The sequence below is a fragment of the Streptomyces sp. JH34 genome (assembly GCF_029428875.1).
In the GTDB taxonomy this organism is placed as follows: Bacteria; Actinomycetota; Actinomycetes; order Streptomycetales; family Streptomycetaceae; genus Streptomyces.
The window spans coordinates 3,820,606-3,876,041 of record NZ_JAJSOO010000001.1 but is presented as its reverse complement, the minus strand read 5'-3'; the positions used below and the strand labels follow the sequence as shown (position 1 = coordinate 3,876,041).

General features: G+C 70.2%; 55 protein-coding genes and 1 tRNA gene (2 of these 56 only partly in view). 23 read left to right on the top strand and 33 right to left on the bottom strand.

All coding sequences use genetic code 11. The features are described from left to right. Positions 1-1,253 carry the 5' portion of an adenylosuccinate synthase gene (locus LWJ43_RS17265; protein ID WP_277333133.1) on the bottom strand. It extends 31 nt beyond the left edge of the window, so only the first 1,253 of its 1,284 coding nucleotides appear in the window; the start codon lies at positions 1,251-1,253; its stop codon lies beyond the left edge, outside the window. Between the two features lie 186 nt (positions 1,254-1,439). On the opposite strand from LWJ43_RS17265, the gene LWJ43_RS17260 reads away from it, so the two are divergent. Further along, entirely contained in the window at positions 1,440-2,276 is an 837-nt protein-coding gene (locus LWJ43_RS17260) for a diacylglycerol kinase family protein (RefSeq protein ID WP_277333132.1), read from the top strand. Between the two features lie 18 nt (positions 2,277-2,294). Here the strand turns inward: LWJ43_RS17260 and LWJ43_RS17255 are convergent, their stop codons facing one another. Further along, positions 2,295-2,804: a GbsR/MarR family transcriptional regulator gene (locus tag LWJ43_RS17255; RefSeq protein ID WP_277333131.1), complete on the bottom strand. Its 510-nt coding sequence runs from the start codon at positions 2,802-2,804 to the stop codon at positions 2,295-2,297. A gap of 296 nt (positions 2,805-3,100) precedes the next feature. Here LWJ43_RS17255 and LWJ43_RS17245 point away from each other — a divergent pair, with 296 nt between their 5' ends. Beyond that, complete coding sequence (locus LWJ43_RS17245; protein ID WP_277333130.1) at positions 3,101-3,487, top strand: hypothetical protein; 387 nt, start codon at positions 3,101-3,103, stop codon at positions 3,485-3,487. Here LWJ43_RS17245 and LWJ43_RS17240 read toward each other — a convergent pair. The 16 genes from LWJ43_RS17240 to LWJ43_RS17165 all read right to left on the bottom strand — a co-directional run bounded on the left by LWJ43_RS17240 (position 3,470) and on the right by LWJ43_RS17165 (position 19,754). After that, positions 3,470-4,675 (bottom strand): cytochrome P450, encoded by a 1,206-nt coding sequence (locus LWJ43_RS17240; protein WP_277333129.1) that lies wholly within the window; start codon positions 4,673-4,675, stop codon positions 3,470-3,472. The two genes, LWJ43_RS17245 and LWJ43_RS17240, sit on opposite strands and share 18 nt — an antisense overlap. Positions 4,676-4,684: 9 nt before the next feature. Further along, positions 4,685-5,353: a response regulator gene (locus LWJ43_RS17235; protein ID WP_277333128.1), complete on the bottom strand. Its 669-nt coding sequence runs from the start codon at positions 5,351-5,353 to the stop codon at positions 4,685-4,687. Then, complete coding sequence (locus LWJ43_RS17230; protein ID WP_277333127.1) at positions 5,350-6,663, bottom strand: sensor histidine kinase; 1,314 nt, start codon at positions 6,661-6,663, stop codon at positions 5,350-5,352. The genes LWJ43_RS17235 and LWJ43_RS17230 overlap by 4 nt, the downstream gene beginning before the upstream one ends. Positions 6,664-6,736: 73 nt before the next feature. Further along, positions 6,737-7,609: an alpha/beta hydrolase gene (locus LWJ43_RS17225; protein WP_277333126.1), complete on the bottom strand. Its 873-nt coding sequence runs from the start codon at positions 7,607-7,609 to the stop codon at positions 6,737-6,739. A 114-nt stretch (positions 7,610-7,723) separates the two neighbouring features. Beyond that, the gene (gene kynU, locus LWJ43_RS17220; RefSeq protein ID WP_277333125.1) at positions 7,724-8,920 is read right to left on the bottom strand and encodes a kynureninase; all 1,197 of its coding nucleotides are present in this window, start codon (positions 8,918-8,920) and stop codon (positions 7,724-7,726) included. Beyond that, a complete protein-coding gene (locus LWJ43_RS17215; RefSeq protein WP_277333124.1) occupies positions 8,913-9,761 on the bottom strand; it encodes a tryptophan 2,3-dioxygenase family protein in 849 nt (282 codons plus the stop codon). Before LWJ43_RS17215 ends, kynU begins: the two co-directional genes overlap by 8 nt. A 157-nt stretch (positions 9,762-9,918) precedes the next feature. After that, the gene (locus LWJ43_RS17210; RefSeq protein WP_277333123.1) at positions 9,919-10,332 is read right to left on the bottom strand and encodes a DUF3151 domain-containing protein; all 414 of its coding nucleotides are present in this window, start codon (positions 10,330-10,332) and stop codon (positions 9,919-9,921) included. Between the two features lie 3 nt (positions 10,333-10,335). Next, positions 10,336-11,844: a DHA2 family efflux MFS transporter permease subunit gene (locus LWJ43_RS17205; RefSeq protein ID WP_277333122.1), complete on the bottom strand. Its 1,509-nt coding sequence runs from the start codon at positions 11,842-11,844 to the stop codon at positions 10,336-10,338. 104 nt (positions 11,845-11,948) lie between these two features. Then, positions 11,949-13,184, bottom strand: a complete 1,236-nt coding sequence (locus LWJ43_RS17200) for a MalY/PatB family protein (RefSeq protein ID WP_277333121.1) — start codon at positions 13,182-13,184, stop codon at positions 11,949-11,951. 70 nt (positions 13,185-13,254) lie between these two features. Further along, positions 13,255-14,286 (bottom strand): class II fructose-bisphosphate aldolase, encoded by a 1,032-nt coding sequence (gene fbaA, locus LWJ43_RS17195; RefSeq protein WP_277333120.1) that lies wholly within the window; start codon positions 14,284-14,286, stop codon positions 13,255-13,257. A gap of 166 nt (positions 14,287-14,452) precedes the next feature. Further along, complete coding sequence (gene pyrE / locus LWJ43_RS17190) at positions 14,453-14,992, bottom strand: orotate phosphoribosyltransferase (protein WP_277333119.1); 540 nt, start codon at positions 14,990-14,992, stop codon at positions 14,453-14,455. A gap of 30 nt (positions 14,993-15,022) precedes the next feature. Next, positions 15,023-15,817, bottom strand: coding sequence for an aldose epimerase family protein (locus LWJ43_RS17185; protein ID WP_277333118.1), 795 nt, complete (start codon positions 15,815-15,817; stop codon positions 15,023-15,025). Positions 15,818-15,847: 30 nt separating this feature from the next. Next, on the bottom strand, positions 15,848-16,834 hold the full coding sequence (locus LWJ43_RS17180; RefSeq protein WP_277333117.1) for an SRPBCC domain-containing protein: 987 nt from the start codon (positions 16,832-16,834) through the stop codon (positions 15,848-15,850). A 118-nt stretch (positions 16,835-16,952) separates the two neighbouring features. After that, positions 16,953-18,539 carry a polyamine aminopropyltransferase gene (locus LWJ43_RS17175; protein WP_277333116.1) on the bottom strand — a complete coding sequence of 529 codons (1,587 nt, stop codon included), beginning with the start codon at positions 18,537-18,539 and terminating at the stop codon, positions 16,953-16,955. Between the two features lie 107 nt (positions 18,540-18,646). Beyond that, on the bottom strand, positions 18,647-19,168 hold the full coding sequence (locus LWJ43_RS17170) for a DUF2617 family protein (protein WP_277333115.1): 522 nt from the start codon (positions 19,166-19,168) through the stop codon (positions 18,647-18,649). Positions 19,169-19,478: 310 nt separating this feature from the next. Then, positions 19,479-19,754 (bottom strand): hypothetical protein, encoded by a 276-nt coding sequence (locus tag LWJ43_RS17165; RefSeq protein ID WP_277333114.1) that lies wholly within the window; start codon positions 19,752-19,754, stop codon positions 19,479-19,481. Positions 19,755-19,880: 126 nt separating this feature from the next. On the opposite strand from LWJ43_RS17165, the gene LWJ43_RS17160 reads away from it, so the two are divergent. Next, positions 19,881-21,059 carry a pyridoxal phosphate-dependent aminotransferase gene (locus tag LWJ43_RS17160; protein ID WP_277333113.1) on the top strand — a complete coding sequence of 393 codons (1,179 nt, stop codon included), beginning with the start codon at positions 19,881-19,883 and terminating at the stop codon, positions 21,057-21,059. Between the two features lie 84 nt (positions 21,060-21,143). On the opposite strand, the gene LWJ43_RS17155 is transcribed toward LWJ43_RS17160, so the two are convergent. From LWJ43_RS17155 to clpB, 3 genes are all read right to left on the bottom strand, one after another. Continuing rightward, positions 21,144-21,710 (bottom strand): YbjN domain-containing protein, encoded by a 567-nt coding sequence (locus LWJ43_RS17155; RefSeq protein ID WP_277333112.1) that lies wholly within the window; start codon positions 21,708-21,710, stop codon positions 21,144-21,146. 70 nt (positions 21,711-21,780) lie between these two features. Continuing rightward, positions 21,781-23,049, bottom strand: coding sequence for an MFS transporter (locus LWJ43_RS17150; protein WP_277333111.1), 1,269 nt, complete (start codon positions 23,047-23,049; stop codon positions 21,781-21,783). Between the two features lie 336 nt (positions 23,050-23,385). Further along, positions 23,386-25,986, bottom strand: a complete 2,601-nt coding sequence (gene clpB, locus LWJ43_RS17145) for an ATP-dependent chaperone ClpB (RefSeq protein ID WP_277333110.1) — start codon at positions 25,984-25,986, stop codon at positions 23,386-23,388. Positions 25,987-26,123: 137 nt separating this feature from the next. On the opposite strand from clpB, the gene LWJ43_RS17140 reads away from it, so the two are divergent. Beyond that, the gene (locus tag LWJ43_RS17140; protein WP_277333109.1) at positions 26,124-26,525 is read left to right on the top strand and encodes a pyridoxamine 5'-phosphate oxidase family protein; all 402 of its coding nucleotides are present in this window, start codon (positions 26,124-26,126) and stop codon (positions 26,523-26,525) included. Between the two features lie 136 nt (positions 26,526-26,661). On the opposite strand, the gene LWJ43_RS17135 is transcribed toward LWJ43_RS17140, so the two are convergent. Continuing rightward, positions 26,662-26,982: a Rieske (2Fe-2S) protein gene (locus LWJ43_RS17135; protein WP_014155382.1), complete on the bottom strand. Its 321-nt coding sequence runs from the start codon at positions 26,980-26,982 to the stop codon at positions 26,662-26,664. Continuing rightward, positions 26,979-27,260, bottom strand: coding sequence for a 5'-nucleotidase (locus LWJ43_RS17130; RefSeq protein ID WP_277333108.1), 282 nt, complete (start codon positions 27,258-27,260; stop codon positions 26,979-26,981). The genes LWJ43_RS17135 and LWJ43_RS17130 overlap by 4 nt, the downstream gene beginning before the upstream one ends. Positions 27,261-27,547: 287 nt before the next feature. On the opposite strand from LWJ43_RS17130, the gene LWJ43_RS17125 reads away from it, so the two are divergent. Continuing rightward, on the top strand, positions 27,548-28,393 hold the full coding sequence (locus LWJ43_RS17125; RefSeq protein WP_385447975.1) for a helix-turn-helix transcriptional regulator: 846 nt from the start codon (positions 27,548-27,550) through the stop codon (positions 28,391-28,393). Between the two features lie 158 nt (positions 28,394-28,551). After that, complete coding sequence (locus LWJ43_RS17120; RefSeq protein WP_277333106.1) at positions 28,552-29,559, top strand: helix-turn-helix transcriptional regulator; 1,008 nt, start codon at positions 28,552-28,554, stop codon at positions 29,557-29,559. A gap of 29 nt (positions 29,560-29,588) precedes the next feature. On the opposite strand, the gene LWJ43_RS17115 is transcribed toward LWJ43_RS17120, so the two are convergent. The 4 genes from LWJ43_RS17115 to dnaK all read right to left on the bottom strand — a co-directional run bounded on the left by LWJ43_RS17115 (position 29,589) and on the right by dnaK (position 33,827). Beyond that, the gene (locus LWJ43_RS17115) at positions 29,589-30,035 is read right to left on the bottom strand and encodes a heat shock protein transcriptional repressor HspR (RefSeq protein ID WP_103515805.1); all 447 of its coding nucleotides are present in this window, start codon (positions 30,033-30,035) and stop codon (positions 29,589-29,591) included. 1 nt (position 30,036) lies between these two features. Continuing rightward, a complete protein-coding gene (gene dnaJ / locus LWJ43_RS17110) occupies positions 30,037-31,230 on the bottom strand; it encodes a molecular chaperone DnaJ (protein ID WP_277333105.1) in 1,194 nt (397 codons plus the stop codon). Between the two features lie 93 nt (positions 31,231-31,323). Further along, positions 31,324-31,977: a nucleotide exchange factor GrpE gene (grpE, locus tag LWJ43_RS17105; RefSeq protein WP_277333104.1), complete on the bottom strand. Its 654-nt coding sequence runs from the start codon at positions 31,975-31,977 to the stop codon at positions 31,324-31,326. Next, positions 31,974-33,827: a molecular chaperone DnaK gene (gene dnaK, locus LWJ43_RS17100; RefSeq protein WP_277333103.1), complete on the bottom strand. Its 1,854-nt coding sequence runs from the start codon at positions 33,825-33,827 to the stop codon at positions 31,974-31,976. The genes grpE and dnaK overlap by 4 nt, the downstream gene beginning before the upstream one ends. Positions 33,828-34,142: 315 nt before the next feature. Between dnaK and LWJ43_RS17095 the strand changes: the two genes are divergently transcribed. From LWJ43_RS17095 to LWJ43_RS17085, 3 genes are all read left to right on the top strand, one after another. Further along, positions 34,143-34,850, top strand: a complete 708-nt coding sequence (locus LWJ43_RS17095) for a sugar transferase (protein ID WP_277333102.1) — start codon at positions 34,143-34,145, stop codon at positions 34,848-34,850. 92 nt (positions 34,851-34,942) lie between these two features. Next, positions 34,943-37,225, top strand: a complete 2,283-nt coding sequence (locus LWJ43_RS17090) for a (Fe-S)-binding protein (protein ID WP_277333101.1) — start codon at positions 34,943-34,945, stop codon at positions 37,223-37,225. A gap of 221 nt (positions 37,226-37,446) precedes the next feature. Beyond that, positions 37,447-38,373 (top strand): Yip1 family protein, encoded by a 927-nt coding sequence (locus LWJ43_RS17085; RefSeq protein WP_277333100.1) that lies wholly within the window; start codon positions 37,447-37,449, stop codon positions 38,371-38,373. A 109-nt stretch (positions 38,374-38,482) separates the two neighbouring features. Here the strand turns inward: LWJ43_RS17085 and LWJ43_RS17080 are convergent, their stop codons facing one another. Beyond that, positions 38,483-38,983: a phosphoribosyltransferase gene (locus tag LWJ43_RS17080; protein ID WP_277333099.1), complete on the bottom strand. Its 501-nt coding sequence runs from the start codon at positions 38,981-38,983 to the stop codon at positions 38,483-38,485. Positions 38,984-38,989: 6 nt separating this feature from the next. Further along, positions 38,990-39,565, bottom strand: coding sequence for a dCTP deaminase (gene dcd / locus LWJ43_RS17075; RefSeq protein WP_277333098.1), 576 nt, complete (start codon positions 39,563-39,565; stop codon positions 38,990-38,992). Positions 39,566-40,033: 468 nt separating this feature from the next. On the opposite strand from dcd, the gene LWJ43_RS17070 reads away from it, so the two are divergent. From LWJ43_RS17070 to LWJ43_RS17055, 4 genes are all read left to right on the top strand, one after another. Next, positions 40,034-40,107: transfer RNA gene (locus tag LWJ43_RS17070), tRNA-Gly, on the top strand. A 160-nt stretch (positions 40,108-40,267) separates the two neighbouring features. Beyond that, positions 40,268-40,462 carry a type II toxin-antitoxin system Phd/YefM family antitoxin gene (locus tag LWJ43_RS17065; protein WP_277333097.1) on the top strand — a complete coding sequence of 65 codons (195 nt, stop codon included), beginning with the start codon at positions 40,268-40,270 and terminating at the stop codon, positions 40,460-40,462. A gap of 29 nt (positions 40,463-40,491) precedes the next feature. Continuing rightward, complete coding sequence (locus LWJ43_RS17060) at positions 40,492-40,857, top strand: hypothetical protein (protein ID WP_277333096.1); 366 nt, start codon at positions 40,492-40,494, stop codon at positions 40,855-40,857. Continuing rightward, on the top strand, positions 40,854-41,177 hold the full coding sequence (locus tag LWJ43_RS17055) for a hypothetical protein (protein WP_026291046.1): 324 nt from the start codon (positions 40,854-40,856) through the stop codon (positions 41,175-41,177). The genes LWJ43_RS17060 and LWJ43_RS17055 overlap by 4 nt, the downstream gene beginning before the upstream one ends. 456 nt (positions 41,178-41,633) lie before the next feature. Here LWJ43_RS17055 and LWJ43_RS17050 read toward each other — a convergent pair whose 3' ends face one another. Then, on the bottom strand, positions 41,634-41,909 hold the full coding sequence (locus LWJ43_RS17050; protein ID WP_277333095.1) for a hypothetical protein: 276 nt from the start codon (positions 41,907-41,909) through the stop codon (positions 41,634-41,636). Between the two features lie 925 nt (positions 41,910-42,834). Here LWJ43_RS17050 and LWJ43_RS17045 point away from each other — a divergent pair. The 6 genes from LWJ43_RS17045 to LWJ43_RS17020 all read left to right on the top strand — a co-directional run bounded on the left by LWJ43_RS17045 (position 42,835) and on the right by LWJ43_RS17020 (position 47,030). Beyond that, positions 42,835-43,386: a hypothetical protein gene (locus LWJ43_RS17045; RefSeq protein WP_277333094.1), complete on the top strand. Its 552-nt coding sequence runs from the start codon at positions 42,835-42,837 to the stop codon at positions 43,384-43,386. A 130-nt stretch (positions 43,387-43,516) separates the two neighbouring features. After that, positions 43,517-43,765, top strand: coding sequence for a type II toxin-antitoxin system CcdA family antitoxin (locus tag LWJ43_RS17040; protein WP_277333093.1), 249 nt, complete (start codon positions 43,517-43,519; stop codon positions 43,763-43,765). Continuing rightward, on the top strand, positions 43,762-44,163 hold the full coding sequence (locus tag LWJ43_RS17035; protein ID WP_277333092.1) for a PIN domain-containing protein: 402 nt from the start codon (positions 43,762-43,764) through the stop codon (positions 44,161-44,163). Before LWJ43_RS17040 ends, LWJ43_RS17035 begins: the two co-directional genes overlap by 4 nt. Positions 44,164-45,089: 926 nt before the next feature. Next, positions 45,090-45,305, top strand: coding sequence for a DUF6243 family protein (locus LWJ43_RS17030; protein ID WP_277333091.1), 216 nt, complete (start codon positions 45,090-45,092; stop codon positions 45,303-45,305). Positions 45,306-45,351: 46 nt separating this feature from the next. After that, entirely contained in the window at positions 45,352-45,615 is a 264-nt protein-coding gene (locus tag LWJ43_RS17025) for a hypothetical protein (protein ID WP_277333090.1), read from the top strand. A 581-nt stretch (positions 45,616-46,196) separates the two neighbouring features. Then, a complete protein-coding gene (locus LWJ43_RS17020; protein ID WP_277333089.1) occupies positions 46,197-47,030 on the top strand; it encodes a PIG-L family deacetylase in 834 nt (277 codons plus the stop codon). 137 nt (positions 47,031-47,167) lie between these two features. Here the strand turns inward: LWJ43_RS17020 and LWJ43_RS17015 are convergent, their stop codons facing one another. Continuing rightward, positions 47,168-47,929 (bottom strand): polysaccharide deacetylase family protein, encoded by a 762-nt coding sequence (locus LWJ43_RS17015; protein WP_277333088.1) that lies wholly within the window; start codon positions 47,927-47,929, stop codon positions 47,168-47,170. Positions 47,930-48,230: 301 nt separating this feature from the next. Further along, the gene (locus LWJ43_RS17010) at positions 48,231-48,830 is read right to left on the bottom strand and encodes a hypothetical protein (protein WP_277333087.1); all 600 of its coding nucleotides are present in this window, start codon (positions 48,828-48,830) and stop codon (positions 48,231-48,233) included. A 286-nt stretch (positions 48,831-49,116) separates the two neighbouring features. Between LWJ43_RS17010 and LWJ43_RS17005 the strand changes: the two genes are divergently transcribed. Next, positions 49,117-49,863: a DUF1838 family protein gene (locus LWJ43_RS17005; protein ID WP_277333086.1), complete on the top strand. Its 747-nt coding sequence runs from the start codon at positions 49,117-49,119 to the stop codon at positions 49,861-49,863. An 87-nt stretch (positions 49,864-49,950) separates the two neighbouring features. Here the strand turns inward: LWJ43_RS17005 and LWJ43_RS17000 are convergent, their stop codons facing one another. Further along, positions 49,951-50,907, bottom strand: coding sequence for an SMP-30/gluconolactonase/LRE family protein (locus LWJ43_RS17000; RefSeq protein WP_277333085.1), 957 nt, complete (start codon positions 50,905-50,907; stop codon positions 49,951-49,953). A 246-nt stretch (positions 50,908-51,153) separates the two neighbouring features. Between LWJ43_RS17000 and LWJ43_RS16995 the strand changes: the two genes are divergently transcribed. From LWJ43_RS16995 to LWJ43_RS16985, 3 genes are all read left to right on the top strand, one after another. Then, on the top strand, positions 51,154-52,272 hold the full coding sequence (locus LWJ43_RS16995; RefSeq protein WP_277333084.1) for an NADH:flavin oxidoreductase: 1,119 nt from the start codon (positions 51,154-51,156) through the stop codon (positions 52,270-52,272). Positions 52,273-52,414: 142 nt separating this feature from the next. Further along, complete coding sequence (locus LWJ43_RS16990; protein ID WP_277333083.1) at positions 52,415-52,726, top strand: trypco2 family protein; 312 nt, start codon at positions 52,415-52,417, stop codon at positions 52,724-52,726. Further along, on the top strand, positions 52,716-55,436 hold the 5' portion of the coding sequence (locus LWJ43_RS16985) for a trypsin-like peptidase domain-containing protein (protein WP_277333082.1). 231 nt of this gene lie beyond the right edge of the window; the window shows 2,721 of its 2,952 coding nt (coding positions 1-2,721); it begins with the start codon at positions 52,716-52,718; its stop codon lies off the right edge, out of view. Before LWJ43_RS16990 ends, LWJ43_RS16985 begins: the two co-directional genes overlap by 11 nt.

The window sequence follows — 55,436 nt, the reverse complement described above, 5'->3', positions numbered from 1 at the left end:
GTACGGCCGGGGCCGACACCGATCGCGGAGATCGGGGCGCCGGACATCTCCTCCAGCGCCTTCACGTACGCCTGCGCGTTCTTCGGCAGGTCGGCGAAGGTCTTGGCCTTCGTGATGTCCTCGGACCAGCCCGGCAGCGTCTCGTAGACCGGCTTCGCGTGGTGGAAGTCGGTCTGGCTGTACGGGAGCTCCTCGACGCGCTTGCCGTCGATCTCGTAGGCCACGCACACCGGGATCCGCTCCCAGCCGGTCAGCACGTCCAGCTTGGTGAGGAAGAAGTCCGTGAGGCCGTTGACCCGGGTCGCGTACCGCGCGATCGGGGCGTCGAACCAGCCGCAGCGACGGTCACGGCCGGTGGTGACGCCGCGCTCCCCGCCGATCCGGCGCAGCGCCTCTCCGTCCTCGTCGAGAAGTTCCGTCGGGAAGGGGCCGGCACCGACACGCGTGGTGTAGGCCTTGAGGATGCCGATGACCCGGCTGATCTTCGTCGGGCCCACGCCGGCACCGGTGCAGGCGCCGCCCGCGGTCGGGTTCGACGAGGTGACGAAGGGATACGTGCCGTGGTCGACGTCCAGCAGGGTGCCCTGGCCGCCCTCGAAGAGGACGACCTTGCCCTCGTCGATGGCGTCGTTCAGGATCAGCGTCGTGTCGGCGACGTACGGCTTGATCTGCTCCGCGTACTGGAGCATCTCCTCGACGATCTTGCCGGACTCGATCGCGCGCCGGTTGAAGACCTTGGCGAGCAGCTGGTTCTTCTGCTCCAGCGCCGCTTCGACCTTCTGCTCCAGGATCGACTCGTCGTAGAGGTCCTGGACGCGGATGCCCACCCGGTTGATCTTGTCGGCGTAGGTCGGGCCGATGCCGCGACCGGTCGTACCGATCTTGCGCTTGCCGAGGAAGCGTTCCGTCACCTTGTCGACGGTGACGTTGTACGGGGTGATCAAATGAGCGTTGCCGCTGATCAGGAGCTTGGACGTGTCGACGCCCCGCTCGTTCAGGCCGCTCAGCTCGGAGAGCAGGACCGCCGGGTCGACGACGACACCGTTACCGATGACCGGAGTACATCCGGGCGACAGGATTCCGGAGGGGAGCAGATGCAGTGCGTACTTCTGGTCGCCTACGACAACCGTGTGGCCGGCGTTGTTGCCGCCCTGGTAGCGCACCACATAGTCAACGGATCCACCGAGGAGGTCGGTGGCCTTCCCCTTGCCCTCGTCACCCCACTGAGCACCGAGCAGCACAAGTGCGGGCACAGGCGTACACCCCTTCCGGGCGGGGCATGTCCAAGGTCAGGGGGCGTACGTAAAGGTCGTACATGCCGCACGACGATGTACGGCAAAGCCTGAGCCGTCGAACCGGGTGCCCCGGAATAGACCAAGCCCCTGGCGCAATAGCGCAAGGGGCTCTTGCACCAAGATGCTACCCGAGGAAGGACCGAGGTGTCGGCTGCAGAGCCCCCCGGCGACGGCGACCACCAGCTACTCGTGCTCATCGACCCCCTTGCCCGCCGCTTCGACGGGGAGTCCGTGCGCATCGCGAAGGACGTCCTGAGCGCGGGCGCCCACGCCAAGATCTGCTTCGCGGACGGCCCCGACGAGTTCGCCAGGGCCCTGTCCCGGCGCGGCTCCAGACGTCCGGTCGTGGTCGGCGACGACCACGCTCTGCTGCGTGCCGTGTCCCAGCTCCACCGGGAGCGGGAGCTGGCCGGCAGCGCGCTCTCCCTGATCCCGGTCGGCGCGGCGCACAGCCTCGAACTCAGCTACGCCCTCGGCGTGCCCCGGGGCGCGGTCGCGGCCGCGCGCACCGCGCTCGACGGGACCCGCCGGCGGCTGGACCTGCTCGTCGACGACAGTGACGGAGTGGTCCTCGGCGAGCTGCGCATACCGGCCGCCGCACCCTCTCCCGGCCCGCCCCACACGGTCTGGGACACCTGCCGCACCCTGGTGGCCTCGCTGGTCCGGCCCGCCCCGCCCTCGTCCGCCGGCCCTTCCCGGTCCCACCGGCTGCGGGTGGAGGCGGACGGGGTCCTGCTGAACGACCTCGACCAGCCGGTCGAGGGGCTCTCGGTGGCCGCCCAGGGCGACGGCGGGCTGGCGGACGTGGTGGTCCGCACGGCCTCCGGCGAGACGCACACGGCCGAGGCCAAGGCGGTCACGGTCTCCGGGCCGGACTTCCGCTACCGCGCGGACATACAGGTGGCGGGCCCCGTCAGGACCCGCACCTGGACCGTGCACGCGGACGCCTGGGGTCTGGTACTCCCGGCGGAGGACGCCTGACCCGGCGCCGCACGGCCGTCAGCCCGACGTCCTGCGGCTCTCGCGCCACCGGTCCAGGACGCCGACCAGTTCGGCCTGCATGAACTCGAAGAACTCCGCCGTCTCCACGAGCCGCGCCCCGGCCGGGGTGTCCTGGCCGAGGGAACGTGCGCCCTCCCTCAGCGTGCGCTCCCAGCGCGTCAGCACCTGGTCGCGGTCGGCGAAGGTGGCGTACCAGATCTCGTCGTGCAGGCGATAGCGGTCCCTGCGTGACCCCGGGTCCCGTTCCCGGCCGACCATCCTGACCTGGCTGAGGTAGTTGACCGCCCCCGACACCGCGGCCGGGCTGATCCTGAGCTGCTCGCCGAGCTCCGCCGAGGTCATGGAGCCGTCGTCGGCGGCGAGGAGCGACGCGAAGACACGCGCGGCCATCCGCTGCATCCCGGCCTCCGTCATCTCGGCCGCGAAGCGCTCGACGAAGCGTGCCACCGCGTCCTCGTCGCGGCCGGCCCCTCCCGTCGCTCCGGGCTCACCGCTCCCGCCGGTCATGTCTTCCGCCGCCTCCCTGCTCCTGTCACGGTTCGACTTTATTCCGGGCGGTCCGCGGTGTACGCGTTCGTCACCGGGCTGCCTCGGGCAACTGCTCAGGTTCCCGGGCCGGACGAGCGATCTGTCGCCTTTCGGCCATCTCCCGCGGCTGCCCGCGGCCCCCATGGGCTGGACACCCCTGGCCGTCCTCACCCTGGTCGCCACCGCCTCGCTCCTCCTCGGTCTGGAGGGCTTTTGGCGCCGGGACCCGGAGACGAGGCAGGAACCGGCCACGGCGCCCGGGCGTCCTGAGGACCATGGAGCAACGTGACGCGGCAGGGTACGGCGGGTGTGCGACTGCGGCACTCGGGGCCGCCACGGCCCTGTACGTCTGGGGCTCCTCGGGGCGCACCCGGCGCCACATGGGCGGCGGCTTCGAGGGCCAGGGCCGGGACCTCTCCGTCCTCTGGACGGAGCTGCCCCTCCTCCTGCTCGCCGGGGCCCTGATCCCGTCGGCCGTCTGGCTGCTGACTCTGCGTCTGCTGCGCGGCCTCGCCCCGCCGCGGTCCCGCGCCGTCGTCGCGGCCGTGTGCGCGGCGGGCGTACTCGCCCTGTCCGCGTGGGCCCTGCACACCTGGGCGAATCCGCACGACCCGGACCGCGTGCGGCTGTCCGGCACCCTCGTGTCAGATCTCGACGCGTAGCTCCCGCAGGCCCCGGATCACGTACCCCGGATTCCACTCCGGCTCCGCCGCCAGCCGCATCCCGGGCGCCTTGCGAAGCAACTCGCCGAACGAAGCGGCGAGTTCGATGCGGGCCAGAGGCGCGCCCAGGCAGTAATGGATGCCCGCGCCGAACGAGATGTGCGGGTTGTCCTGCCGGGACAGGTCCAGGGTCTCCGCGTCGGCGAAGCGCTCCGGGTCACGGTTGGCCGACGCGAAGAGCAGCGCGACCTGCGAGCCGCGCGGAATGACGGTGCCGTCGATCTCGATGTCGTCCAGGACCCAGCGCGCGAACATGGGCACCGGGGTGTCGTAGCGCAGCAGTTCCTCCACGGCGGTCGGCAGCAGAGCGTGGTCGCCGCGCAGGGACGCCAGCTGCTCCGGGTGCCGGAAGAGCATCCACCAGCTGTTGACCGTGGCGTTGACGGTGGCCTCGTGACCGGCGTTGAGCAGGAGTACGCAGGTGGAGATGATCTCCTGCTCGGTCAGCCGGTCCTCCTCGTCGTGGGCGGCGATCAGCCCGGAGATCAGGTCCGCTCCCGGATCCGCGCGCCGGGCCGCGATCAGTTCGCGCAGATAGGCGGAGAACTCGACCGACGCCTGGACGGCGGCCCGAGCGGTCTCCTCCGTCGGGTTCAGTTCGAACATCCCGCAGATCGCCGCCGACCACGGCCGCAGCAGCCCCCGGTCGGCCTCCGGCACACCCAGCATCTCGGCGATGACGGCCACCGGCAGCGGCTCGGCGACCGCGCTCAGCAGGTCGCCGCCGCCCGCCGCGACGAAGTCGTCGACGAGCCCGGCCGCCAGCCGCTCCACGGTCGGGACGAGCGCCTCGACCCGGCGGGGGGTGAACGCCTTGGCGACCAGCCGCCGGATCCGGGTGTGGTCCGGGGCCTCCAGGTCGAGGATCCCCTGTCCGTTGAGCGTGTGGAACGGCTCGTGGGCGGCGGGCGGGGCGGTGACGCCGAACTCGTCGTGGCTGAAGCGGTGCAGGTACGTCCGCCCCAGCCGCCGGTCGCGCAGCAGCCCGGACACGTCGGAGTAGTGCGGGATCAGCCACTGCCGGGTCGGCTCGAAGTAGTGCGCCCTGCCCGTGGCGCGGAGCGCGGCGTAGGCGGGGTACGGGTCGGCGACGAACGCCGGGGACCAGGGGTCGAAGGACACGTGCATGGGCAGACGCTACCCGGGCGTGACCAGCCGCGCCTCGTAGGCGAACACGGCCGCCTGGGTCCGGTCCCGCAGCCCCAGCTTCACCAGGATGCGGCTGACGTGGGTCTTGATGGTCGACTCGGCGACCACCAGGTGCGAGGCGATCTCCAGGTTCGACAGGCCCTGGGCGATCAGTACGAGCACCTCCGTCTCCCGCTCGGTGAGGTCACCGATCCTGGCCATGGCGGGCGGCCGCGGCGCCTCGGCGATCTTCGAGAACTCGGTGATCAGCCGCCGGGTCACCGTCGGGGCGAGCAGCGCCTCGCCGGACGCCACCACCCGCACGCCGTCGGCGAGCTGCCGGGCCGAGGCGTCCTTCAGCAGGAAGCCCGAGGCGCCGGCCCGCAGCGCCTGGTACACGTACTCGTCGAGGTCGAAGGTGGTCAGGACGAGCACCTTGGCTTCCGCGTCGGCGGCGACGATCTCGCGGGTCGCCTCGATGCCGTTGAGCTCCGGCATGCGGATGTCCATCAGCACCACGTCGGGCCGCAGGGCCGCGACCTGGGAGACGGCCTGCCGGCCGTCGACGGCCTCACCGACGACCTCGATGCCGGGCATCGCGTTGAGCAGCACCGAGAAACCCTCGCGGACCATCGCCTGGTCGTCGACGATCAGGACCCGGATGGACGCTTCGCTCATGCTCCCTCACCGGCCTCGGCCCGCTCCCGCTCCGCCGGCACCGGGAGGAACACGGCGACCTCGTAGCCGCCGTCCCCGGTCGCCCCGGCCGTCATCTCGCCGTTCAGCATCGCGACCCGCTCCCGCATCCCCGTGATCCCGTGCCCGGCGCCCGGCGACGGCTTGACCAGCCCCCGCGGGGGGCCGTTGACGACCCGTACCCCGAGTCCGCCCAGCACGTAGCCGATCTCCACCTTGGCCGCGGCGCCGGGGGCGTGCCGGAGGGTGTTGCTCAGCGCCTCCTGGACGATCCGGTACGCGGACAGTTCGACGCCCTGAGGCAGCACCCGCACCGCACCGGTGACCGTCTTCTCCGTCTCCAGTCCGGTCTCCCGGACGTTGTCCAGCAGCCGGTCGATCTCGGCGAGCGTGGGCTGCGGGGCGTCGGGCGCCTCGTAGTCCTCCGCCCGTACGACGCCGAGCACCCGGCGCAGCTCGGTGAGCGCGGCCACGGCGTTCTCCCGGATGGTGACGAAGGCCTGCTCCAGCTCGGGCGGCGGATTCTCCACCCGGTACGGGGCCGCCTCCGCCTGGATCGCGACGACCGACATGTGGTGCGCGACGACGTCGTGCAGCTCTCGGGCGATGGTGGTGCGCTCCTCCAGGAGCGTCCGACGGTCGCGCTCGACGGCGGTGACGGTGCGCTGCACGGTGACCTCGTGCTGTGCCTCGCGGCGCACCTGCACCATGGCGACGAGGAGCAGGGCGAAGGCGGAGGTGACGGCCATCGGCGCGGTGTTGGAGAAGCCGGGGCCCATGTTCCCGAGGAGACTCCCGACGAACAGGGTGATCAGCCACATCCAGGCGGCTGTACGCGGCCGGGTCCTCGCCGCGACGACGACCAGCACACCCAGGTGGCAGGCGAAGGCGCTCGGCTGCCACGGCCAGTCGCCGCTGCCCACCATCGCCACCACCGGGGTCGACACGATCGACACCCAGAACGCGAGGACGGGGCGGACCAGCGTCATCAGCAGCGTGCCGGCCGGGAGGAACGCGGTGATGAGGGTCGCGATGCCGAACGGCGAGTAGTCGTTCGCGGCGAAGACGCCCTCCAGCAGCGAGATCAGCGCGACCATGCCCACCACCGCGTGCGGGAACCAGACGGCGCCCTTGCGGAAGGGCGCCGGGAGGCGTCGGACCACTGGCCCGCCCGTGCCCAGCGGGTCCAGCGGGCGGTAGTCGAAGACGTCGTGGAACAGGTCCTGCCGAAGGCTGTCTATCGCCGCCGCGGCTGCCCGGCGCTCCGGGCTCTGGGTCTTGGTCTCGGTCACGCTTCAACGGTAGGGGCCCCGCCCGCCCCGGTCGTCAGCAGTGAAGCGGATCCTTCGCCGTCCGTCGCAAGTACTACCAGGCCAGCTGGGCGATCTCCTCGGCCACCACCGCGCAGGCGTCCGCCGCCGGATCGATCAGCGGGAAGTGGCCGACCCCGTCCAGCAGCGTCAGGCCCACCATCTCGCCTGCCTTCGCGGCGGCGTCCACGAACGCCTCCGTGACGGCCTGCGGGACCGTGGTGTCCTCCACGCCCTGGACGACGGCCGTGGCGATCCCGGTCGGCAGCAGCAGAGCCGGATCGACGTGCGCGCTCCGCGCCTCGAAGTCGTCCGCGCCGAGGAGCTGGTGCAGCGCGCCCGAGCAGACGTCCAGCTCCACCGCGCTCGCGAAGTCACCGATCGGCGCCAGCGCGACCACCCCGCGCAGCGCGGGTGCCGAGGGCAGCCGCCACGGGGAACCCTTCGGCAGGACGTGCCGGGCGGCCGCCCACAGGGCGAGCTGCCCACCCGCCGAGTGCCCGGTGACCACGGTCTTGCGCGGATCCGCCGCCGGCAGCTCCCGGGCGGCCAGTGCCGGCAGGGCGTCCATCGCCGCAGCCACGTCGTCGAAGGTCTCGGGCCATCGCCCCGCGACCGGGCCCGTCGTGCCCTGCCGGGGAAACTCACCGCCGCGCCGGTACTCGACGCTGGCCACGGCGAAGCCGCGCCGCGCGAGGAAGTCGGCGAACGGCGACACGTGCTGCCGGTCGTACGGCGCCCGCCAGGCCCCGCCGTGCAGGAGCACCACGAGCGGCACGCCGGTCCGGCCGTCCCTCGGCGCGAAGAAGTCGATCACCTGGTCGGGGTGGCTCCCGTAGGCCGCGGACCCGTCGGGAGCGACCACCGGATGCGAGAACGCCGACTCGGTCTCGGCGGCGTCGCGGCCACGCGCGGCAGAATCCGACATGCTGCTCCAACCGTCCTGGCCCGTGCCCGACTTGACTGACCTGCGGGGACGGTACCAGTACCGAACACCGCCGCCGTACCGGCCCGGATCATGGACCGGTACGGCGGCGGACGCTCAGACCGCCAGCACCTCGGCGAGGATCCGCGCCGCCCGTTCCGCGTCGGCGAAACCGACGTACAGCGGGGTGAAGCCGAAGCGCAGGACGTCCGGCCGGCGCAGGTCTCCGACCACACCGCGCTCGATGAGCGCGCGCATCACCGCTTCCGTCTCGTCCGCGTCCTCGCACAGCAGCGAGACCTGGCTGCCGCGCTCCGCGTGGGCCGCCGGGGTGACCGGCGTGACCCGGCCCTCGGGGACGTAGGCGGCGACGCACTCCAGGAAGAAGTCCGTCAGCGCCAGGGACTTGGCCCGCACGGCGTCCACCGACACCCCGTCCCAGACGTCCAGCGCCGCCTCCAGGGCCAGCATGGACAGGATGTCCGGGGTGCCGACCCGGCCCCGTACGGACCCGTCCGCGGGGGCGTACCCGGAGGCCATCGCGAACGGGTCGGCGTGCGAGGTCCATCCGGGCAGAGGCGAGTCGAACACCGCCTGGTGGCGCTCGGCGACGTACAGGTAGGCGGGCGAGCCGGGGCCGCCGTTGAGGTACTTGTACGTGCAGCCGACGGCCAGGTCGACGCCGTGCTCGTCGAGGCCCACCGGCAGGGCACCGGCGCTGTGGCACAGGTCCCAGACGGCGAGCGCACCCGCCTCGTGGACGGCGGCGGTGAGACCGGGCAGGTCATGCAGCCTGCCCGTACGGAAGTCGACGTGGTTCAGGAGCACGACCGCCGTACGGGGGCCGAGCGCGCCTCGCACATCGGCCGGGTCGACAGGGACGACGCGCCGGCCCGTCATCCGGGCTGCCGACCCGGCGATGTACCCGTCCGTGGGGAACGTCGTCGCGTCGACCAGGATCTCGTCCCGGCCGTCGCCCGCGAGGCGGCTCGCGGCCACCACGGCCTTGAAGACGTTGACGCTGGTGGAGTCGCCCACCACGATCTGTCCGGCACCCGCACCGACCAGCGGGGCGATCCGGTCGCCGATCCGCTCGGGCGCGGTCCACCAGCCGCTCTCGTCCCAGGAGCGGATGCGCAGGGAGCCCCACTCACGGGTGATGACGTCCTGCATGCGCGCGGGGACGTGGCGGGGCAGCGCGCCCAGCGAGTTGCCGTCGAGATAGACGGAGTCGTCGAGGGTGAACAGCTCGCGCAGTGCGGCGAGGCCGTCGGCGGAGTCGAGCGCCTCGGCGCGCTCCTTGAAGTCAGACATGGCTGCGCGCCGTCCAGAGCTCGGGGAACACACTCTTCGTCGCCCGCTTCTCCAGCCAGGCGACCCCGGCCGATCCGCCGGTGCCGGTCTTCGACCCCATCGCCCGCCGGGTGGCGGTCAGGTGGTCGTTGCGCCAGCGCCAGACGAGCTCACCGACATCGGTCAGCACCTCGCCGAGCCTCACGAGCTCGGCGTTCTGGTCGGCGTCGGCGTAGATCTCCGCCCAGACGGCCTCGACCGCCGGGGACGGCTCGTACTTCTGCGCCAGGTCGCGCTCCAGCACCGACCGGGGCACCGCGTATCCGCGCCGGGCCAGCAGGGCGAGCGTCTCGTCGTACAGACCGGGCTCGTGGAGCGCCTTCTCCAGCTCGGCGTGGACCCGGGGCGCTCCCCGGTGCGGCACGAGCATGGAGGCGGACTTGTCGCCCAGCAGGAACTCCATCCGGCGGTACATCGCCGACTGGAAGCCGGATCCCTCGCCGAGAGATCCCCTGTAGGAGTTGAACTGGGCGGGGGTGAGGCCGGCGAGCGGCTTCCAGGACGCGTTCAGCGCCTCCAGCTCGCGCAGCGAGCGCTTCAGGGCGTCGCGGGCGACGGGTACGCGGTCCTCGCGCAGGGCGTGCGCCGCCGTCTCCCACTCATGGACGATGACCGTGAACCACAGCTCCATGACCTGGGTGGTGACCAGGAAGACCATCTCGCCGGGATCGTCCGAGCGCAGGTGCTGGAGGTGGGTCAGGACATCCGCCTGGACGTAGTCCTCGTACGGCGTCGTTCCCGCGAAGTCCAGGTGCGGGGTGTCCGCACCGGTGGCTTCGGGGTCGGGGTGGATCGTAGACATCGCTGTCTCCTCGACACGAGCTTCCGGGTAGCGGTCCGCCCCTTCCTCCAAGGGTGGGTGGAGCTCCGGTCCCCTGCTCGGCATCCTAACGGCCTTCCGCGGAACGCGTCGGGCCCCGCGGGCTGCTGCCCGCGGGGCCCGGAAGGCCGGCTTTGCCTCAGCCCAGGATGTCGGCGGCGGTCTGCGAGGAGTCGCGCAGGAACGTCGAGCAGCGCTCGTACTCCTCCTGCTCACCGATCGCCTGCGCGGCGCGCGCGAGGGCGTGCAGGGCACGCAGGAAGCCCCGGTTCGGCTCGTGCTCGAACGGAACGGGGCCGTGGCCCTTCCAGCCCGCGCGGCGCAGGGCGTCGAGGCCGCGGTGGTAGCCGGTGCGCGCGTAGGCGTAGGACTCGACGACCCGGCCGCCCTCGTACGCCTCGTCGGCGAGCTGCGCCCAGGCCAGCGAGGAGGTGGGGTACTTCGCCGCGACATCGGCGGGCGCCGTACCGCCGGCGAGCAGCTCACGCGGCTCCGGGTCGTCGGGCAGGTGGGTCGGGGCAGGGCCCCCGAGCAGGTTCTCGTGGATGGACATGGCTCAAGTGTGCCCGGACCCGGGTTCCGGCTCCAAGGGCGGGGCCGTGACCCCGCAGTGCGTCGAACACGCCGGCCGGGGTTCCGGCCGGGACACGGGAGACGCCCGCACGGCCCACCAGGCGATCACCGAGCCCGCCACCAGCAGACCGGCGCACATCGGCATGGCCCGCCGGAACGTCGAGGCGAACTCCCCCGCGTCGCGGTAGGCCTCCGGCCCCATCCCGGCCAGCAGGGGGAGCGCGGCCACCGCGAGCAGCCCGGCGGCCCGCGCCGCCGCGTTGTTGATGCCGCTGGCGAGCCCGGCCCGCCCGGTGTCCACGGCGGCCAGCACCGTCGCGGTGAGCGGGGCCACCAGGGTGACCATGCCGACACCCAGCACCAGCACGGCGGGCAGGACGTCCATGAGGTAGGAGGCGCCGGGGCCGACCCGCAGCATCAGCAGCATCCCGGCGGCCGCCAGCAGCGGGCCGACGGTGAGGGGGATCCTCGGTCCGATGCGTCGGCCGAGGTCCCCGGCCGACGCGGAGAAGAGCAGCATCAGCACCGTGGTGGGCAGGAGCGCGGTGCCCGCGCCGAGCGCCGAGTAGCCGGCGACCACCTGGAGCTGGATCGCGGACAGGAAGAAGAACCCGCCGAGGGCCGCGTACACGCAGAACGTCACGATGTTGACGGCGGTGAACTGCCGCGACGCGAAGATCGAGGGCGGCACCATGGGGGCCGTCCTGCGCCGCTCCACCCGCACGAAGGCCGCTCCCAGGACCACGCCGCCGAGCGCCGCTCCGATCACCAGGACGGACGCGCCCTGCTCCGGCACCTCGATCAGCGCGTAGGTGACCAGGGCCAGTGCGAGCGCCGCGAGGGCGGCGCCGAGGACGTCGAAGCGGCCATGGGCGTCCGGGTCCCTGGATTCCGGTACGTGGCGCAGGGCGACGGGAACGCAGACGGCGGCGAGCGGCAGATTGAGCAGGAACACCCACCGCCACCCCGGCCCGTCCACCAGCCACCCCCCGAGGAAGGGCCCGACGGCCGCCCCCACCCCGCCGAGGCCGGACCAGAGCCCCACGGCGCGGGCCCGGTCGTCGGGATGGAAGCTCGCCTGGATGATGGCCAGCGATCCGGGGGTGAGCAGCGCGCCTCCGACCCCCTGCAACGCCCGCGAGGCCACGAGTACCTCCGCGTTCGGCGCGATCCCGCACAGCAGCGAGGCGGCGGCGAACCAGACCACCCCGACGACGAACACCCGACGCCGCCCGAACCGGTCCCCGAGCGCGCCCCCGAGCAGGATCAGCCCCGCCAGGGTGAGCATGTACGCGTTGACGGTCCACTGCAGGGCGGCCAGATCGGTACCGAGGTCCTGTCCGATGCGGGGGAGGGCCACGTTGATGACCGTGGAGTCGAGCAGGGCCATGCTCGACCCGAGCACGGTGGTCAGGACGACCCAGCGCCCCACGGGCGAGGCGACCCGGATCCCGCCCCCGTCCGTGCCGTCCGTGCCGTTCACGTCAGTCATACGAGCAGCATCATCGCTGCCGGGCCCGAGAGCCATCCACCGCGCTCACCCGGTGGCTGAAACAGCCCACCCCGACCTGGAGCGGCGGGCCGCGCGGCTCCCGCCTACGCCCTCACCGCCCTCAGCCCCCGCACCAGGGCCGACACCCCCGCCGCGGCCTTGCTCCGCGGGCACCCCACGTTGAGCCGCAGGAATCCGGGCGCCCCGTACACCGAGCCCGGCATGATCGCGACCTTCTCCCGCTCGATCAGCACCCGCTGCAGCGCCTCGTCGTCCACACCCAGTGGACGCAGGTCGATCCAGGCCAGATAGCCGGCCTGCGGCGGGACCCACGCCAGCTCGGGAAACTCCGCGCCCAGCCGCTCCGCGACCATCGCCAGATTCCCCGTGACGTACGCGCGGACCGCGTCCAGCCAGGCCGCGCCCTCGCGGTACGCCGCGATGTGGGCGGTCAGCGACAGCACCGCGGGCGAGGCGAGCCCTTCGGCCGTCTCCATACGGCGCAGATACTCCGCGCGGTCGGCGGGGTCGCCGACGATCCCGTACGAACCGGTCAGCGCCGGGAAGTTGAAGGACTTCGACGCGGAGGTGATGACCGCCCAGCGCCCGCCGGCCCCACTTCCACCGTTCTCCTCACCGGCCGCGTCGGCGATCCGGGCGTACGGGACGTGCACGTGCCCTTCGTGGACGAAGTCCGCGTGGATCTCGTCGCTGACCACGGCCACACCGTGGCGACGGGCCAGCTCCGCCATCTCCCGGAGCTCGGTCTCCGTCCACACCCGCCCCGTCGGGTTGTGCGGCGAGCACAGCACCAGCACCTTCGAGTCGGCCCGTGCCAGCTCGCGTTCCAGGGCCGCGGTGTCCCCCACCGGCACACCCCGCAGCTCCCGCCCGAGCCCCAGGACCGCCTTGCGGAAACCGTCGTACGTCGGAGTGTGGACGACCACGCCCTCACCCTCGGACGTCCACATCTGCAGCAGCTGCGAGAGCTGGCTGAGCACGGACGGGCCGTAGACCAGCCGGCCGGTGTCGAGACCCGTGCCGTACCGGGTCCCGTACCAGTGGGCCACGGCCGACAGGAAGTCGTCCTGCTGCCAGGTGGTGTAGCCGAGCACTCCGTGGTCCAGGCGGGCACGCAGCGCGGCCAGGACCTCGGGCGCGGTCTCGAAATCCATGTCGGAGATGGTGAAGGGCAGCAGCCCGTCGACCCCGAAGCGGTCCGCGACGCCGTCCCACTGGACACACCAGGTGCCCCGGCGGTCGATGACGGTGTCGAAGTCGTAGCGCGCAGACGTGCTCACAGCGGTTCCCTCACTCCCTCGGACATGCCCCTCGGACATGTTCCGTCGGACATGGGTCGGGCCCGGTTCCCCGAAGGGAGACCGGGCCCGCCGTACGTCCGTGACGTACTTACTTCAGCTTGGTGCCGGCGGAACGCAGGTTGGCGCAGGCCTCCGTGACACGCACGGCCATGCCGCCCTCGGCGGACTTGCCCCAGCTGCGCGGGTCGTAGACCTTCTTGTTGCCGACCTCGCCGTCGACCTTCAGCACGCCGTCGTAGTTGCGGAACACGTGGTCCACGATCGGGCGGGTGAAGGCGTACTGGGTGTCGGTGTCGAGGTTCATCTTCACGACACCGTTCTCCAGCGCGGTGGCGATCTCCTCGGCCGTGGAGCCCGAGCCGCCGTGGAAGACGAAGTCGAACGGCTGGCTGCCGGCGGGCTTGCCGTACTTGGAGGAGACGCCCTCCTGCAGGTCCTTGAGGAGCTCCGGACGCAGGACGACGTTGCCCGGCTTGTAGACGCCGTGGACGTTGCCGAAGGACGCTGCCAGCAGGTAGCGGCCCTTCTCGCCCAGGCCCAGGGCCTCGGCGGTGCGCAGCGCGTCGTCGACGGTCGTGTACAGCTCGTCGTTGATCTCGTGCGTGACGCCGTCCTCCTCGCCACCGGTCGGGGTGATCTCGACCTCGAGGATGATCTTGGCGGCGGCGGCCTTGGCCAGCAGTTCCTGGCCGATCGACAGGTTGTCGGCGAGGGTCTCGGCCGAGCCGTCCCACATGTGCGACTGGAACAGCGGGTTCAGACCCTTGGCGACGCGCTCGGCGGAGACGTCGAGCAGCGGACGTACGTAACCGTCCAGCTTGTCCTTGGGGCAGTGGTCGGTGTGCAGCGCGACCGTGATGTCGTACTTGGCGGCGACGATGTGCGCGAACTCGGCGAGGGCTACGGCGCCCGTCACCATGTCCTTGTTGTACTGGCCGCCCAGGAATTCGGCACCACCGGTGGAGATCTGGACGATGCCGTCGCTCTCCGCCTCCGCGAAGCCGCGCAGCGCAGCGTGCAGGGTCTGGGTCGACGTCACATTGATGGCCGGGTAGGCGAACTTGCCTGCCTTCGCCCGGTCGAGCATCTCGGCGTAGACCTCGGGGGTTGCGATGGGCATCTGTCCGCTCCTTGGGATGTGCGGGTGTTCAGGCTTGGGTCCCTGACCTGGGGGCGACGTCATCGTCGCCCTCATCTTCCCAGACTCTCGCTTCGGCTCCACGCTGACCGTCGGGTAGAGCCCCCCGTTTCACGTGAAACGGGGGGCTCTCCGGGGAAGCACCAGGTCAGGCCAGGTCGAGGTCCGCCACGGAGTAGACGTGGACGTACGGCAGACCGGCCTCGGCGATCGCCGGGGCGGCACCGCGCTCCACGATCACGGCGACGGCCACGACGTCACCGCCCGCCTCGCGCACCGCCTCGACCGCGGTCAGCGGCGAGCCACCGGTCGTCGAGGTGTCCTCGACGACGAGGCAGCGGCGGCCCTTGACGTCCGTGCCCTCGATGCGGCGCTGCATCCCGTGTGCCTTCTGGGCCTTGCGGACGACGAACGCGTCGAGGTCCTCCCCGCGCGCCGCCGAGGCGTGCAGCATCGAGGTGGCCACCGGGTCGGCGCCCAGCGTCAGGCCGCCGACGCAGTCGTAGTCCAGCTCGGCGGTGGCGTCGAGCATCACCTGTCCGACCAGCGGCGCGGCCTTGCCGTCCAGCGTGATCCGGCGCAGGTCGATGTACCAGTCGGCTTCCAGACCCGAGGAGAGGGTCACCTTGCCGTGCACCACGGCCTTGTCCTTGATCTGCTGGAGCAGCTCAGCGCGTACGTCAGTCATGTCAACGAGGGTAAGCGCTGCTGTGGAGGGTCAGAGCCGTGCCCAGCTCCAGGTCGTCGTGATCTCCAGGGGCTCGATCGGGGTGACGAGCCGGGGGGCGGTGTTCAGCCCGTTCGGCGGCCCGGACTGCGGCTCGACGCAGACCGCCTCCGCCTGCTCGTCGTAGATCACCACCCACTCGTCCCGGCTCTTCACGGTCAGCTCCAGCTGTTCGGGCCAGGTGAGCTTCACGTCGACGCCCGCGGGCATTCCGAAGCAGTCGTCCCACGGGCCGGGCAGCGGGTCGATCCGGCGGCCGGTCGGCAGGTGGTCGTCGCCGCGCTCCTCCTGCCACTCCGCGTCGAAGGCCATCCGCACGTCCTGGCCGCCGAGGTTCCGGAGGAACCAGGGGTGCCACCCGGCCTGCGCGGGGAAGGAGTCGCCGTAGGTCTCGATGCCGAGGCTCAGCGTCAGCGATTCCCCGGTCAGCTCGAAGGACTGCGTCACCCGGCCCTCGTACGGCCACGGGTCGGCCAGATCGTAGAAGAAGGCCGCTTCCGACTCGCCCTGCCGGGCCTGCTTCCAGGAGGTGTCGCGGCCGGTGCCGTGGATGGCGTGCGGCGGGGAGTTCAGCGGCATCTGATGCACCGCGCCGCCACTGCGGAACCGGCCGTTCTCGGTGCGACCGCACCAGGGCACCATGGGGAAGCAGCCGTACCGCTCCCCCTGGCGAAGCAGTTCGGTTCCCCCGATCCGCAGGCTGCTGATCCGGCAGCCGTGGACGGGGTCAACGGTCAATTCGACGTCGCCGGCGGTCAGCCGGGCGTTCTTCACAACTCTGCTCACCCCCCGACACTACTGGCGCGGGGCGTTCCTCTACGGCCTCCTGCGTCGCAGGGCCCTGCCCACCACCACGGCGGAGGCGATCGCCAGGGCGGCGGCCGGGGCGGCCCAGCGCAGGGTGATACCGGCGGCACCGGACTCCGGCGAGGGCACGGGGGCGTACCGGCCGCGCGGCGGGGCGTGGTCGACCTCCTCCGTGCTGCGACCGATCATGGTGCGGCGGGCATGGGCGGCCTCGGCGGGCGGCTCGTCCGGCACGGTGAACTCCATTTCGGCGGAAGGGTCGAGCGGCGGGGGCGGCACGGGCGCGTCGAACACGGACTCCCGGTCCGCGGGCTCCCTGGCCCCGGACTTCTCGTCCCCGGACTTCTTGTCCCCGGACTCCTCGGACCTGAACTCCGCGGCTCCGGAGTTCTCGTCCCCGGAGATCTCGTCCCCGGGGATCTCGTCCCCGGACGCCGACGGCTCGGGACCGTCGGGGGACCGCTCCCCGGAAGCCGGCGCTTCGGCGTCACCGGCCGCCGGCGGCCTGGACTCAGCGGCGCCGGATCCCCCCGCGCCGGGCTCCGGGGGGCCGGCCTGTGTCGAGAGGGACTCCGTCACCAACTGCTGCGTGAATCGGTCCAGCAGCCGCTGCGCGGCGGTGAGTGCCGCCGACGCGTCCAGGTCCACGATGCGGCCGTCACCGCTCGCCGTGCCGCTGTATCCGATCGTCGTTCCGCCGTCCGTCTCCGTGAGGCCGATGGTCAGCGCCAGCTTCGCCGCGCCCCCGCCCCGTGCCTCCGCCCCCTCCCCGCTCACGGAGAAGGAGCCACCACCGCCGGACGGCCGCAGCGTCAGTGCCCCGCGATACGTGATCGTGTGGCCGTCGGCCCGGAACTTCAGCCGGCCCGCCAACGGGCCCGCCGACGACTCGGCGTCCTGCTGGAACCCCGGCACGCAGCGCGCGACGCGGGCGGGATCGGCCAGCGTCCGCCGCAGGGCCGGGACCGGAACCGGAACGAACACCTCATGCTCCATACCGCCCGAGCCTACTCAGCCCCGGCGGTCCCGTCAGCGCTTCCACACCCCCTGCACCGTGCGTACCGCACGGACCCAGCCGCTCCGAGGTTCCTCGTCCGCACCGCGGGGGCCGGTATCAGTACCGCGGGTGGACCAGTGTCGACGGAAGGACCCCGCGCTGCCGGACCTTCTCCACGGCACGCCGGCCGGCCAGCAGCTCCCGCTCCCCCAGCGTCCGCAGGGCGGGCGCCCCCGGATCCATGCCGAGCCGGCCCACCGTCCTGCGGGCGGCGAGGACGAATCCCCAGTCACGCGGCGCGTCCGCCCCGTCCCTGACCCGGCCCGGGCCGGCGGCGAATCCGGTGAGGCGCCCGCCGACGCCGTACGGCCTGGTCGCCAGTCCGCCCGCCCGTACCGACGCCTCCACCGTCCAGAACGTCGTCGGTCTGCTGCCCGGCGGCCCCGCGTGCACCACCAGCCGGCCGTCCGGATCCAGCGCCCCGGCGACCAGGCCGTAGAACTCGGCCGAGTAGAGCTTCGTGCTCGCCGTGATCCCCGGGTCGGGAAGGTCCGAGATCACCACGTCGTAGCGGTCGTGGGCCGTCCGCAGCCAGGTGAAGGCGTCCCCGGAGACCGTCCTCAGCCGGGGGTCACCGAACGCGTGCCCGTTCAGCCGGGAGAGCGCCGGATCCGTCCGGGCCAACCGGGTGACGGCCGGATCGAGCTCGACCAGCACGACGGACGTGACGTCCGGATAGCGCAGCACTTCACGGGCGGCCAGTCCGTCGCCCCCGCCCAGGATCAGCACCCGCCGGTGGGCCCCCTTCATCGCCGGATGCACGAGCGCCTCGTGGAAGCGGTACTCGTCCCGCGAGCTGACCCGGAGCCGCCCGTCCAGGTAGAGGTCCAGAGCGCCGCTCCCCGGGCCGGTGAGGACGATCTCCTGCAGATCCGTCTGCACGGCGACCCGCACCTCGTTCCCGTACACCGCGCGCCGCGCCGCCCGCTCGAAGTCGTCGACCAGGACGGAGGCCGTGGCCAGCAGGGCGATCACCGCGCCGTTCACGACGACGAGCAGCAGGCGTGAGCGCGGGTTCAGGTCGCGACGGAACACCCAGAGCACCAGGGCCAGGCCCGCCGCCGCGTTGACCGCACCGGTGAACAGCGCCCCGGTCAGCTGCCCCATCATCGGCAGCAGGAGGAACGGGAAGGCCAGCCCGCCCACCAGCGCGCCCACGTAGTCGGCGGCGAAGAGGTCTGCCACCGCCCCGCCCGCGTCCTGCCGGTCCACCCGCTGGATCAGCGTCATCAGCAACGGGATCTCCGCGCCGATCAGGACCCCGATCACGAGCGAGAACCCCACCAGCGCGTAGCGCGACTCGCCGAGCCAGGCGAAGGAGGCGTACAGGATGAGCGCCGACGAACCGCCGACGAGCGCGAGAGCCGCTTCGAGCAGGCCGAACCCCACGGCGGCCCGGGTACGTAAACGTTTCGCGAGCAGGGACCCGATGCCCATCGCGAACACCATCACGGACAGCACGACCGAGGCCTGAGTGACCGAGTCACCGATCAGGTACGAGGCCAGAGCGACCAGTTCCAGCTCGTACACCAGACCGCAGGCGGCACAGACGAAGACCACGGCCAGCACGAGGAACCTGCCGGTCCTCGGCCGGACGGGAAGGCGTGGCGCGCCCCCTCGCAGCGGCGTCTGCTGGTCGATCATGAAAAGAACGCTACGTGACCGGCACGTCGCCGCTTGTCACCCACAAGGGTGCAAGTGACGCGCATCGGACCCGGCGCGCACCACCCGGAGGAGGTCGCGCACTCCCGTCACGACACCCCTGCGGGGATCCGCGCCCCCACCCTGGTCCGGGTGATCACCAACTGCCCTTCCTGCGGATACGCGTGCCAGGTACGCCAGCACACCTCGCCCTGCGCCCGCTGCGCGAGCATCGCGGTGAAGGCGTACGGACTGCCGGGAAACGTCCCCGCCAGTCCGTGCGGATGGTCGGCCACGAGCGCGAGCAACTCCTGCGCGCGCCCGGCGAACGAGCCCTCCGAGAGCGTCTCGACGCGCGCCGCGAACTCGTAGTCCCAGTCACCCACGCTCTCGGCGACCCCCAGCGGCAGCGGCGTGCTGCTGCCCGGCATGCAGGCGACGGTCTCGGAGCAGGTCCGGCGCTCCTCCTCCAGCAGCACCTGGTGGGAGGCGCCGAGCAGCCTCAACTGGACTTTTGCGCCCGCGAGTTCGAGGTCGAGTACAGCGAGGGCGGGCAGCGGCTCCCGCCCGAGCGTCCATGCGAGATCGGCGGCTCGGGTGTCGGAGTAGGCGGTCTGGAGGGTCGTGAGCATGGATGGGCTCCGCAAAGCGCACAGGGACACATGGACAGGAGGCAACCCCGTGCGGGACACGCGGGGAGAGGGTGCCCTATCCGGCCCAACTCGGGCCCGGGGGCTGAATGTTCTCCACATCGATGCAATCACGAAGTACGTCGCGCTCACAGCGTTTTTACCCAACTTGCCGTGGTTTCCATCCCTCAGGGGGCAGGACGGTTCACCTGTTCCCTCGCTCCCAACAAAAAGGTGTCCGGCGGGAGTTGGATCCCACCGGACACCTCATGCACACCCGTCCCGCCCCTTCGCGCGCGAGGAGGGGACGGTCTCAGTTGCCCCCACCACCACCGCAGCCTCCGCCACCTCCGCCGCAGCTGCTGCCGCCCCCGCAGGAGTGCCCGCCGGAGTCGCCGACGCCGCCGTCCCCACCGCCGCTGTCGCCGGCCCACCAGCTGCCGCCTCCGCCTCCCCCGCCGCTGTCCGAGCCTCGGCGTCCCGCCCGCCCGGAACGGCCGGCCGACGGCTTCTTCCGGCCACCCGACGCCAGTGCGGCGATCCCCACCACCACGATCACCAGAAACACGATGAAGACGAACAACCCCATCGACCTCACATCCCTCTGTCCCCCGAAGCGAGGTCCCCGCTTCTTGACTGGCCGTTGGATTCCCGCGCCCCGCCGGGCCCAAAGCAGACTTGAGCAACTCCAGAGCTTCGGCACAGGATGGCGCCCATGACACACGGACGACCGCTTCTCAACCGCCGCCTCACCGAGTTCGGCACGACGATCTTCGCGGAGATGTCGGCGCTGGCCGTGCGGACCGGATCGATCAATCTCGGCCAGGGCTTCCCGGACACCGACGGGCCCGAGGAGATCCGGGAGGCCGCGGTCCGCGCCCTGCGCGCCGGTCACGGCAACCAGTACCCGCCGGGTCCCGGCGTCCCCGAGCTGCGCTCCGCGATCACGGAGCACCAGCGGCGGCACTACGGGCTGGAGTACGACCCCGACGCCGAGGTCCTGGTCACCACGGGCGCCACGGAGGCGGTCGCCGCCTCCCTGCTGGCCCTCCTGGAGCCCGGCGACGAGGTCATCGCCCTGGAGCCGTACTACGACTCGTACGCCGCCTGCATCGCCATGGCCGGCGGCACCCGCGTCCCCGTCACGCTCCGGCCCCACGAGGGCGCCTACCGGCTCGATCTGGACGAACTGCGCGCCGCCGTCACACCCCGCACCCGGCTGATCCTGCTCAACACCCCGCACAACCCGACCGGCACCGTGCTGACCCGCGACGAGCTGGCGGCCGTCGCCGCACTCGCCTGCGAGCGGGACCTCCTCGTCGTCACCGACGAGGTCTACGAACACCTCGTCTTCGAGGGCGAGCACATCCCCCTCGCGTCCTTCCCCGGCATGCGGGAGCGCACGGTCACCATCAGCAGCGCCGGCAAGACGTTCTCACTGACGGGCTGGAAGATCGGCTGGATCACCGCGAGCCCGGAGCTGGTCACCGCGGTCCGTTCCGCCAAACAGTTCCTGACGTACGTCTCCGGCGGGCCCTTCCAGTACGCCGTCGCCGACGCCCTGCGGCTGCCCGACAGCTACTTCGACGACCTGCGCACGGACCTGCGCGCCAAGCGTGACCTGCTGAGCGCGGGCCTCACCGAGGCCGGATTCGAGGTGTACCGCCCCGCCGGGACGTACTTCGTCACCACCGACGTCCGCCCGCTCGGCGAGACGGACGGCTTCGCCTTCTGCCGGGCGCTCCCCGAGCGATGCGGAGTCGTCGCCGTCCCCAACGCGGTCTTCTACGACCACCGCGAACAGGGCGCGCCCTTCGTGCGCTTCGCGTTCTGCAAGCGCACGGAGGTACTCACCGAGGCCGTGTCCCGGCTCAAGGGCCTGAAGGCGGTCTGAGCGCACACGGCGGAGGCCCGGGACAGGACCCCGGCCGCACCGGCCGGGCCCTGTCCCGGGCCTCCGTCGCACTTCTCCGCCGGATCAGGCGTCCGGGGTCTGCTCCGCACCGCCGTCGCGGGCCTCGCCCTCGGCCTCCTTGTCGGAGACCTCCAGGCCCAGGCGCTCCACGAGCCACTTGTCGAACTCGATCGAGGCCCGCACCCAGCTGACCGTCGAGGAGACGAAGTGCTCCAGGCTGACACCGGTGCCGATGAGCATCTGCGCCTCACCGACCAGCCGCACGGAGCCCGCGACACCCTCCTCGCCCTCGTGGGCGTGGGTGTAGACCTTGGGCCACAGGGTGCGGCGGTTCCAGTCGTCGATCGCGTCGAGCAGGACGGGACGCAGGTCCAGGTCGTGGGGGCGGTCGTAGAAGGTCCGGACCGAGAAGACCTGCTGCTCCTCCTCGCCGCGGAACATGAAGTACGTCCGGAAGTCTTCCCACGGCGCGGCGAGGTCGCCCTCGTCGTCGACGACGAACTTCAGCTCCATCTGCTCGAGAAGCTGCTTGACGAGGTCCTGGTCGGGGACCACGGGGCCCTCGGGTCCTGCCGCCTGCGGTTCGGGCTGGCCCCCGAAGTTGGGGATCGAGGACGGGTCGATAGACATCGCTGGGTACTCCTGTGGATCGCACGTGGTTTCCTGGCTCCGACACTAGCCGCGATCGCGGCCGGTAGTCCTACGCGCTCAGGGGAATCGTCCCCGCGCTCGTTCCCCGGGCCCGCGACCAGGAAACCGCGACCAGGACCGCGCAGAGCGTTCCCACGAGTCCGGCCCCCCCGATCGTCTGCGTCGAGGAGCCTGAGAGCTCCGCCGCGAGGCCGCCCCCGGCGACGCCGATGCCCTGCATGACGGTCAGCCCCGACCTGGCCAGCCCCAGTGCCTGACCGCGCTGACCGGCCGGGGTGAGCAGGACGAAGGTCGACCCCGCGGTGATCTGGTACGCGGAACAGATGCCCGAGACCACCAGCACCAGCAGGGCCACCCCCACTCCGGGGCCGGCCCAGTAGACGACCAGTGGAAGGTTCGCGCCCACGGCGAGCGGTCCGAGGAGCCGTCTGCGCCGCTCGACGTCGAATCCCGGCCGCCCGAGAAGGGCAGCGCCCAGGACCATGCCCGCGGGATGGGCTGCGAGCAGGAGCCCCACCGACGCGGCGCCTCCTCCGGCCTCCTCCGCGAAGGGGGCGGCGAGGCCCTCCGGCAGCACGATGAACCCGGCCAGCCAGCCGAGCGCCACCAGCGACCGCAGCCTGGGGTCCGACCAGATCAGCGCGGCGGCCTTCCCCACCTGGGTATGCATCCGCTTGGGCGCGGCGCCGGCGTCCGCGTCCACCGGCCGTGCCTTCACTCCCAGCCTGATCAGGACCGCTGAGATCACGAACGTCAGTGCGTTGAGCCCCAGGGCGAGGTGGCTGCCCAGCCACACGACGAGCACCCCGCCGGCGGCGAAACCCACCAGCTGTCCGGCCTGGTGCGTGATCATCATGACCCGCTGCCCCTGCTCGTACAGGCGCTCCCCGAGGACGGCCGGCATCAGGGCACCCTGCGACGCCCCGAAGGGCGCCTCGGCGAGCTGTGCCAGCACCAGCAGCCCGGCCAGCAGCGGCAAGGGCGTTCCGGGCAGGGCCATCAGTCCCACGAGGACGGCGCGCACCAGGTCGCACCCGATCATGACCGTACGCCGGGGGAAGCGGTCGGCGAGGCCGGAGAGCAGCACTCCGGACAGCAGGGCGGGCAGGCTCGTCAGCGCGTAGGTCGCCGCGGTCCAGCCGGCCGACTCGGTGCGTTCGAAGACCAGCAGGGAGAGTGCCACCCGCGCCAGCTGGTCCCCCAGGACCGACTGCGCATAAGCCGTCCACAGCGTGCGAAATTCGCTCAGGCGAATGAGACTGGTACTTCCGTAATCCTTCGGCTCCGCACTCGCCTCACCGGGTATCCGCTCCGTCATGCACGCACCTTACCGGTTTCCCAATTCGGGACAGCCGCCCTTACCGGTAAGGAAAAGGGCCCGGAGTGTCCCGATATCGCGCAGGGCGCGATCATTCGCACACCCTTCCCTCAGGCCACGGGTGAGGGCGAAGATATGTATCGTCCCGGTACAAAAAACAACGGCCGAACCGTGCCGCATCCGCCATTCAGCCATGGAATGGAAATTTTCGTCTCAGATTCGCGGACGGCCGGACCGTTGAAGCGTGCCGGATGCACACATCAATACGGTCGAGCCGCACACACAGGTGTCCCCGACCGGGACGCGAGGTCGTCCGGCCGGGGACACGGGAAACGGCTACAGGGTCTTCGCCGCCGGCGCGGAACCCACGGTCAGTCCGTCACCGGCCCGGTCCACCCGGACCGTGTCGCCGTCCCTGACCTCACCGGCGAGGATCTCCTTCGCGAGCCGGTCGCCGATCGCCGTCTGGATGAGGCGGCGCAGCGGCCGGGCCCCGTACGCCGGGTCGTTGCCCTCCTCGGCGAGCCAGGCGAGGGCGTCCGGGGTGACGTCCAGCCGGATGCGGCGGTCGGCCAGCCGGTCGGCGAGACGGGCGACCTGGAGTCCGGCGATGTGGGCCAGCTCGTCCCCGGAGAGGGCGGAGAAGACGACCAGGTCGTCGAGCCGGTTGAGGAACTCCGGCTTGAACGAGGCCCGTACGACCTCCAGCACCTGCTCCCTCTTCACCTCGGGCCCGGTCAGCGGGTCCACCAGGAACTGGCTGCCCAGGTTCGACGTGAGGACCAGGATGGTGTTGCGGAAGTCCACCGTCCGGCCCTGCCCGTCGGTGAGCCGCCCGTCGTCGAGCACCTGGAGCAGGATGTCGAAGACCTCGGGGTGGGCCTTCTCGACCTCGTCCAGCAGCACGACGCTGTACGGGCGGCGGCGGACCGCCTCCGTGAGCTGGCCGCCCTCCTCGTAGCCGACGTAACCGGGCGGGGCGCCGACCAGCCGGGCGACGCTGTGCTTCTCGCCGTACTCGCTCATGTCGATGCGGACCATGGCCCGCTCGTCGTCGAACAGGAAGTCCGCGAGCGCCTTGGCCAGCTCCGTCTTGCCGACCCCGGTCGGGCCGAGGAAGAGGAACGAGCCGGTGGGCCGGTCGGGGTCGGCGATCCCCGCACGGGTGCGGCGCACGGCGTCCGACACGGCCCGGACGGCCTCGCTCTGCCCGATCAGTCGCCTGCCCAGCTCGGACTCCATGCGCAGGAGCTTCTGGGTCTCGCCCTCCAGCAGGCGTCCGGCCGGGATGCCGGTCCACGCGCCGACCACGTCGGCGATGTCGTCCGGGCCGACCTCCTCCTTGACCATGGTGTCGACGGCGGCCTCCTGCTCGGCCTCGTCCGCCTCGGCCAGCTCGCGCTCCAGCCCGGGGATCTCCCCGTAGAGCAGCTTGGACGCGGTGTCGAAGTCGCCGTCGCGCTGGGCACGCTCGGCCTGGCCGCGCAGCTCGTCGAGGCGCTCCTTGAGCTCACCGACGCGGTTCAGTCCCTGCTTCTCCTTCTCCCAGCGGGCGGTGAGGCCGCGCAGCTCCTCCTCCTTGTCGGCGAGGTCGCGGCGGATCTTCTCCAGTCGCTGCTTGGAGCCCTGGTCGGTCTCGTTCTTGAGCGCCAGCTCCTCCATGTGCAGCCGGTCCACGGAGCGCTGGAGCTCGTCGATCTCCAGGGGTGAGGAGTCGATCTCCATGCGGAGCCGGGAGGCCGCCTCGTCGACGAGGTCGATCGCCTTGTCGGGGAGGAAGCGGGAGGTGATGTAGCGGTCCGACAGGGTCGCGGCGGCCACCAGCGAGGAGTCGGCGATCTGGACCTTGTGGTGCGCCTCGTAACGGCCCTTGAGGCCACGCAGGATCGCGATGGTGTCCTCGACGGACGGCTCGGCGACCAGGACCTGCTGGAAGCGGCGCTCCAGTGCGGGGTCCTTCTCGATGCGCTCGCGGTACTCGTCGAGCGTGGTGGCGCCGACCATCCGCAGCTCACCCCGGGCGAGCATCGGCTTCAGCATGTTGCCCGCGTCCATCGCGGAGTCGCCGCCGGCACCGGCGCCGACGACGGTGTGCAGCTCGTCGATGAAGGTGATGATCCGGCCGTCGCTCTCCTTGATCTCGGACAGGACGGTCTTGAGGCGTTCCTCGAACTCGCCGCGGTACTTGGCGCCCGCGACCATCGCACCGAGGTCCAGCGAGACGAGCCGCTTGTTCCGCAGGGACTCGGGGACGTCGCCCTTGACGATGCGCTGGGCGAGTCCCTCGACCACGGCCGTCTTGCCGACGCCGGGCTCACCGATGAGCACGGGGTTGTTCTTCGTGCGGCGCGACAGCACCTGCACGACGCGGCGGATCTCCTGGTCACGGCCGATGACCGGATCGAGCTTGCCCTCGCGGGCGGCGGCCGTGAAGTCCGTACCGAACTTCTCCAGCGCCTTGTACTGGCCCTCGGGGTCGGGAGTGGTCACCCGGCGCCCTCCCCTGCTCTTCTCGAATGCGTCCAGCAGCTTCTTCGCGCCGGCTCCCTGCCCGTCGAGGATCTCACCGACGCGGCCGCCCTTCGCCGCGACGGCGATGAGCAGGTGCTCGGTGGAGAGGTAGTCGTCACCGAGCTCCTTGGCTCGCTGATCGGCGTCGGCGAGGACGGCCAGCAGCTCGCGGCTGGGCTGGGGCGGCGCGACGGTCGACCCGGTGACGCTCGGCAGCGCGCCGAGGAGCCGCTCGGTCTCCTCGCGCACGGCCACCTGGTCGGCCTCGACGGAGGCGAGCAGGTCGGTGATGTTCGCGTTGTCCTCACCCGCGAGCAGAGCGAGCAGCAGATGCCCGGGGGTCAGATCCGGATGTCCGTCCTTGACGGCCCTGCCGGTGGCCGCGTTGAGGGCGTCCCGGCTCTTGTTGGTCAGCTCGGCGTCCACGGGCGCTGTCTCCTCCTCGTACTGGGGGTTCTCGGAACCATGACTCCAACAACGGGTACAAAGTTGAGTCTATTCCACTCAAGGCTGGTCCGGCACCTCCCCGGGCCGCCCGCCCCGCCTCTCTCTAGGCTGGCCCCATGCCTGACGTACGCAACCCCGGCCCCGAGTACCTCGCCTTCTGGCGCGAGCGCCACGTGTGCACCCTGACCACGCTCCGCGCGGACGGCACACCACACGTGGTGCCCGTCGGCGTGACCTACGACCCGGAGACGCGGATCGCCCGCGTCATCACGGGTGGGAACACCAGGAAGGCAGCCCACGTCCTGGCGGCGGGACCCGAGGGGGCGCGGGTCGCGGTCTGCCAGATGCAGGGGCGCCGCTGGGCGACCCTGGAGGGCCGGGCGGTGGTGCGCACGGAGCCCGAAGCGGTCGAGGACGCGGTACGCCGCTACGCGGAGCGCTACGAGCGCACCCCGCGGCACAACCCGGAGCGGGTCGTCATCGAGATCGCCGTCGACAGGGCGCTCGGAAAAGGCTGAACAAACGCCCGGAAGCGGGCTCGGGGAATTCCGAGGAATATATCCGGGCAGCACAACGGCGCCACCGTGTTCAGGTCACGATGGCGCCGTTGTGTGGGGGAAGTGCCCGAACGACATGGAACGACGGGGGAATCGTTCAGGCACTGCGGGGGGTGGCGGAAATGGTTTCTGGTTCGAACAGCTCGTGGTCGCGCTGGTCGAGATTCACGAAAATCATGCCGTACCGCACGGCACATCGAACAGGCTGCGGCGCTCCGCGGGGCCGGCGAAGACAGCGATAGGCACGGATGTCGTCATCCGTTTCCATCACGACGACGATCGGCTCTCCGAACAGGGTGACCATCAACGAATCGCCCTGGCGGGTCAGCGCCGTGAGCAGATCGATGAAATGCCACCCTGAGCGATACGCCGTGGCCATCTCCCGCCGGAAGGTGCGGTCGTCCGGTGGGGTGGTCATGCCGCAGTGCCGGCCGGAGCCGTACCCCAGGTGATGTCACTTGGAGCGGAACCCCAGGTGATGTCCCCCGAAGCGGCACCCCAGGTGATGTCGGTCGGGGCCGCTCCCCAGGTGATGTCACCCGAAGCCGCACCCCAGGTGATGTCGGTCGGGGCCGCTCCCCAGGTGATGTCCCCGGATACCGCAGTCGCCTGCTCGGCCGGCGCAGCCCCCCAGGTGATGTCATGGACACCCAACGCACCGTAGGCCAGGGCCCCCACGAAAGCTGTGGCAAGCACCGAGCGAAGCATTCGCTTAGACATTTCGGCTTCGTCCTCACTTGATGGATTCATCTCCCCCGCTCTCAAGACGATGTCTCACGCGGACACGCAAGCACCACTGGATCGATGCATCATGTTCTTGCACGTTCAGGAACATGGGGGGTGGAGATATGGATACATGCGACTCAAATGGGGCACATCGGCACGGGATCACCCAACTATGCGATGCGGGGCAGCGTCTCTACGCGAGCGCGCTGCGCTCCGGCCGCATACCGCGTTCGGAGGTGGAGCCCGCTCCGTGCCTGATGGACTTCGCCCTGCTCCACCCCGACCCCGACGACGCCGACTGGCTACGCCCCGTGCCACCTTCGGCCGCCCTCGCCCAGCGGCTGCACCCCATCGAGAGGGAGATCCAGGAGCGCAGACGCCATTCCCTGGAACTCACCGAGTCCTTCGAACCTTTCATGGACATCAGCGCGCAGGATCCGCCCACGACGCACGCAATCACCGTGCTCGAAGGCGGCACCCGCATCAACGCGGCCATCGACGTGGCCACGGCCGAGTGCCGCAGCGAAGTACTCACCGTGCAGCCCGGCGGAGCCCGTAGCGAGGACATCCTCAGCAAGGGGCTCGAGCGCGGGACGGCCGTGGTGGACCGCGGTGTCAGCATCCGCACCCTCTACCAGCACACGGTCCGCCATCACCACGGGACGTTCGCGTACGCGGAGCGGCTCGCCGAGGGCGTCGAGATCCGGACGCTGGAGGAGCTCGTGCAGCGCATGCTCATCTTCGACCGCGCCGTCGCCTTCATTCCCGCGCAGGACGACCTGACGGTCGCGCTGGAACTCCGGCACCCGGGTCTCGTCTCCTACCTGATCAACGTCTTCGAGCAACTCTGGCAACGCGCCACTCCCCTGATGGAGGACGTCTCGTACACCCCGACTCCCGCCGGAATCAGCGGGGTACAGCGCTCCATCGCCCAACTGCTCGTCGAAGGGCATGTGGACGACTCCATAGCGCGGAGACTGGGGATGAACGTCCGCACGTGCCGGGCGCACATAGCCAAGCTCAACGCCGCCCTCGGCAGCGGCAGTCGTGCCCAGCTCGGCTACCTCATCTCGCAGTCGGGGATCCTGGACCAGAAGAACTGACGGCCGGCGCTCCGCCGAGCGGGGCGCCGCCACCGGTGGCGCCCGGAACGGCCCGCGTCCCGTTGGGACCTCCCGGCCACCGCGCCTCCACCCTCCACCAGGCCACTACTCTTGCGCCACCGGCAACTTGTTGCAGTGCACGAAGCGGGGGCTCCCAGATGGGAACAGAACCGGCGCAACCGCCGCACCGTCACGGACCCGGAGAACTCTGCGCTCCCGCACTCGAACTGTACGAGCGGGCACTGCGCCAGGGCGGGATCGCCCGTCAGGAGCTCGGCGCCGCACCGTGTCTCACCACCGGCGCGCTGGTCCAGGCCGACCCCTGGGACGAGCACTGGCTGCGCCCGGTCCCGCCGTCCGCCGCCCTGTCCCTCCTCCTGCAGCCGCTCACACGCGAGATCGACGAGCGCGTGGAGCAGACGCTCCGGCTGACCCGGTCGCTCGCGCCCCTGGCCGCCATCGCCAACGGCGACCCCCAGCTGGCCATCACCATGCTGGAGGGGCCCGAGGCGATACGGACGGCCATCCAGGAGGCCACCGCCCGGACCGCCGACGAGGTCCTGACGGCGCAGCCGGGAAGCACCCGGCCCCAGGCCACCCTGCGGGCGGCCCTGGACAACGCCACGACCGCCATCGGCCGGGGTGCCGGGCTCCGTCACATCTACCAGCACCCGGCGCGCTACAGCACGCAGGTCAGGGACTACCTGCGTCAAGTGCCCGCCGAGTCCCTCCAGGTGCGCACCACCGAGCTGACCGTGGAGCGGCTGCTCATCTTCGACCGCGCGGTGGCCTTCATCCCCGCCACCACCGACCGCAGTGCGGCGCTGCAGATCCGCCACCCCGCGCTCGTCCGCTATCTGGTCCAGGTCTACGAGGTCCTGTGGGCGCAGGCCACCCCGCTCGCGGAGCAGCTTCCCGGGCCCGCGACGGGGTTGCGGGTCACGGCCGTGCAGCAGAGCGTCGCCCGGCTCCTCAGCGAGGGCCACGTCGACGACGTGGTCGCCCGCAAGCTGGGCATCAGCGTCCGCACGTGCCGCTCCCACATCGCCAGGCTCACGCAGGCCCTCGGCGCCACCAGCCGGACCCATCTCGGGGTCCTGATCGTGCGGTCCGGCATCGTGGACGCCGCCGCGACCACGCGGAAGGGGCCCGTACCGGAGTCGTGAGACTCCGGTACGGGCCCCTGACGGGCCGCTCAGTCCTTGGCCCTCTTGGGCCGCCAGACCACCAGCGCGCTCGTCTGCTGCACGTCCTGGTACGGCACCAGGTCACGCCGGTAGGAGGCGTGCACCTGGGCCTCACGCTGCTGCATGGCCACGGCCGCGCCGTCCACCGCCGCCGAGAGCTCGGCGACGCGCTGCTGGAGCGCCGCGACCTGGTTCTCCAGCTCGATGATCCGCTTGATGCCCGCGAGGTTGATGCCCTCGTCCTGCGACAACTGCTGCACGGTGCGCAGCAGTTCGATGTCACGGGCCGAGTAACGGCGGCCGCGCCCCGCCGTCCGGTCGGGTGAGACCAGACCCAGGCGGTCGTACTGGCGCAGTGTCTGCGGGTGCAGGCCCGAGAGCTGGGCCGCGATCGAGATCACGTAGACCGGCGATTCGTCGGTCAGCTGGTACGGATTGCGTCGACGGCCGTCCATCTCAAGCTCCCTTCGCAGCCTGGAACAGCTCCGCCCGCGGGTCCTCCCCCGCGGTCGCCTTCCGGTAGGCCTCCAGCGCGTCCTGGGCGTCCGCGCCGAGCTCCGTGGGCACGGACACCTCGACGGTGACCAGGAGGTCGCCGCGGGTGCCGTCCTTGCGCACGGCCCCCTTGCCCCGGGCCCGCATCGTACGTCCGTTGGGCGTGCCCGCCGGGAGTTTCAGGGTGACCGGGGGACCGCCGAGCGTGGGCACCTTCACCTCGCCGCCGAGCGCCGCCTCCGCGAAGGTGACGGGCACGGTGACGGTGAGGTTGTCGCCCTTGCGCCCGAACACCGGGTGGGCGTCGACGTGGACGACGACGTAGAGGTCGCCGGCCGGTCCGCCGCGCTCCCCCGGGCTGCCCTTGCCACGCAGCCGGATCCGCTGGCCGTCCGCCACCCCCGCGGGGATCCTGACCTGCATCGTGCGGGCGGACTTCGCCCGGCCGCTGCCCTTGCAGACGTCGCAGGGGTCCTGGGCGATGAGGCCCCGGCCCTTGCAGTCGACGCAGGGATCGGTCAGTGAGAAGCCTCCGCCGGTGCCGCGCGACACCTGTCCGGTGCCGACGCACGTCGGGCAGACCCTCGGGGTGCCGTTCTTGTCGCCGGTACCCGAACACGCCTTGCAGGGAGCCTGGCTGGACATCCGCAACGGGACCGTGGCCCCGTCGACCGCCTCGGTGAAGCTGAGCGTCACCTCGGACTCGATGTCCTGGCCACGCCGCGGCTGGACCCGTGTGCCCGCACCGCCGCGGTTGAACAGTCCGCCGAAGACATCGCCCAGGCCACCGCCGCCGCCACCGCCGAACCCGCCGGCGCCGGCGTTCTGGCCACCACCCGGGGCGCCCCCGAAGAGGTCTCCCAGGTCGAAGTTGAAGTTGCCGCCCGCACCGCCGGGACCGGCCCGGAAGCCTCCGCTCCCGAAGAGGGCGCGCGCCTCGTCGTACTCCTTGCGCTTCTTGGGGTCGCCGAGGACGTCGTTCGCCTCGGAGATCTCCTTGAAGCGCTCCTCGGCCTTGGCGTCACCCTTGTTGGCGTCCGGGTGGTACTCGCGGGCGAGCTTCCGGTACGCCTTCTTGACCTCGGCGTCGGTGGCGTCCTTGGGGACGCCGAGAACCTTGTAGTAGTCCTTCTCGACGAAGTCCTTCGTGCTCATCGACGTCCCTCCTTCCGGACGATCGGCCGTGCGGCCGGCCCTGTGGCCGGCCGCACGCCCCGTCGGTGTTCACCGCAGTGGTCGGACGCGATGTCAGACCTCTTCGGTGCCACCGCTCTCCTCGTCGTCTGCCTTCTCTTCCTTCGCCGCCGCGGGCGTGGCGCCCGGCTGCGGCTCGGCCACGGCCACCCGCGCGGGGCGGATGGTGCGCTCCCCGATGCGATACCCGGGCTGCAGGATCGCCACGCAGGTCGTCTCGGTGACGTCCGGCGCGTACGAGTGCATCAGGGCCTCGTGGATCGTCGGGTCGAAGGGCTCGCCCTCCTTGCCGAACTGCTGGAGGCCCAGCTTCGCGACGACCGTCTCCAGGGATTCGGCCACCGACTTGAACCCGCCGACGAGTTCGCCGTGCTCCCGGGCCCTGCCGACGTCGTCGAGCACGGGCAGGAGCTCGGTCAGGAGATTCGCTGCCGCGACCTCCTTGACCATCACCCGGTCGCGCTCGACGCGGCGACGGTAGTTCTGGTACTCGGCCTGGAGCCGCTGGAGGTCGCCCGTGCGCTCGTTGAGCGCGGTACGGACCTGGTCCAGCTGGGCCGTCAGTGCCGCTGTCTGCGGTACGTCCCCGGCCGGGGCCGCCGCCTCCTCCTCCTCGGAGGGGGTGGCGGCCTTCGGCTCGACGTCGTCGGAGTTGGCGCCGGAGGGGACGTCAGGCTTCTCGTCGAAGCCCGGAGTCTCCTCGGTCACGCCGCACCGCCCTTGGTGTCCTTCTCGTCGTCCACGATCTCGGCGTCGACGACGTCGTCGTCGGCCTTGGCCTGACCGTCGCCCGGCGCCTCGGCACCCGGCGTCGCACCCTCGGACTGGGCGTTGGCGTACATCGCCTGGCCCAGCTTCTGGGAGACGGCCGCGACCTTCTCGGTGGCGGTGCGGATCTCGGCGGTGTCCTCGCCCTTGAGCTTCTCCTTCAGCTCGGTGAGCGCGGTCTCCACCTCCGTCTTCACATCGCCGGGGACCTTGTCCTCGTTGTCCTTGAGGAACTTCTCCGTCTGGTAGACGAGCTGCTCGCCCTGGTTGCGGGACTCGGCGGCCTCGCGACGGCGGTGGTCCTCGTCGGCGTACTGCTCGGCCTCTTCGCGCATCCGGTTGACCTCGTCCTTCGGCAGCGAGGAGCCACCGGTGACGGTCATCTTCTGCTCCTTGCCGGTGCCGAGGTCCTTGGCGGCGACGTGCATGATGCCGTTGGCGTCGATGTCGAAGGCGACCTCGATCTGCGGCACGCCACGCGGGGCCGGCGGCAGACCGGTGAGCTCGAACATCCCGAGCTTCTTGTTGTACGCCGCGATCTCGCGCTCGCCCTGGTAGACCTGGATCTGCACGGACGGCTGGTTGTCCTCGGCCGTCGTGAAGATCTCGGAACGCTTGGTCGGGATCGTGGTGTTGCGCTCGATGAGCTTCGTCATGATCCCTCCCTTGGTCTCGATGCCGAGGGACAGCGGGGTCACGTCGAGGAGCAGGACGTCCTTGACCTCACCCTTGAGGACACCGGCCTGCAGCGAGGCGCCGATGGCGACGACCTCGTCCGGGTTCACACCCTTGTTGGCGTCCTGGCCGCCCGTGAGCTCCTTGACGAGCTCGGCGACGGCCGGCATACGGGTCGAGCCACCGACGAGAACGACGTGGTCGATCTCGGAGAGCTGGATGCCCGCGTCCTTGATGACGTTGTGGAACGGGTTCTTGCAGCGGTCCAGGAGGTCCGCGGTCAGCTGCTGGAACTGCGAGCGCGTGAGCTTCTCGTCCAGGTGCAGCGGGCCCTCGGCGGACGCCGTGATGTAGGGCAGGTTGATCGTGGTCTCGGTCGAGGACGAGAGCTCGATCTTCGCCTTCTCCGCGGCCTCGCGGAGACGCTGGAGAGCCATCTTGTCCTTGGACAGGTCCACGCCGTGGCCGTTGGCGAACTGCTTCACCAGGTAGTCGACGACCCGCTGGTCCCAGTCGTCACCACCGAGGTGGTTGTCACCGTTGGTGGCCTTCACCTCGACGACGCCGTCGCCGATCTCCAGGAGGGACACGTCGAAGGTGCCGCCACCGAGGTCGAAGACGAGGATCGTCTGGTCGTCCTTGTCGAGGCCGTACGCGAGGGCCGCGGCGGTCGGCTCGTTGACGATGCGCAGGACGTTCAGGCCCGCGATCTCACCGGCCTCCTTGGTCGCCTGACGCTCGGAGTCGTTGAAGTACGCCGGGACGGTGATCACCGCGTCGGCGACCTTCTCGCCCAGGTAGGACTCGGCGTCGCGCTTCAGCTTCTGCAGGATGAAGGCGCTCATCTGCTGCGGGTTGAAGTTCTTGCCGTCGATCTCGATCTTCCAGTCAGTGCCCATGTGGCGCTTGACCGAACGGATCGTCCTGTCGACGTTGGTGACCGCCTGGCGCTTGGCGACCTCGCCGACGAGCACCTCGCCGTTCTTGGCGAAGGCGACGACGGACGGCGTGGTCCTGGCGCCTTCGGCGTTGGTGATGACGGTGGGCTCGCCGCCTTCGAGAACGCTGACGACGGAGTTAGTCGTGCCCAGGTCGATGCCGACCGCACGTGCCATTTCAATTCCTCCAACTGACTACTTGAGTGGATCTGGCTCAAGGATGCATGACACCAACCCCGGAGTCAAAGGACCTGAGCCACTTACGCTCAACTTATGTGCTCACACATGACCTGACCAGGCATTTTCCATATGCAGGCATGGACGAAGACTTGCCGGACCCGCCGAGGAACCCCTTTCGGGCCCTGGATCCGCGACACCTGCCCGACGCGGCGCGCCGCACACACCCACTCCACCCTCGCACCGTGGGATCGTTCTGTCACAAAATGCATCGAGACGGTCATACCGTTACGTCATCGACTCCGGGCAGGTGCAATGCGGAACGCGAAGCAGACTGCGGCACGAGGAAAACGGCGCGTCACCGCGCGGGCGGCCGGCGCCGCGGGCAGAACCTCCCGGCCGCCCGCGACGGCCGACCGCGTCGTCGCGACGGCCGACCGCGTCGCCGCGGCCCTGGGGGGCCTGACCGTCAAGCGGACCCTGGACCTGGTACTCGGCTCGGCGCTCATGCTCATGGCAGCCCCCGTGCTCGCCTTCGCGGCCCTGGCCCTCACGCTCCGTCCGCCCCTCGGCGGGAGGGACGTACTGAGGCGCGAGGTCCGGATCGGCCTCCGGGGCCGCCCGTTCGAACTGCGCTCGCTGCGCACCCGCCGGCTCCGGCTCGACCTGCTCTCCCGGCTGCCCCACGTCCTCGCGGGGGAGCTCTCCCTCGTGGGCCCGGCACCGCTCACCCCCGAGGAGACCGCCGCCCTCGGCCCCGCCGCCGGGCACTGGCGGGAGGGCGTCAGGCCAGGCCTGACCGGCCTGGCCCAGGTCCGGGCGCGCTCGCGCATGCCCTGGGACGAACCCGCCCTCCTCGACGCGCACTACGCAGAGCATCATGGGACCGGGCTCGACCTGGCGATCCTGGCGCAATCCGCACGCATCCCCCTCCGTGCGGCGGCACGGCGGCTGTGGCGTCCGGGAAAGGCTCACCTGAGCGACACAGATCACCGCCTGCCCGGCTACAGCGTGGCGGAATAAGTGGATAGTGTCAGCACAGACTGATTAAGTTACTGCTTAGTAATCGCTTGTACGCGCTGGATCCCACCCTCGCAGGCCCGAGGAGCCCCCAAATGCAACTCGCCGCGATCATCGTGTCGCTGGTGCTGACTGTCGTCGGCGTTGCGCTCATCGCCCGAGCCGTCGCGCAGATCTACCGGTTCGTCCGTCTCGGACAGCCGGTGCCGGCAGGCAGCCGCACCGACAACCCCAAGCAGCGCACGATCACCCTGGTCAAGGAGTTCCTCGGCCACACCCGGATGAACCGGTGGGGGATCGTGGGCTTCGCCCACTGGTTCGTCGCCATCGGCTTCCTGACCCTGCCGCCGACGCTGCTCCAGGCGTACGGACAGCTCTTCCAGGCCGACTGGGTCCTGCCGATCGTCGGCGGATGGCTGCCGTTCGAGATGTACATCGAGTTCATCGGCATCATGACCGTGCTCGGCATCGTCACGCTGATGGCCATCCGGCTGCTGAACCTGCCCTCGCGGGCGGGCCGCAAGTCACGCTTCGCCGGCTCCAAGGCCTGGCAGGCGTACTTCGTCGAGTACGTCATCCTCGTCATCGGCCTGGCGATCCTGACCCTGCGCGGCCTCGAGGGCGCGATCCACCACGTCGAGGGCTACGAGGCCGCGTACTTCGTCTCGTATCCGCTCGTGCTCGCCTTCAAGGGCTTCGCGCTCGGCACGCTGCAGAACCTCATCTACTTCACCGCGATGGTGAAGATCGGCACCTCGCTGATCTGGATGATCACGGTCTCCCTGAACACCAACATGGGTGTCGCCTGGCACCGTTTCCTCGGCTTCCCGAACATCTGGTTCAAGCGGAACGCCGACGGTGAGGTCGCCCTCGGCGCCCTGCAGCCGATGACCAGCGGCGGCAAGGAGATCGACTGGGAGGACCCGGGCGAGGACGACACCTTCGGCGTCTCCCAGGTCGAGCAGTTCTCCTGGAAGGGCATCCTCGACTTCTCCACGTGCACCGAGTGCGGCCGCTGCCAGTCGCAGTGCCCCGCATGGAACACCGGCAAGCCGCTGTCCCCGAAGCTCCTGATCATGTCCCTGCGCGACCACGCGCACGCCAAGGCCCCGTATCTGCTGGCCGGCGGCGGCAAGGACATGGAGGGCAACGAGAAGGCCACCGAGGAACAGCTCAAGGACGTCCCCGCGGCTGCCCTCGCGGAGGCCGAGCGCCCGCTGATCGGCACCGCCGAGGAGAACGGCGTCATCGACCCGGACGTGCTGTGGTCCTGCACCACCTGCGGTGCGTGCGTGGAACAGTGCCCGGTCGACATCGAGCACATCGACCACATCGTCGACATGCGCCGCTACCAGGTGATGATCGAGTCCGCGTTCCCGTCCGAGGCGGGCACGATGCTCAAGAACCTGGAGAAGAAGGGCAACCCCTGGGGGCTCGCCAAGAAGCAGCGCGTCGAGTGGACCAAGGAGGTCGACTTCGAGGTCCCGATCGTCGGCAAGGACGTCGAGGACCTCACCGAGGTCGACTACCTGTACTGGGTCGGCTGCGCCGGCGCCCTCGAGGACCGTGCCAAGAAGACCACGAAGGCCTTCGCGGAGCTCCTCCACATCGCGGGCGTCAAGTTCGCGATCATGGGCGGGGACGAGAAGTGCACCGGTGACTCCGCCCGCCGCCTCGGCAACGAGCCGCTGTTCCAGCAGCTCGGCCAGGAGAACGTCGCGATGCTCAACATGGCGTTCGGCGAGTCCTTCGACGAGGACGGCCGCGTGGACGACTCGACAAAGAAGGCGAAGGCGACGAAGAAGATCGTCGCGACCTGTCCGCACTGCTTCAACACCATCGCGAACGAGTACCCGCAGCTCGGCGGCGAGTACGAGGTCATCCACCACACGCAGTTGCTCCAGCACCTGGTGGACGAGGGCAAGCTGATCCCGGTGACCCCGGTCGAGGGTCTGATCACGTACCACGACCCGTGCTACCTGGGCCGTCACAACAAGATCTACACGCCCCCGCGCGAGATCATCGCCAAGGTCCCGGGACTCCGGAACGAGGAGATGCACCGCCACAAGGAGCGCGGCTTCTGCTGCGGCGCCGGTGGTGCCCGGATGTGGATGGAGGAGCGGATCGGCAAGCGCATCAACAACGAGCGTGTCGACGAAGCCCTCTCGCTCAACCCGGACATCGTCTCCACCGCGTGCCCGTTCTGCCTCGTGATGCTGACCGACTCGGTCAACGGCAAGAAGAACGACGGCAAGGCGAAGGAGTCGGTGCAGGTCGTCGACGTGTCGCAGCTGCTCCTGGAATCGGTGAAGACGCCCGCCGACCCGGCGGGCGAGGCGGAGCCGGCCGGCCGGCCGGAACCGGAACCCGTCCAGTAGCTGTCTCCCACCACGGAAGCGGCCGGACCTGCCTCGGGGGCAGGACCGGCCGCTTCGGTCTGTCCCGGGGCGCCGACCCCGGCAGCCGGCCGTCGACGGCCCTCCGCGGGGTGGGGCAGACCCCCCGGGGTCCCCCTAGGGGATGTCACAGCTAGGCCGCAATGGGCCCGTGTTCCCCCGGCCCCCACACCGCACCCGTGCGGACCAGGTACGTTCGAGGTGTGGCTGGATTCAGGATCGGACGCGGCCGGGACAACCGCACACCGCAACAACACCCGCAGCAGCAACAGCCGTACGGCGCGCAGGCATCACCGCCGCCCTACGGCGGGCAGTCGTGGCCCCCGGCAGGAGGCAACGGCGCACCGTACGGAGGCTCCCAGGGCGCCCCGTACGGCGGCGGGCACGGCGGCAACGGACACGGGGGTGGGAACGGACACGCAGGCGGGCACGGCGAACCGGAGTACTTCGGCGACCCGTATCACCAGCCCTCGCAACAGGACCCGTATGCCAACGCCCCGGGTCACACCCAGGCGTTCAGCATCAACGAGGACCCCTACGGCGACGGGAACACCTACCAGGCCGGCCAGGCCCCCGCGCAGCCTTCGGGGCCACGGCTCCACTGGAAGCAGCTGCTGAGCGGCATCGTGATGCGGCCGGGACCGACGTTCTGGCAGATGCGTGACTACCCCGTGTGGGGCACCGCGATCGCCGTCACGTTCATCTACGGACTGCTCGCGCTCTTCGGCTTCGACCAGGCACGCGACGAGGCGATCCACGCGGAGGTCTCCACCGCCGCCCCGTACGTGATCTTCACCGGGGTCGGCTTCGTCATCGGCGGACTGGTCCTCGGCGCCGTCACCCACACCCTGGCACGCCAGCTAGGCGGCACGGGCGCGTGGCAGCCGACCGTGGGCCTCTCGATGCTCATCATGTCGATCACGGACGCGCCCCGCCTGCTCTTCGCCCTGTTCCTCGGCGGCGAGAACGCCCTGGTGCAGATCCTCGGCTGGATCACCTGGCTGGCGGCCGGAGCGCTCTTCACCTCGATGGTGAGCAAGTCGCACGACCTGCCGTGGCCGAAGGCCCTGGGCGCCTCGGCGATCCAGTTGATCGCACTGCTCTCGATCATCAAGCTCGGCACGATCTGATCCGACGCGGTCCGACGTGCGGGAAGGCCCCGGTGCACAGCACCGGGGCCTTCCCGTGTCCCTGGCCGTGCCCGTGTCCGTGCTCGTGTCCGCACCCACGGGCCGGGACCTACGAGTCGAGTACCTGGCCCTCACGACGCACGACGGGCTTCTCCACGCTCCACGGGAAGTTGATCCACTGGTCGGTCTTCTTCCACACGTACTCGCACTTCACGAGCGACTGCGGCTTCTCGTAGATGACCGCGCTGCGCACCTCGGCCACATGGTCGATGCAGAAGTCGCGGACCAGCTTGAGCGTCTTGCCGGTATCGGCGACGTCATCGGCGATCAGGACCTTCTTCTGCGTGAAGTCGATGGCATTCGGGACGGGTGCCAGCATGACCGGCATTTCCAGCGTGGTCCCGACTCCGGTGTAGAACTCGACGTTCACCAGGTGAATGTTCTTGCAGTCCAGGGCGTAGGCCAGACCACCCGCGACGAACACCCCGCCCCGCGCGATGCTCAGCACGACGTCCGGCTCGAAGCCGTCGTCGGCCACGGCCTGTGCCAGCTCACGTACGGCGTGCCCGAAGGCCTCGTACGTCAGATTCTCCCGCGCTTCACCAGCCATGCCGTATCACACCTGTGTCCGATGGAAATTCATGTAGGAACGCGAGGCGGTCGGCCCTCGCTGGCCCTGATAACGCGATCCGTAACGCTCGGATCCGTACGGGAATTCGGAGGAGGAAGACAGCCGGAACATGCAGAGCTGCCCGATCTTCATTCCCGGCCAGAGCTTTATCGGCAAGGTCGCCAGATTGGACAGCTCCAGAGTGACGTGCCCCGAGAAACCGGGGTCGATGAATCCGGCGGTCGAATGCGTCACCAGCCCGAGCCGCCCGAGCGAGCTCTTCCCCTCCAGCCGCGACGCCAGGTCGTCGGGGAGCGAGATGACCTCGTACGTCGAGGCCAGGACGAACTCCCCGGGGTGGAGGATGAACGCCTCGTCGCCGTCCGGCTCGACCTGACGCGTCAGGTCGATCTGCTCGACGGCGGGATCGATATGCGGATAGCGGTGGTTCTCGAACACCCGGAAGTAGCGGTCCAGCCGCACATCGATGCTCGAGGGCTGCACCATCGAAGCGTCGAACGGGTCAATGCGAACCCGCCCGGCATCGATCTCGGCCCGGAGGTCCTTATCTGAGAGAAGCACGCATCGAGGATACGCAGAACGCGCGAGCCGACCCCAACCGGACCGCCTCGCGCGCCTGCGTCACTGCTCTAGCGCTCCTCGAGCGCCACAGGAACGGCCTGCCGCAACCGAGCACAACGCGGACAGCGGATCAGCCGCCCCGGCCCGATCCGCGCGGACCCGAGCTGCTGCATCGGGAACGACGACGCGGCAAAAACGTGCCCTTCGGCACAGCGGACGACGGTGCGCTCCATCGACTCCATCAAGTCCCTTCCCCAACCAGCCTTGGACGAGACCGCCACATTAGGGGATGAACGGGACGCCACTCCAGGCGGCACTCCGACCGCCCACGCTACGCCCCCAACTCCCGCCACCCGCACCCGCGTCCACCCCACGCAAAGCCACGCGGACCCCGCGGCGAACTCACCGGGGGTCTGCGATGGGGTACAGTGTGGGACGATGCACAGCCGATCATCATCGGCGCGCTTCGCGGGTGTAGTTTAATGGTAGAACATGAGCTTCCCAAGCTCAGAGCGCGAGTTCGATTCTCGTCACCCGCTCCACGAAAGCCCCAGGCCAGCGGCCGGGGGCTTTTTTTGTTGCCATAAGCCCGATCAGGCACTCCGCGCCCGCTCTGCACCCGATGCGCCTGCTGGCTTCCTCCAACCGCCGCACCCCACGGGCACATATGTCAACTATGATAGTTGCTATATGCTTCGGCATATGGAGACGAAGACGTACACGACCATCGACCTGCGCAAGGGGATGGGCGAGATCCTGGACCGGACCCGGATCGCCGGTGAGGCCGCCGCCATCACCCGCAAGGGAAAGACGGTCGCCTACCTGGTGCCGGCCGAGTGGTTCGAGCAGATGGCCCGCGGGCACGAGTCGCACGAGGACCGACGCGAGGCGGCCTGACCCACCCTCCACACCAAGGAGCACGAACCATGCCCGCCCACGCACTCCACTTCGATGGGTACGAGGGGGAACCCCTGCGGTTGCCACCCATGCCCGAACACACGCCCCAAGCACTTCGGTTGGCGATTCAGGACCACACTCCGCACCTCCTCCCGGACTTTGAGGCGCACTGGAAGCGCGTCATCGGCGACGCCTTCAACATCACGCCCGTGCCCGCCTTCATGCGCCTGTGGTGGACGCAGTACGCCATCGCCCGGAATCCCGCCCTCGACTCGCACCTTCGCGACCTCGAAACCCGCGCCGCCAAGTCCGAGGACCCCGAGGAGTCCCTCCGGCTTCTGGAGGAGTACAGCCGCCTCCGGCACGAAGCCGCTGAGAGGAAGCCCGGAGAGTGATCGACGAACCACTCCGGCCGCCTTGGCAAATGGACTGGACGAAGCAGGCGCAGCACGACTTCCAGAACATGCCCGCCGAAGGCAGTGACCTGATCATGAGTGCCCGTGCGGAACTGATCACGGCCGAAGACCCGTACTTCCGGGGGATCGACGCCGATGCCTCGCTCCCGCACTGGATGACCGTCCGACCTCTGGCCTCTACAAGCCCCGGCGGCCCCCACATCGTGGACCTGGCCGGCGGACGCGGCTGGCTCATCTACACCTTCATGCGGCGCCACGCCGATCCCCAGATCGTCGTCACCGAAGCCTTCTGGGCCTGACGTCTGCGCCACCGGAGCGTCTGCAGCACAGGTGGCTCCCGTTCCGTTTTCCGTCACCCACTCCAGCACAGAACCTCAGACCGTGGCGGACTTGAGCGCGTCGGCGTTGCCGGCGTTGTAGCGGGTTCGGGCAGTCTTGCCGTCGGCTTCGAGAGCGGCATAGAAGTCGTCGCCAGCCGTCCTCGCGGCGGCCGGCTGCCACCAGCCACGGCAGGTCGGCGTCAACCCAGACCGCCCCGCGCCAACGCTGGACCTTCACCTTGACCAACACCTGGTCATCGACAGCGCGGATGCGCTCATGCTTGGCATCGTCCGCCGCGAACTGCTCAGCGGTCTTAGCCAGGATCGGGTGCTCGATCTCGTCCGAGGGGTCGGTCACCGCCGGCAGGGGGAGTCCGAGGTCATCGCGCAGGCATCGCAAGGTGGGCCTGGCGGGCCGCATCGCAGCGGGACCGGTCATTCGTCGATCCCGCCGACCGCGTCGATCTCCTCCGATGTCAGAACGGTCAGGAGCATGACGTCCGACTTCAGGGAGCCGTCCAGGACGCTGAGCGCCTCCACCATCCCCTCACGCAGATCCTCACGCCGCTGGTCCAGGTAAACCCGCACCGCCTCCGCGACCAGATCCTTCTTCGTCAGGCCCAGGAAGTGCGCGCCCTGGCTGATCAACTTATCCGTCGCCGGATCCACCTTGAGCGGCGACTGCCGGGGTGGCTTCGAAGCCGTGGTCATAAATCCCACCTCCGCGTCCACGGCACCTTAGTACCTCACGATGAGGTTCCTTGCTGGTGACCGCAATGAGACGCAGCCCGTCGACCGCCGGTACTACGGAGCCGGATCGATGACCGCCGACCGGATCGCCTTGGGGCAGATCGCCAGGGGTGAAATCGCACGGTCGCGAGCGCCTGATCCAGCGCGGTGAAACTTCCCCACCCACGGCACGGCGGCATCGATCGCCCTCCTGCCCCATCCGTGCCCTTCAGAGCGGACAACAGCGGTCAAGCACGGCACCCAGCGACCACACCACCCTCAACCGATCCAGACAAACATGCAGGTCAGAGCCACTACAGCCGATCAAGAACCGTTGATTCCCAAGCTCAGAGCGCGAGTTCGATTCTCGTCATCCGCTCCATCAAAAAGCCCCAGGGGCAGGGGGCTTTCTTGTTGTCTGGACCAGTTCAGGTATCTCGTGCCGTATCCGTGCCAGATGCGGTCATCCGCCGCTTCACGCCGGGTCCGCACGAGCTGGTCGGGGCCGGCCACAACCTCGCGCTGCCGCTCCAGGCGAGAAAGGCCAACAGAACAACGACCCGCATGCCCGCTTCCGATGTGGTGGCCCCTTCAGCACGCCTGCCCGTGGTCAGCTCCGCGGCCTGCCTGGCACAGGCGGCGACGTCCGTCCGCACCGCCGTAGACCATGAGCATTGCATCCGACGCCTGGTCTAGGTTTTGCCTGTGAACCACAGCTGTTCCAACGCCGGCGCACCCCGCGAGCCCGACTTGCCGCCGTACCAGGTAGTCCTGTCGGAGACTGATTGGGCTTCGCTCGAGACGCCTTTTGGGAACGGTGAGGACCTCCCCGAGGTCCTCACACGGCTGCTGACGCCCGACCCCAGGGCCCAGGGCCCAGGTCAACGCTCTGTCAGAGCTAGGTGAGATGGTCGGCCACCAGAACACCATCTACGAAGCCACTGCCCCCGCCGCCCTGTACGTCGCCGGCATCCTCACCCACCCGGCGGCTACGACCCCCCGGCCCTATCGCAACGTCCCCATCCGCGCGGCACTGTTGAACTGGTTGGTTTCTACGGCTTACGACGCCTCCGACGAGATTGCGAGCCGCACGGAGCAGCACTTCCCTGGCTTCCTGACCCCCGGCACCATCGTGGCGTCCTTCCGGGACCTGCGCCCGATGCTCTACCAGGCGGTCTCGCCCTTCCTTCGAGAAAGCCACGAGGACGTGCGCGAAGCCGCCGTTATCGCCGCGCTCATCCTCGCCGAGCACCCCGCGCTCGCCGAGCACCGCGATCACCTCGCCGTGCACGCGCGCACCATCCTGGACACCAGCGGCGATATCTCCAACCGGCGTGTTGCCCGGAAGGCGCTGGAAGCGTGGGGCCACGACGCCCCCGACTCCGAGCCTTTCCTGGAGGAGTCCTGGGACTGGGGGCCACAGAGCGATGGCCGCAGCTACCTCGAACCGCCCTTCTGACCGATACGCGCATGGCCCGCAGGCTTGTACTCCCAGCGCCGGAAACCGCACCATCCGGTCGCGAAACCTTGACCGGAACAATCGGTGCCGCAAACCCAAGCCTGCACGCATACTCCAGTATGCTTGACGTATGTCCTCAACGACTCGCATCACCGTCACGCTTCCCAGCGACCAGGTGGCGGAGCTCCGCAAGCTCACGGACAACGTCTCCGGCTACGTGGCGGAGGCCGTAGCCCGCCAGATCCGGCACCAGCTCCTGGGCGACGACCTTCGCCGGCACGAGGAAGAGCATGGGCCCTTCAGGGACGAGGAGCTCGCCGAGGCCCGCTCGAAGATCTTCGGTGCTGCCGGTTCCTCCGATAACGCGGACGCCGCGTGAGCGAGCGCATCGAAACCGTCGTCCTTGACTCGGAAGGGCTCTCCGCCTGGATCGCGCAGGACCGCAAGCTCCTAGCGATGCTTCAGGTCTTCCACGACTTGGGCGCCGACCTGGTGATCGGGGCCAACACCATCGTGGAAGTCACTCACTCCCGCACCAACATGCCCCGTCTGAACTGGGCCCTCTCCCGCGTCAAGGTGGAGCCGGTCACCGAACAAGCGGCGAAAGCGGCAGCAGAACTCCTCAAAGGGGCTGGGCTGCACGGACACAAGTACGCCATCGACGCCACGGTCGCCGAGGTCGCCCTGCGTCAGCAGAAACCCGTCGCCCTCTTGACCTCCGACAGCGACGACATGACCAAACTCTGCGGAGACCAGGTCCGCATCATCCCTCTCTGACGCGCCGGCCCACCCGGAGCACCCCCTGGCAGAGTCCGCAGCACCGCTGACCTCGTGCCCCATCCATGCCCAGCAGAGCGGACAACAGCGGTCAGGTACAGCTTCCAGAGGCCATGGAAACCCAAGCTCCCTCATGGGAAATCGCAGGTCATAGCCCCCTCTGGCAGCCCAAGAGCCGTTGATTCCCAAGCGCAGAGCGCGAGTTCGATTCTCGTCACCCGCTCCATGAAAAAGCCCCAGGCCAATGGCCGGGGGCTTCTTTGCTGTCTGGACCAGTTCAGGCATCTCGCGCCATGTCCGTGCCCGATGCCTGGTCATCCGCCTCTTCACGCCGGGCCCGCACGAGCTGGTCGAGGCCGGCCGCCACCTCAGGTCGAGCCGTAGAAGGGCCAACAGAACGACGAACCGCCTGCCCGCTTCCGACGCGGTGGACCCTTCGGTGCGCCTGCCCGTGGTCGGCCCGGCGCGGCCTGCCTGGCGCCGACGGGACGATTCCTTCCGATGGCACAGAGTTGCCGACGGGCATGGTCGGTGGCCACGAGCACCTTCTCGTCAGCCGTCCATGTCCATCAGCGCTGCGGCCTCGCGTGCGCCGAGGCGGGATCCGAGCACACGTGACGGAATGTGCGGCGACCACAGCGACTGGAGGAGAACCACGTTCCACAGGCATGGAAAGTCTCCCTACGCCTCATGCATGAGCCGGGCCTCAATGCGCCAGGCGATCAGCGAAAGCGCGGCCGGCGCCGGGGTACCGACAGGGCTTGGTGTGCGGGGACGACAGAACCCGGTAACGTCTTTGTCATCTTCTTCCAGACGCCGATTTACGGGTGAGAGCGTCACGGGCCCCTGCTGGCATCACTCGACGTCGCGCGCCCGTGCCTCACCGATGAATCCTCAGATCACTTCACATCATTCCGGGAGAACCCATGACCGTGAGCAAGAACATCAACAACCCCGTGGGCATGGGTGGCGGCCAGCGCAAGAGGCTGTCCCGCGCCGAACGGCAGAACAACGGTCCGCACCGCAACCTCGATCGCAAGGGTGCCGCCGACCAGAAGGCCGAGCTGGTGCGCAAGATGCGCGAGAAGGCAGGCACGGCCGAGGGTGCCGGGCAGGCGGGCGACGACACCGCGGAGAGCTGACGCACACCCGCCGCAGGGCGGCGCCGCGCGGAGCAGGGTCCGGACCGTGACGCACGGTCCGGGCCCTGCTGCCGTGACCGGGGCCGGGTGGTACCGGACGGCAGGGGCCGACGACATCCCGTGGTACCGGACGGCAGGGGCCGACGACATCCCGTGGTGCACGACGACCGTCACGAGGGTGCCCGCGGCCCCGAGCAGCTTCTGCAGGATCGCTGCGACGAAGGCGACCACGGCGACCACGGCGACGATGAACGAGCAGACGGACCAGGTGATCCAGAACCTGCCGCTGGGGAGTCCCTCCAGCCAGTAGCAGACGATCAGGTCGATGACGAGCCCGCTGACCACCGCGAACGCGGCGAGCTGGGCGCACGCAGGCGCCCTGCCGCCTTCCCGGTGGCCGCCATGAGAAGGGTCGAACTCATGTGGCCGCCCCTGTGCCGCGCCCGCGCGGCGCCCGGGTGCCGCTGGGCATCCGGCTTCTTCCTGAGCCATCACCACACGGGCTCGGTCGGGCGGCAACTCAAAGGGCGGGTGCAGGTGACGTGCGGCGGACCGCAGCTCGGCGCAGCAAGCTCGGCGCGGCTCGGCACAGCTCGAGGTAGCTCGGCGCGGCTCCCTTTGAACCCTCGCAACCGGGCGTGGCGGGCGCTGCCGGATCACCGCCGCCCCGTCCTCGGAACCCCCCGGGAACGCCGGTGCCCGGAAAGAGCGATCCGCGCCGGGAACAGCCGACCCTGCCCGCACGGTTGCATCGACCGAAGCACCGGCGCCGCACGGGCGGGGGACACGGGACCGCGAGGTCGTCCGTCCCGTCAGGATCCGGGCCCCAGGACCGCGGTGAGCCCGCCGCGCGTCCGGACCAGGACGTAGTTCCGCAGGAGGACTTTTCTCATGACTGACCGGCCCTTGACGCTCATGGCAGTACACGCCCACCCCGACGACGAGGCCACCGGGACCGGAGGAGTCCTCGCGCGGTACGCCGCGGAAGGCATCCGCACGGTTCTGGTGACCTGTACCGACGGCGGTTGCGGCGACGGACCGGGAGGCGTCAAGCCGGGCGATCCCGGGCACGACCCCGCAGCCGTCGCCGCGATGCGCCGCCAGGAACTCGAGGCGAGCTGTGAGGTCCTGAAGATCAGCGACCTGGAGATGCTGGACTACGCCGACTCCGGGATGATCGGCTGGCCGAGCAACGACGCCCCCGGTTCCTTCTGGGGGACCCCCGTCGAGGAAGGCGCCGCCCGGCTCGCGGAACTCATCGAGCACTACCGGCCCGATGTGGTCGTCACCTACGACGAGAACGGCTTCTACGGCCACCCCGACCACATCCAGGCCCACCGCATCACGATGGCGGCGCTGGAGAGGACCGCGCTGACGCCGAAGGTGTACTGGACGACGATGCCCCGGTCGATGATGCAGCGGTTCGGGGAGACCATGCGCGAGTTCCAGGAGGACATGCCGGAGCCGGATCCTGCCGAGACCGCCGCGATGGCCGAGATCGGTCTCCCGGACGACGAGATCAGCACGTGGGTGGACACTGCCGCGTTCAGCGACCAGAAGTTCGACGCTCTGGCCGCGCACGCCAGTCAGGGCGAGAACATCTTCTTCCTCAAGATGGGCCGGGAGAGGTTCCGCGAGCTGATGGGCACGGAGACCTTCGTCCGCGTCCAGGGCACCGCCGGCACGGCCGTACCCGAGACCGATCTCTTCGCCGGTCTCCGCTGATCCGCCCGCCCGGCCCGGTCCGGGGGCAGCGCGTCGGCGTCGGCGGACCGTCTCGCCTCTCGTGACCCGCTCCCTGCGGAAGCCCCTGGCCGTGGGCCGGGGGCTTCGGGACGTTCACGGGGGCCGCGGGCCTCAGCTCAGCGCACGGGGAAGCCGAAGGAGTACCCCTGCTCCTTCAGCCAGGGCAGCACCTCGCGCAGAGCGGCCAGGGTCTCGGAACGCTCCCCGCCCGCGTCGTGGAAGAGGATGGTCGGCCCGTTGGGGATCTCCCTCTTGACGGTGTCGACCATGGTGTCCACGCCGGGGTGCTCGAAGTCCTTGGTATCGACGTTCCAGCCCAGCGGGCGCATACCCCGGGACGCGGCCAGCTTCCGGCTGTACGGGGTGAAGGCACCGCCCGGAGCCCGGTAGTACTGCGGCCGGACGCCTCCGGACGCCTCGGTGATCATGCGTTCGGCATCCAGGATCTGCTGGGACTGGTAGGCCTCGGACTTGGTGTCCATGGCGGTGTCGTGCGAGACGGTGTGGTCGCACAGCCGGTGTCCGTCGGCCACGACCTTCTTGACCAGGTCGGGGTAGGCCTTGGCCTGCGTGCCCACCATGCAGAAGGTGGCCTTCACACCGCTGTCCTTGAGCAGTTGCAGCACCTGCGGCGTCCAGACCGGGTCCGGTCCGTCGTCGATGGTGATGTTGACGCCCCGGGGCCCGCCGTCCGAGGCGTGCGCGATGTCGGCCGCCACCTTCGTCACGGCCTGTTCCTGGGGCCGCGCCTCCGGCTGCCGTCCTCCCGTGGGGTCGGCCTGAGCACTCCACACCGAGGTGGCGGCGGCCAGCGCCGTCACTCCGAGCCCCGCCGCGAGGAGCCGGCTGTGCCATCCCCTTCCCTTGTGCTTTGCCATGTCCGCCCGCCCCTTTTGCTGACTCCACCGATGCCGTGCCCCCATCAAGTCACACGAACGCCCTGATCAGGTGCCTCTGTTACGGATCGCGGACGAACCCGCTGGGGGTCGGCGACAAACGCAGGGGTTCCGCGACACACGAGGGCGGCGGCGGGCTCGGGAGGCCCGGCCGGCCGACGGGCATGCGGCTGCCGTCGGGTGCGGAGCGCGGCATCGCGACGGTCTCCCCCGCGAACGGGGAGGAGCCCGTCAGTGAACTGACGGGCTCCCACCGGACATCGACGCCTAACCCGCCATCAGGTCAGATCGTCGGGGTGTCGTCGACGACCTCCTTGTGCGGTTCGACGACGAACTTCCAGCCTTCGCTGGGCTCCAGGAACCGCACGCGGGTCGGGTAGATGTCCAGGGCACGGCGGTCACGGTTCTGGGCGTTACCGTTCTTCCGCCCCCGGGCCGGCTCCTCGTACAGGTCGATCTTGACGTCCGGTACGGCGACGGTCTCCTCGCTCCAGCGCTGGACGATGCCCGCGCCGAACGCGTCCCGTGCGGCGCCGTAGAGCGCATCCAGGGATTCCATGCTCCCGTCGGGCACGAAAAGGGCGAGGTTCAGGAGGACGCCGGCACTCCGGAGAACCTCGATCTCCTCGCCCGCCTTGTCAGCGACCCATATTCCGCGCTCTTCGGCGTTGTCCGGGAGGACATGAATTTCCTTGCCGAAGATCGTCCTCGCAGCGAAGGAACCGCCCTCGAAATTCTTACCCGGCTCCGTGAGGAATGCCGGGGCGAAGCAGTCGAGAGGAAGGTCATCCATCTCCGCCGAGACGAAAATGCCGTCCTGGAGGCCCAGTTCCGCAACCTGTTCGGCCGTGAGACGTCGAGCCGTAACCTTCTCGGTATTCACGCCATTCCCCTTTTTTCGAGGCGTCCTGTAAATTCATTATGACTATATCACGAAAATGATCACCCAGTTCCGTGGCCCACCTTCGCATGTGCGGCGGCACAGCCGGCGTTCCCGGTAATTCCCTCGGGCAGGGGACGGGAGGCGAATAACCGCGCATTATCGGAGAAATTCGACCCTCCGTCGTGGAATTCGTGAGGCCGCGGCGCGCGGGCCGCCTCCCGGGAGGAGCGGGCCGGATCGCGGAGGTGCTTCCCCCGGACCCCGGTGGCCGCGCACAGTGGTCCGTATGACGACACCCGCAGAGCTGCTCCGCTCCCTCGCCCGCACCCGCGCGTCGCTCGACGGCGAGGAGGTCACGTACTGTTGGTCAGGAGACGTGTACTCATGGGCCCCGGACGAGCCCTACCAGCGTGTCTTCGGCTTCGAGGGGCTGAACGTCGCCCGCCTGGTCCAGGACGCCGATGCCGGCCCGGACGCCTGGCAACTGCTCACACGTGAGGCGGCTTTCTACCTGGACCCCGCCACCCGCGAGATCCTGGAGACCTGGCAGGACCTCCCGGTGACACACGTCTGGAACGACCCGGCGAACCAGAAGTGGCGTCCCTTCCCGGTCCCGACGACCGAGCTGGGCGGACAGGTCTGCTTCAGTCTGGAGATCCCGCTCTCCTACCCCTCGCCACTGCCGGTCGCCCAGTACCCCGTCCACTCGGCGGGGGACACCTACAGGGCCCTGGAGCTCTTCCAGTTCTTCACCGACCGCGCCGACCTGGCCGGCCCCGCGGCAAGCGTCCCGGCCACCATGTCGTGGACGCGGATGTCTCCGTGGCTCCCGTGGATGGCCCGCGGGCAGCGGCCGGGCGGTCTCACCTTCCACTGCCGGGGCCGCAAGCTCGGCTCGTACGCGGAGGTGCCCGAGCGGACCCGTGCCTACATCGCGGAGCACCACCCGGAGTTCGCGCACGCCCCGGAGAAGTGGAGCGAGCCGAACGAGACCAGCTGGACGTACTTCCGCAAGCTCGAGCCGCCGGAGTAGATAGCACGGCGGGGCCTCTCCGGGCCGCGACGGCGGAGAGCGCGACGGATGTCCGGAGCCCCGGCCTCCGCCCGGCTCAGGCCGTGTTCATCGTGCCGCGTCCAGCCAGGGCCTGCGGCCCGGGCCCGTCGGGTGGGTCCCCGTGACGCCCATGACGACCGAGTAGAGGCTGGTCTCCGCGGTGATGAAGAGGCGGTTGCGCTTGGCACCGCCCCAGGAGATGTTGGCCACCGCCTCCGGGACGGCGAGCCGTCCGATCAGCGTGCCGTCCGGGTCGTAGCAGTGCACTCCGTCGTCCATGGCGGCGACCCAGAGCCGGCCGCCGTCGTCGAAGCGGAGGTTGTCGAAGCGGGCCGCCTCGCGCACCCCGGCCTCGGCGAAGACCTCACCGTCCGACAGGGTGCCGTCGTCCCGTACGTCGAAGACCCGGACGAAGCCCGCCCGCGTGTCGGAGACGAACAGCTGCCGCTCGTCCGCGGAGAAGACCAGCCCGTTCGGCGCGCCGAAACAGTCGGCGACCATGCGTACTCCGCCGCTGTCCGGGTCGATGCGGTAGACGTTGTTGGAGCCGATCTCGCTGTCCGCGCGATATCCCTCGTAGTCGCTGGTGATACCGAAGTCCGGGTCGGAGAACCAGATCGAGCCGTCGGACTTCACCGTCGCGTCGTTCGGACTGTTCAGGCGCCTGCCCTGCCACCGGTCGGCCAGCACCGTCACCGTGCCGTCGTGCTCGGTCCGGGTCACCCGCCGGTTGCCCTGCTCGCAGGTGACGAGCCGCCCCTCACGGTCCAGGGTGTTGCCGTTCGTGTAGCCGGCCGTACGGCGGAAGACGCTGACGGCGCCGGTCTCCTCGTCCCAGCGCAGCATCCGGTCGTTCGGGATGTCGCTCCAGACCAGCTGCCGCCAGGCGGGCACGTAGACGGGCCCCTCCGCCCAGCGGCAGCCGGTGTACAGGACCTCCAGGCCGTCGTCGCCGTTCATGCACCGCCCCGCGCGGAACCGGTCGTCGAAGCTCTCGTACAGCCCGGGGTACTCGCTGGTCATGGACATCCATCCCTTCGCCGGCCACCGAACGCTTTCGGCGTCGGCCGAAGACTGCTGGACGGCGCGAGGGAGATCAAGTGGCCGACCGTCCCACTCCGGGAACGGCCTCGCACGGGCGGGCCTCACTCCGTCCGTCCTCGACTCGAGGGGAGACCTTGACCACATCGGGCCCGGCGGCGGGATGCCGTGGCGGCGTGCACGTGTTGGCGACGGGTGGACCCGACCCCGCCACGAACAGGACACCCAGTGACAGACGAGAATGCCCGCCGTGCAGCAGACGCCCTCTCGCGTCCCTTCTCGGTCCGCGGACTGACCTCCCGCAACCGCATCGCCATGGCCCCCATGACCCGGCAGTTCTCCCCGGGCGGCGTTCCGGGCCAGGACGTCGCGGAGTACTACGCCCGCCGGGCCGCCGGAGGCGTGGGACTGATCATCACCGAGGGAACCTACGTCGATCACGCTTCGGCCGGTACGAGCGGGCGGATACCGCTGTTCCACGGCGAGGACGCCTTCGCGGGCTGGTCGGGCGTGGTCGACTCCGTGCACCGGGAGGGCGGGGCGATCATTCCGCAGCTGTGGCACGTGGGTGTCACACGCGCCGAGGGCGCGCCGCCCGTGGCGGACGCGGAGCCGGTCGGCCCGTCGGGTGTGTCGCTGTCCGGTGAGCCCAAGGGCCGCGCGATGACGCAGAAGGACCTCGACGACGTCATCGCCGCGTTCGCGGACGGGGCGGCCGCCGCGGAGCGCCTCGGCTTCGACGGTGCGGAGCTGCACGGTGCGCACGGCTACCTGATCGACCAGTTCCTGTGGGAGGGCAGCAACCGCCGCACCGACGCGTACGGCGGCGGCATCGTCGCGCGTACCCGTTTCGCGGCGGAGATCGTGGCGGCGTGCCGCGCGGCCGTGTCCGACTCCTTCCCCCTCTTCTTCCGCATGTCCCAGTGGAAGATGGACGCCTACGAGGCGAAGCTCGCCCGGACGCCCGAGGAACTGGACGCCCTCCTCACGCCGCTGGCCGAGGCCGGCGTCGACGTCTTCCACGCGTCCACCCGCCGTTACTGGCTCCCGGAGTTCGAGGACTCCGACCTGAACCTCGCCGGATGGGTGAAGAAGATCAGCGGCAGGCCGACGGTCTCCGTCGGTTCGGTCGGCCTCGACGGTGACTTCTTCAGCGCCTTCCAGGGCGACGGCTCCTCGGTCACCGGCATCGACCAACTGCTGGACCGGATGGAGCGGGACGAGTTCGACATGGTCGCCGTGGGCCGTGCGCTGATCGCCGACCCCGAGTGGGCCGCAAAGACCCTGCGCGGGCGTACGGAGGACATCACGCCGTTCGGGGCGGAGATGCTCAAGACCCTGCGCTGACGGGGCGGGCGGGCCGCTCGTCGCCTCCCCCGCACGGGGGGCACCCGCGCTCACCGGCTGGACGCCACCGGGGGCCCATGCGTGATGATGTGGGCCTGTCCGGTGGGCAGTTGGGTGTGCGGACTCGCGGGGGGATCTGGTTGTGAACGATGCGGTCGAGCTGGCGGACATGATCGCGCAGCTGCGTCAGGAACTGAGCCGGGCGATGGAGGACGGGGAGGGCTCCGGTCTGCGGTTCAAGGCCGAGCAGGTGGAGCTCGAACTGACAGTGGGGGTCGAGCGGAGCCGCGAGCCGGGAGTGAAGGTCCGGTTCTGGGTGTTCGACGCCGGCGCCACGGCGAAGCAGTCGTCCGCCGTCACACAGCGGCTCACCCTCACCCTCCAGCCGGTGACGGCGGACGCGCCGGACCGGGCGGCGCTGATCTCCGGGGACGAGCTGCTCGGTGAGGACTGACCGGGCGACGGCGGGCCTGGACCCGCACCGCATCGCGGAGGTCATCGTCACCACGGCCGCGGGCGCCCGGCGCCGGGGGTCCGGGTACCGGGTCGGCGACACGGCGGTGCTGACCGCCCTGCACGTGGTGGCCGGGGCCTCCGCCGTGCGGGTGCGCTTCGACGCCGACCGGCCCGGCCAGTGGTCGGCTGCGGCGGTGACCGTCTGGTCGGACGACGGGACCGATGTGGCGGTGCTGGCCTTCGAGCCCCCGGAGGGCACCGCCGCCGTCGGACCCGCGCCGTTCGGCCGCATCGGCGACGACCGTCATGCCGTCGTCACGGTGCACGCCGCGGGGTTCCCGCTGTGGAAGCGGCGGCGCGGCACGGACGGCCGGCAGTTCCGCGAGCTGCACCAGGCGGACGGAACCGTCGCGGCGCTGTCCAACCTGCGCACCGGCACCCTGGAGATCACGGTGCAGGCGGCCGCCGCCGATCCCGACCCCGAGGTGTCGCCGTGGTCGGGGATGTCCGGCGCAGCCGTGTGGTCCGGGCCCCGCATCGTCGGTGTCGTCGCCGAACACCATCGGTGGGAGGGCGCCGCACGGCTCACCGCTGCCCGTATCGACCACGTCCTCGCCCGGGTCGCCGCACCCCGGCGGGCCGAGCTGGCGCGGCTGCTGGCGATCGCCGACCCGGAGGCGCTGCCCAGCGCGGACGGGGCGGCGGGACCCGCGGTGTCCAGGGTCGTCGGGCTGCCGGTCGCACACGGCCTCGAACTGTTCAAGGACCGTACCGAGGTTCGGGACGCGATCGGCCGGCACCTGTCCGACCCGGCCGTCCGCATGGTGACGGTCACCGGGCGCCGGGGCATGGGCAAGAGCTCGGTCGCGGCGAAGGTCATGGAGATGCTGGAGCAGGGCGAGTGGCCCGGCCAGGTGCGGGCGCCGTCGCCCCGGGGGCTGGTCAACCTCAGCACCCGTACCTCGGGCGTCTCCGTGGAACGTCTCTACTTCGACTGCGCCGAGATCCTCGGCGGTGAGGACAGGACGCGGCTGCTGGAGTTCTGGGCCACGGACCGCCCGCTGCGGGACAAGATCGGCGAACTGTTCGCAGCGATGCGCGACGACCTGTTCGTCATCCTGATGGACAACCTCGACGACCGGCTCCAGGACGACGGCGTGCTCGACGAGGAGGACGAACTCGCGGTCTTCCTGGACTGTCTCTTCCGCACCCGGTCCACCCCCCGGCTGCTGGCCACGTCGCAGATCCCGCTGCACCTCGCACCGGAACTCCGCCGTTTCGCGGTGGAGGTGGAACTGTCCGACGGGCTGCCACCCGTCGAGTCCGTCGCGCTCCTGCGCGAACTCGACCAGGACGGCAGCATCGGCGTGGGGCACCTGTCCGACGACGAGCTGCTGCAGGCCGCGGTCCGTGTCCACGGAGTCCCGCGCGCCCTGGAGCTGCTGGTCGGTGTCATGGCGGACGACGTGCTCGCCCTGCCCACCCTGCAGGAGGTGCTGGAGGACTTCGCGCTGCGCGGCGACGTCGTCGCGGGCCTCGCCCAGGACCGGTACCAGCGGCTCGGCCCCGAGGGCCGTACCGTGCTGAACGTCCTCGCCGTGCTCCGTACGCCCGCGACGCGGGAGGCGGTCGAGTGGATCGTCGCGGGCCTCGCCCCCGGCCTGGCCGTGGCGCCCGTCCTGTCGGGGCTGCTGCGCACGCGCATGCTCTCGGTGGACCGGGCCAGCCGCACCTTCGCGCTGCATCCGTTGGACGCCGATCTGGCGTACGCGGCCATGGACCGGGAAGGTGCCCTGGGACGGCGGGCCATGGAGCGGCAGGCGGCGGGCTGGTACACGCGTGCGTCGCCACCGCGCACGGACTGGCGGATCCTGGACGACATCCGGCCCCAACGGCGCGCGTTCGACCATCTGGTGCGCGCTGGGGACATGAACGAGGCGGCGCTGCTGCTCGGTTCGATCAGCGAGTGGCTGGTCTGGCACGGCTCGGTGCTGGCAGCGATCTCGATGCACCTGACGCTGGAGGGACATGTGACCGACGACCGGGCGCGGCTCGCCCATCTCATCGGCTTGGGCCACGCCCGCCTCAGTGGCGGCCCGATGGTCGACGCCGTCGCGCTGTTCACCGAGGCCGCCGGGCTGGCCGAGCGGCTCGACGACCGCTCCTCGTGGCAGAACGCCCTGTTCGGCCTGGGTGACACCCACCGTCAGCTCGGCGACCTGGACGCGGCTGTGGGACCACTGGCCCGATCCGGCGAACTGGCCCACGAAATCGGTGAGTCCGAGGCCGAGGTGCATGCCTTCCTCAGCCTCAGCCTGACGCACAGCTACCTCGGTGAAGGAACCGCGGCGCTCGCGGGCGCCGACCGGCTTTACGCGCACGCCCGCGCCGCACGCGACACGCTCACCGAGGCGCGCGCGTGGAACGCCCGGTCCATCGCCCATCTGGTGCTGGGGCGTTGGGAGGAGGCGGTGGTCGCGGGCGGCGAGGCGGTCCGCGCGTACCGGGAGGCCGACAGCCTGGAGGCCATCGCCTACGCCCTCAACGCCCAGGGCATCGCGCTGATCGCGACCGGACGGAGGAGGGACGCGCTGGCCGCCCTGGAGGGCGCCCTCGACGAGGCGTCGAAGATGGAGAACCCCCGCGCCGAGGGCGTGTGCCTCTACAACACCGCGTGGGCCCACTGGACCGGAGCCCGGTACGCCGAG

What these genes read in the sequence shown, in the direction of transcription:
- LWJ43_RS17240 (WP_277333129.1), bottom strand. Translation starts at nt 4,675, where the DNA reads ATGCACGTGTCCTTCGACCCCTGGTCCCCGGCGTTCGTCGCCGACCCG.
- LWJ43_RS17090 (WP_277333101.1), top strand. Translation starts at nt 34,943, where the DNA reads ATGCAACTCGCCGCGATCATCGTGTCGCTGGTGCTGACTGTCGTCGGC.
- LWJ43_RS17015 (WP_277333088.1), bottom strand. Translation starts at nt 47,929, where the DNA reads ATGGCAAAGCACAAGGGAAGGGGATGGCACAGCCGGCTCCTCGCGGCG.
- LWJ43_RS17040 (WP_277333093.1), top strand. Translation starts at nt 43,517, where the DNA reads ATGTCCTCAACGACTCGCATCACCGTCACGCTTCCCAGCGACCAGGTG.
- LWJ43_RS17200 (WP_277333121.1), bottom strand. Translation starts at nt 13,184, where the DNA reads ATGTCCGAGGGGCATGTCCGAGGGAGTGAGGGAACCGCTGTGAGCACG.
- LWJ43_RS17215 (WP_277333124.1), bottom strand. Translation starts at nt 9,761, where the DNA reads ATGTCTACGATCCACCCCGACCCCGAAGCCACCGGTGCGGACACCCCG.
- LWJ43_RS17225 (WP_277333126.1), bottom strand. Translation starts at nt 7,609, where the DNA reads ATGTCGGATTCTGCCGCGCGTGGCCGCGACGCCGCCGAGACCGAGTCG.
- LWJ43_RS17255 (WP_277333131.1), bottom strand. Translation starts at nt 2,804, where the DNA reads ATGACCGGCGGGAGCGGTGAGCCCGGAGCGACGGGAGGGGCCGGCCGC.
- LWJ43_RS17180 (WP_277333117.1), bottom strand. Translation starts at nt 16,834, where the DNA reads ATGGAGCATGAGGTGTTCGTTCCGGTTCCGGTCCCGGCCCTGCGGCGG.
- LWJ43_RS17000 (WP_277333085.1), bottom strand. Translation starts at nt 50,907, where the DNA reads ATGACCAGCGAGTACCCCGGGCTGTACGAGAGCTTCGACGACCGGTTC.
- LWJ43_RS17115 (WP_103515805.1), bottom strand. Translation starts at nt 30,035, where the DNA reads ATGGACGGCCGTCGACGCAATCCGTACCAGCTGACCGACGAATCGCCG.
- LWJ43_RS17150 (WP_277333111.1), bottom strand. Translation starts at nt 23,049, where the DNA reads ATGACGGAGCGGATACCCGGTGAGGCGAGTGCGGAGCCGAAGGATTAC.
- kynU (WP_277333125.1), bottom strand. Translation starts at nt 8,920, where the DNA reads ATGTCTGACTTCAAGGAGCGCGCCGAGGCGCTCGACTCCGCCGACGGC.
- dnaK (WP_277333103.1), bottom strand. Translation starts at nt 33,827, where the DNA reads ATGGCACGTGCGGTCGGCATCGACCTGGGCACGACTAACTCCGTCGTC.
- LWJ43_RS17080 (WP_277333099.1), bottom strand. Translation starts at nt 38,983, where the DNA reads ATGGCTGGTGAAGCGCGGGAGAATCTGACGTACGAGGCCTTCGGGCAC.
- LWJ43_RS17175 (WP_277333116.1), bottom strand. Translation starts at nt 18,539, where the DNA reads ATGATCGACCAGCAGACGCCGCTGCGAGGGGGCGCGCCACGCCTTCCC.
- LWJ43_RS17210 (WP_277333123.1), bottom strand. Translation starts at nt 10,332, where the DNA reads ATGTCCATCCACGAGAACCTGCTCGGGGGCCCTGCCCCGACCCACCTG.
- LWJ43_RS17170 (WP_277333115.1), bottom strand. Translation starts at nt 19,168, where the DNA reads ATGCTCACGACCCTCCAGACCGCCTACTCCGACACCCGAGCCGCCGAT.
- LWJ43_RS17065 (WP_277333097.1), top strand. Translation starts at nt 40,268, where the DNA reads ATGGAGACGAAGACGTACACGACCATCGACCTGCGCAAGGGGATGGGC.
- LWJ43_RS17095 (WP_277333102.1), top strand. Translation starts at nt 34,143, where the DNA reads ATGCGGAACGCGAAGCAGACTGCGGCACGAGGAAAACGGCGCGTCACC.
- LWJ43_RS17155 (WP_277333112.1), bottom strand. Translation starts at nt 21,710, where the DNA reads ATGTCTATCGACCCGTCCTCGATCCCCAACTTCGGGGGCCAGCCCGAA.
- pyrE (WP_277333119.1), bottom strand. Translation starts at nt 14,992, where the DNA reads ATGACTGACGTACGCGCTGAGCTGCTCCAGCAGATCAAGGACAAGGCC.
- LWJ43_RS17165 (WP_277333114.1), bottom strand. Translation starts at nt 19,754, where the DNA reads ATGGGGTTGTTCGTCTTCATCGTGTTTCTGGTGATCGTGGTGGTGGGG.
- LWJ43_RS17050 (WP_277333095.1), bottom strand. Translation starts at nt 41,909, where the DNA reads ATGACCACGGCTTCGAAGCCACCCCGGCAGTCGCCGCTCAAGGTGGAT.
- LWJ43_RS17135 (WP_014155382.1), bottom strand. Translation starts at nt 26,982, where the DNA reads ATGACCACCCCACCGGACGACCGCACCTTCCGGCGGGAGATGGCCACG.
- LWJ43_RS17060 (WP_277333096.1), top strand. Translation starts at nt 40,492, where the DNA reads ATGCCCGCCCACGCACTCCACTTCGATGGGTACGAGGGGGAACCCCTG.
- LWJ43_RS17140 (WP_277333109.1), top strand. Translation starts at nt 26,124, where the DNA reads ATGCCTGACGTACGCAACCCCGGCCCCGAGTACCTCGCCTTCTGGCGC.
- LWJ43_RS17120 (WP_277333106.1), top strand. Translation starts at nt 28,552, where the DNA reads ATGGGAACAGAACCGGCGCAACCGCCGCACCGTCACGGACCCGGAGAA.
- LWJ43_RS17030 (WP_277333091.1), top strand. Translation starts at nt 45,090, where the DNA reads ATGACCGTGAGCAAGAACATCAACAACCCCGTGGGCATGGGTGGCGGC.
- fbaA (WP_277333120.1), bottom strand. Translation starts at nt 14,286, where the DNA reads ATGCCCATCGCAACCCCCGAGGTCTACGCCGAGATGCTCGACCGGGCG.
- dnaJ (WP_277333105.1), bottom strand. Translation starts at nt 31,230, where the DNA reads ATGAGCACGAAGGACTTCGTCGAGAAGGACTACTACAAGGTTCTCGGC.
- LWJ43_RS17020 (WP_277333089.1), top strand. Translation starts at nt 46,197, where the DNA reads ATGACTGACCGGCCCTTGACGCTCATGGCAGTACACGCCCACCCCGAC.
- LWJ43_RS17125 (WP_385447975.1), top strand. Translation starts at nt 27,548, where the DNA reads ATGGACTTCGCCCTGCTCCACCCCGACCCCGACGACGCCGACTGGCTA.
- LWJ43_RS17245 (WP_277333130.1), top strand. Translation starts at nt 3,101, where the DNA reads ATGGAGCAACGTGACGCGGCAGGGTACGGCGGGTGTGCGACTGCGGCA.
- LWJ43_RS17045 (WP_277333094.1), top strand. Translation starts at nt 42,835, where the DNA reads ATGGTCGGCCACCAGAACACCATCTACGAAGCCACTGCCCCCGCCGCC.
- LWJ43_RS17160 (WP_277333113.1), top strand. Translation starts at nt 19,881, where the DNA reads ATGACACACGGACGACCGCTTCTCAACCGCCGCCTCACCGAGTTCGGC.
- LWJ43_RS17235 (WP_277333128.1), bottom strand. Translation starts at nt 5,353, where the DNA reads ATGAGCGAAGCGTCCATCCGGGTCCTGATCGTCGACGACCAGGCGATG.
- LWJ43_RS17005 (WP_277333086.1), top strand. Translation starts at nt 49,117, where the DNA reads ATGACGACACCCGCAGAGCTGCTCCGCTCCCTCGCCCGCACCCGCGCG.
- LWJ43_RS17205 (WP_277333122.1), bottom strand. Translation starts at nt 11,844, where the DNA reads ATGACTGACGTGAACGGCACGGACGGCACGGACGGGGGCGGGATCCGG.